At 69.1% G+C, this 56,181-nt stretch carries 51 protein-coding genes, 1 tRNA gene, 1 pseudogene and 1 riboswitch (2 of these 54 only partly in view); of the genes and pseudogenes, 22 read left to right on the forward strand and 31 right to left on the reverse strand.

The window, feature by feature from the left end; genetic code table 11:
- On the reverse strand, positions 1-253 hold the start of the coding sequence (locus B5F23_RS03660; protein ID WP_087351912.1) for a glycoside hydrolase family 3 N-terminal domain-containing protein. It extends 2,192 nt beyond the left edge of the window; only the first 253 of its 2,445 coding nucleotides appear in the window; the start codon lies at positions 251-253; the stop codon falls past the left edge of the window.
- A 216-nt stretch (positions 254-469) separates the two neighbouring features.
- On the opposite strand from B5F23_RS03660, the gene B5F23_RS03665 reads away from it, so the two are divergent.
- The 3 genes from B5F23_RS03665 (at position 470) to B5F23_RS03675 (ending at position 3,975) form a co-directional block, all read left to right on the forward strand.
- On the forward strand, positions 470-1,183 hold the full coding sequence (locus B5F23_RS03665; RefSeq protein ID WP_087351913.1) for a LytR/AlgR family response regulator transcription factor: 714 nt from the start codon (positions 470-472) through the stop codon (positions 1,181-1,183).
- Positions 1,183-2,517: a GHKL domain-containing protein gene (locus B5F23_RS03670; RefSeq protein ID WP_087351915.1), complete on the forward strand. Its 1,335-nt coding sequence runs from the start codon at positions 1,183-1,185 to the stop codon at positions 2,515-2,517. The genes B5F23_RS03665 and B5F23_RS03670 overlap by 1 nt, the downstream gene beginning before the upstream one ends.
- Before the next feature lie 93 nt (positions 2,518-2,610).
- Complete coding sequence (locus tag B5F23_RS03675; protein WP_087351917.1) at positions 2,611-3,975, forward strand: PFL family protein; 1,365 nt, start codon at positions 2,611-2,613, stop codon at positions 3,973-3,975.
- A 102-nt stretch (positions 3,976-4,077) separates the two neighbouring features.
- Here the strand turns inward: B5F23_RS03675 and murB are convergent, their stop codons facing one another.
- On the reverse strand, positions 4,078-5,001 hold the full coding sequence (gene murB, locus B5F23_RS03680) for a UDP-N-acetylmuramate dehydrogenase (RefSeq protein ID WP_087351920.1): 924 nt from the start codon (positions 4,999-5,001) through the stop codon (positions 4,078-4,080).
- Positions 5,002-5,075: 74 nt separating this feature from the next.
- Positions 5,076-5,223, forward strand: a riboswitch (FMN riboswitch).
- Positions 5,224-5,228: 5 nt separating this feature from the next.
- On the opposite strand from murB, the gene B5F23_RS03685 reads away from it, so the two are divergent.
- From B5F23_RS03685 to B5F23_RS03695, 3 genes are read left to right on the forward strand one after another with little or no spacing between them, the layout of a single operon-like run.
- The gene (locus B5F23_RS03685) at positions 5,229-5,813 is read left to right on the forward strand and encodes an ECF transporter S component (RefSeq protein ID WP_087351923.1); all 585 of its coding nucleotides are present in this window, start codon (positions 5,229-5,231) and stop codon (positions 5,811-5,813) included.
- A 7-nt stretch (positions 5,814-5,820) separates the two neighbouring features.
- Positions 5,821-7,578, forward strand: coding sequence for an ABC transporter ATP-binding protein (locus B5F23_RS03690; protein ID WP_087351925.1), 1,758 nt, complete (start codon positions 5,821-5,823; stop codon positions 7,576-7,578).
- Positions 7,562-8,365, forward strand: a complete 804-nt coding sequence (locus B5F23_RS03695; protein ID WP_087351927.1) for an energy-coupling factor transporter transmembrane component T family protein — start codon at positions 7,562-7,564, stop codon at positions 8,363-8,365. Before B5F23_RS03690 ends, B5F23_RS03695 begins: the two co-directional genes overlap by 17 nt.
- Positions 8,366-8,411: 46 nt before the next feature.
- Here B5F23_RS03695 and B5F23_RS03700 read toward each other — a convergent pair whose 3' ends face one another.
- A complete protein-coding gene (locus tag B5F23_RS03700) occupies positions 8,412-9,470 on the reverse strand; it encodes a LuxR C-terminal-related transcriptional regulator (RefSeq protein WP_158096112.1) in 1,059 nt (352 codons plus the stop codon).
- Positions 9,471-9,674: 204 nt separating this feature from the next.
- Between B5F23_RS03700 and B5F23_RS03705 the strand changes: the two genes are divergently transcribed.
- From B5F23_RS03705 to B5F23_RS03715, 3 genes are all read left to right on the forward strand, one after another.
- Positions 9,675-13,409, forward strand: coding sequence for a phosphoribosylformylglycinamidine synthase (locus tag B5F23_RS03705; RefSeq protein ID WP_087351931.1), 3,735 nt, complete (start codon positions 9,675-9,677; stop codon positions 13,407-13,409).
- Positions 13,410-13,547: 138 nt separating this feature from the next.
- On the forward strand, positions 13,548-14,537 hold the full coding sequence (locus B5F23_RS03710) for a DMT family transporter (protein ID WP_241145786.1): 990 nt from the start codon (positions 13,548-13,550) through the stop codon (positions 14,535-14,537).
- A gap of 224 nt (positions 14,538-14,761) precedes the next feature.
- The gene (locus B5F23_RS03715) at positions 14,762-16,069 is read left to right on the forward strand and encodes a serpin family protein (protein ID WP_087351933.1); all 1,308 of its coding nucleotides are present in this window, start codon (positions 14,762-14,764) and stop codon (positions 16,067-16,069) included.
- Here the strand turns inward: B5F23_RS03715 and B5F23_RS03720 are convergent.
- Positions 16,066-16,263, reverse strand: a complete 198-nt coding sequence (locus B5F23_RS03720) for a hypothetical protein (protein WP_087351935.1) — start codon at positions 16,261-16,263, stop codon at positions 16,066-16,068. The genes B5F23_RS03715 and B5F23_RS03720 overlap by 4 nt on opposite strands.
- A 173-nt stretch (positions 16,264-16,436) precedes the next feature.
- Here B5F23_RS03720 and B5F23_RS03725 point away from each other — a divergent pair, with 173 nt between their 5' ends.
- Entirely contained in the window at positions 16,437-17,006 is a 570-nt protein-coding gene (locus B5F23_RS03725; protein ID WP_206392218.1) for an RNA polymerase sigma factor, read from the forward strand.
- A gap of 153 nt (positions 17,007-17,159) precedes the next feature.
- On the opposite strand, the pseudogene rhuM reads toward B5F23_RS03725, so the two are convergent.
- Positions 17,160-17,243 (reverse strand): annotated as a pseudogene (gene rhuM / locus B5F23_RS10070) (RhuM family protein); the annotation flags it as partial.
- Here rhuM and B5F23_RS09835 point away from each other — a divergent pair.
- Positions 17,238-17,447, forward strand: a complete 210-nt coding sequence (locus B5F23_RS09835) for a hypothetical protein (protein ID WP_206392221.1) — start codon at positions 17,238-17,240, stop codon at positions 17,445-17,447. The pseudogene rhuM and the gene B5F23_RS09835 overlap by 6 nt on opposite strands.
- Before the next feature lie 191 nt (positions 17,448-17,638).
- On the opposite strand, the gene B5F23_RS03735 is transcribed toward B5F23_RS09835, so the two are convergent.
- On the reverse strand, positions 17,639-18,817 hold the full coding sequence (locus B5F23_RS03735; RefSeq protein ID WP_087351937.1) for an NAD(P)-dependent malic enzyme: 1,179 nt from the start codon (positions 18,815-18,817) through the stop codon (positions 17,639-17,641).
- 140 nt (positions 18,818-18,957) lie between these two features.
- Complete coding sequence (locus B5F23_RS03740; protein WP_087351939.1) at positions 18,958-19,491, reverse strand: hypothetical protein; 534 nt, start codon at positions 19,489-19,491, stop codon at positions 18,958-18,960.
- A 270-nt stretch (positions 19,492-19,761) separates the two neighbouring features.
- Between B5F23_RS03740 and galE the strand changes: the two genes are divergently transcribed.
- The 3 genes from galE to B5F23_RS03755 are packed head-to-tail and all read left to right on the forward strand — an operon-like array spanning position 19,762 to position 22,855.
- Positions 19,762-20,817, forward strand: a complete 1,056-nt coding sequence (gene galE, locus B5F23_RS03745) for a UDP-glucose 4-epimerase GalE (protein WP_087351941.1) — start codon at positions 19,762-19,764, stop codon at positions 20,815-20,817.
- 30 nt (positions 20,818-20,847) lie between these two features.
- Entirely contained in the window at positions 20,848-21,891 is a 1,044-nt protein-coding gene (locus tag B5F23_RS03750; protein WP_087351943.1) for a polyprenyl synthetase family protein, read from the forward strand.
- Between the two features lie 46 nt (positions 21,892-21,937).
- Positions 21,938-22,855 (forward strand): peptidoglycan-binding domain-containing protein, encoded by a 918-nt coding sequence (locus B5F23_RS03755; protein ID WP_087351945.1) that lies wholly within the window; start codon positions 21,938-21,940, stop codon positions 22,853-22,855.
- 174 nt (positions 22,856-23,029) lie between these two features.
- On the opposite strand, the gene B5F23_RS03760 is transcribed toward B5F23_RS03755, so the two are convergent.
- Positions 23,030-23,104, reverse strand: a tRNA-Gln gene (locus B5F23_RS03760).
- A gap of 103 nt (positions 23,105-23,207) precedes the next feature.
- Between B5F23_RS03760 and glmU the strand changes: the two genes are divergently transcribed.
- From glmU to gltA, 5 genes are all read left to right on the forward strand, one after another.
- A complete protein-coding gene (gene glmU, locus B5F23_RS03765) occupies positions 23,208-24,602 on the forward strand; it encodes a bifunctional UDP-N-acetylglucosamine diphosphorylase/glucosamine-1-phosphate N-acetyltransferase GlmU (RefSeq protein ID WP_087351947.1) in 1,395 nt (464 codons plus the stop codon).
- Positions 24,603-25,601 carry a ribose-phosphate diphosphokinase gene (locus B5F23_RS03770; RefSeq protein WP_087351949.1) on the forward strand — a complete coding sequence of 333 codons (999 nt, stop codon included), beginning with the start codon at positions 24,603-24,605 and terminating at the stop codon, positions 25,599-25,601.
- Between the two features lie 398 nt (positions 25,602-25,999).
- A complete protein-coding gene (gene pth, locus B5F23_RS03775; protein WP_087351951.1) occupies positions 26,000-26,575 on the forward strand; it encodes an aminoacyl-tRNA hydrolase in 576 nt (191 codons plus the stop codon).
- A gap of 165 nt (positions 26,576-26,740) precedes the next feature.
- On the forward strand, positions 26,741-27,583 hold the full coding sequence (locus B5F23_RS03780; RefSeq protein WP_087351953.1) for a sulfide/dihydroorotate dehydrogenase-like FAD/NAD-binding protein: 843 nt from the start codon (positions 26,741-26,743) through the stop codon (positions 27,581-27,583).
- Positions 27,571-28,971: an NADPH-dependent glutamate synthase gene (gltA, locus tag B5F23_RS03785; RefSeq protein ID WP_087351955.1), complete on the forward strand. Its 1,401-nt coding sequence runs from the start codon at positions 27,571-27,573 to the stop codon at positions 28,969-28,971. The genes B5F23_RS03780 and gltA overlap by 13 nt, the downstream gene beginning before the upstream one ends.
- A gap of 430 nt (positions 28,972-29,401) precedes the next feature.
- Here the strand turns inward: gltA and B5F23_RS03790 are convergent, their stop codons facing one another.
- The 7 genes from B5F23_RS03790 to groES form a co-directional block, all read right to left on the reverse strand.
- Complete coding sequence (locus B5F23_RS03790) at positions 29,402-29,926, reverse strand: helix-turn-helix domain-containing protein (protein WP_087351956.1); 525 nt, start codon at positions 29,924-29,926, stop codon at positions 29,402-29,404.
- 190 nt (positions 29,927-30,116) lie between these two features.
- A complete protein-coding gene (locus B5F23_RS03795; protein WP_087351958.1) occupies positions 30,117-30,542 on the reverse strand; it encodes a hypothetical protein in 426 nt (141 codons plus the stop codon).
- Positions 30,543-30,563: 21 nt separating this feature from the next.
- A complete protein-coding gene (locus B5F23_RS03800) occupies positions 30,564-31,217 on the reverse strand; it encodes a hypothetical protein (RefSeq protein WP_087351960.1) in 654 nt (217 codons plus the stop codon).
- Positions 31,218-31,282: 65 nt separating this feature from the next.
- Positions 31,283-32,482, reverse strand: coding sequence for an AAA family ATPase (locus tag B5F23_RS03805; protein ID WP_087351962.1), 1,200 nt, complete (start codon positions 32,480-32,482; stop codon positions 31,283-31,285).
- A 48-nt stretch (positions 32,483-32,530) separates the two neighbouring features.
- The gene (locus tag B5F23_RS03810; RefSeq protein WP_158096113.1) at positions 32,531-33,025 is read right to left on the reverse strand and encodes a YbjN domain-containing protein; all 495 of its coding nucleotides are present in this window, start codon (positions 33,023-33,025) and stop codon (positions 32,531-32,533) included.
- A 470-nt stretch (positions 33,026-33,495) separates the two neighbouring features.
- Positions 33,496-35,133, reverse strand: a complete 1,638-nt coding sequence (gene groL / locus B5F23_RS03815) for a chaperonin GroEL (protein ID WP_087351966.1) — start codon at positions 35,131-35,133, stop codon at positions 33,496-33,498.
- A 46-nt stretch (positions 35,134-35,179) separates the two neighbouring features.
- Positions 35,180-35,470, reverse strand: coding sequence for a co-chaperone GroES (gene groES / locus B5F23_RS03820; protein ID WP_087351968.1), 291 nt, complete (start codon positions 35,468-35,470; stop codon positions 35,180-35,182).
- Positions 35,471-35,766: 296 nt separating this feature from the next.
- Between groES and B5F23_RS03825 the strand changes: the two genes are divergently transcribed.
- Positions 35,767-36,639 carry a hypothetical protein gene (locus B5F23_RS03825; protein ID WP_087351970.1) on the forward strand — a complete coding sequence of 291 codons (873 nt, stop codon included), beginning with the start codon at positions 35,767-35,769 and terminating at the stop codon, positions 36,637-36,639.
- A 48-nt stretch (positions 36,640-36,687) separates the two neighbouring features.
- Complete coding sequence (locus tag B5F23_RS03830; RefSeq protein ID WP_143786353.1) at positions 36,688-37,278, forward strand: hypothetical protein; 591 nt, start codon at positions 36,688-36,690, stop codon at positions 37,276-37,278.
- A gap of 23 nt (positions 37,279-37,301) precedes the next feature.
- Here B5F23_RS03830 and B5F23_RS03835 read toward each other — a convergent pair whose 3' ends face one another.
- From B5F23_RS03835 to B5F23_RS03850, 4 genes are all read right to left on the reverse strand, one after another.
- Positions 37,302-39,242, reverse strand: a complete 1,941-nt coding sequence (locus tag B5F23_RS03835) for an NAD(+) synthase (protein WP_087351974.1) — start codon at positions 39,240-39,242, stop codon at positions 37,302-37,304.
- Positions 39,243-39,573: 331 nt separating this feature from the next.
- Positions 39,574-40,344, reverse strand: coding sequence for an amino acid ABC transporter ATP-binding protein (locus B5F23_RS03840; protein WP_275083201.1), 771 nt, complete (start codon positions 40,342-40,344; stop codon positions 39,574-39,576).
- 6 nt (positions 40,345-40,350) lie between these two features.
- Positions 40,351-41,628, reverse strand: a complete 1,278-nt coding sequence (locus B5F23_RS03845) for an amino acid ABC transporter permease (RefSeq protein ID WP_206392223.1) — start codon at positions 41,626-41,628, stop codon at positions 40,351-40,353.
- A 93-nt stretch (positions 41,629-41,721) separates the two neighbouring features.
- Positions 41,722-42,654 (reverse strand): transporter substrate-binding domain-containing protein, encoded by a 933-nt coding sequence (locus B5F23_RS03850; RefSeq protein ID WP_206392226.1) that lies wholly within the window; start codon positions 42,652-42,654, stop codon positions 41,722-41,724.
- 199 nt (positions 42,655-42,853) lie between these two features.
- On the opposite strand from B5F23_RS03850, the gene B5F23_RS03855 reads away from it, so the two are divergent.
- On the forward strand, positions 42,854-44,137 hold the full coding sequence (locus B5F23_RS03855) for an L-cysteine desulfidase family protein (protein WP_087351976.1): 1,284 nt from the start codon (positions 42,854-42,856) through the stop codon (positions 44,135-44,137).
- 393 nt (positions 44,138-44,530) lie between these two features.
- Here the strand turns inward: B5F23_RS03855 and tsaD are convergent, their stop codons facing one another.
- From tsaD to glmS, 12 genes are all read right to left on the reverse strand, one after another.
- Positions 44,531-47,002 carry a tRNA (adenosine(37)-N6)-threonylcarbamoyltransferase complex transferase subunit TsaD gene (gene tsaD, locus B5F23_RS03860; RefSeq protein ID WP_087351978.1) on the reverse strand — a complete coding sequence of 824 codons (2,472 nt, stop codon included), beginning with the start codon at positions 47,000-47,002 and terminating at the stop codon, positions 44,531-44,533.
- Positions 47,003-47,232: 230 nt separating this feature from the next.
- Positions 47,233-48,171 (reverse strand): alpha/beta hydrolase, encoded by a 939-nt coding sequence (locus B5F23_RS03865; RefSeq protein ID WP_158096114.1) that lies wholly within the window; start codon positions 48,169-48,171, stop codon positions 47,233-47,235.
- Between the two features lie 108 nt (positions 48,172-48,279).
- Complete coding sequence (locus tag B5F23_RS03870) at positions 48,280-49,071, reverse strand: glycoside hydrolase family 3 N-terminal domain-containing protein (RefSeq protein ID WP_087351984.1); 792 nt, start codon at positions 49,069-49,071, stop codon at positions 48,280-48,282.
- Positions 49,072-49,359: 288 nt separating this feature from the next.
- A complete protein-coding gene (locus B5F23_RS03875; protein ID WP_087351986.1) occupies positions 49,360-49,791 on the reverse strand; it encodes a DUF3783 domain-containing protein in 432 nt (143 codons plus the stop codon).
- Positions 49,791-50,378 carry a rubredoxin-like domain-containing protein gene (locus B5F23_RS03880; protein ID WP_087351989.1) on the reverse strand — a complete coding sequence of 196 codons (588 nt, stop codon included), beginning with the start codon at positions 50,376-50,378 and terminating at the stop codon, positions 49,791-49,793. Before B5F23_RS03880 ends, B5F23_RS03875 begins: the two co-directional genes overlap by 1 nt.
- Positions 50,379-50,454: 76 nt before the next feature.
- Positions 50,455-50,856: a Fur family transcriptional regulator gene (locus tag B5F23_RS03885; RefSeq protein ID WP_087351991.1), complete on the reverse strand. Its 402-nt coding sequence runs from the start codon at positions 50,854-50,856 to the stop codon at positions 50,455-50,457.
- A gap of 245 nt (positions 50,857-51,101) precedes the next feature.
- Positions 51,102-51,584: a tRNA (adenosine(37)-N6)-threonylcarbamoyltransferase complex ATPase subunit type 1 TsaE gene (gene tsaE / locus B5F23_RS03890; protein ID WP_087351993.1), complete on the reverse strand. Its 483-nt coding sequence runs from the start codon at positions 51,582-51,584 to the stop codon at positions 51,102-51,104.
- Positions 51,584-52,198 carry a uracil-DNA glycosylase gene (locus B5F23_RS03895; protein ID WP_087351995.1) on the reverse strand — a complete coding sequence of 205 codons (615 nt, stop codon included), beginning with the start codon at positions 52,196-52,198 and terminating at the stop codon, positions 51,584-51,586. Before B5F23_RS03895 ends, tsaE begins: the two co-directional genes overlap by 1 nt.
- A 34-nt stretch (positions 52,199-52,232) precedes the next feature.
- Complete coding sequence (gene alr / locus B5F23_RS03900) at positions 52,233-53,393, reverse strand: alanine racemase (protein ID WP_087351997.1); 1,161 nt, start codon at positions 53,391-53,393, stop codon at positions 52,233-52,235.
- A 23-nt stretch (positions 53,394-53,416) separates the two neighbouring features.
- Positions 53,417-55,027 (reverse strand): NAD(P)H-hydrate dehydratase, encoded by a 1,611-nt coding sequence (locus B5F23_RS03905; protein WP_087351998.1) that lies wholly within the window; start codon positions 55,025-55,027, stop codon positions 53,417-53,419.
- A 5-nt stretch (positions 55,028-55,032) separates the two neighbouring features.
- On the reverse strand, positions 55,033-55,572 hold the full coding sequence (gene acpS, locus B5F23_RS03910; protein WP_087351999.1) for a holo-ACP synthase: 540 nt from the start codon (positions 55,570-55,572) through the stop codon (positions 55,033-55,035).
- Between the two features lie 2 nt (positions 55,573-55,574).
- On the reverse strand, positions 55,575-56,181 hold the final stretch of the coding sequence (glmS, locus tag B5F23_RS03915; protein ID WP_087352001.1) for a glutamine--fructose-6-phosphate transaminase (isomerizing). It continues 1,244 nt past the right edge of the window; 607 of the gene's 1,851 nt are visible here — the last part of the coding sequence; its start codon lies beyond the right edge, outside the window; the stop codon is at positions 55,575-55,577.

A 56,181-nucleotide genomic window follows, 5' to 3' on the forward strand; every position in this document is an offset into this window, starting at 1 on the left:
GGGCGGCGTCCATGACGCCGAGCGTGGCGCCGCCCTCCTGGGTCACCCTGGTCCAGCCGTCGCGGACCTCCTCGGAGGCCCACTTGGCCTCGACGCCCTCGCCGTCCGGGTCGATGGGGTAGCTGTCGGCCGACGGCGCCGCAGCCCCGTCGCCCGCCGCCGGGGCCTGGGCCCCGTCGCAGCCGGCGAGGCCCATGAGGCCCGCCGACACCGCGGACGCCGCCAAGAAGCTCCTTCGCGTGATGGTTCTCATCTCTTCCTCCCTACCTCTGCCCGGTCGGGAGCGTCGCGCCCGCCGGGGCTCCGCAGTACCAAACTTAAGGAAGATTGAAAGTCGCCCGCTGCCGGCCAAGCCCCCCTTCGCACAACCCGTCGGTTTCGCCGCACGTTTTGCGCCACCCGCCGGTCGCCGGATGACCGACGCCACCTCTCACCTGCTAGTATTTGGCAGGGGAGAAGGGGAAGGAACATGTACAGAATCGCACTCGTCGAGGACGAACTCGACGCCGCTGACGCGCTCGCGGCGTTTCTCGACCGCTATGCGCAGGAGCGCGGGCTCGACTTCGCGCTCGCGCGCTTCACCAACGCCATGGACTTCGAGCTCACCAAGGAGAGCTTCGACCTCGTGTTCATGGACATCCAGATGCCCGGCATCAACGGCATGGAGGCCGCGCACCTCCTGCGCACCTACGACGAGGTGACCCCCATCGTCTTTGTGACCAACCTCGCCCAGTACGCCGTGCGCGGCTACGAGGTCGACGCGCTCGACTTCATCGTCAAGCCCGTCACCTACTTCAACTTCCGCATGCGCATGGACAAGGCCATGCGCCACATCCGCCGCAACTCCGGACGCTCCGTCAGCGTCTCAACGCGCGACGGCATGCGCGTGATACCGCTCGCCGACATCGAGTACGTCGAGGTGAGCCGCCACGACCTCTCTTACCACCTCGTGGGCGCGGAGGAGCCCTTCGTGGTCTACGGCAGCCTCGTGGCCTTTGAGCAGGAGGTCGAGGGAGGCCCGTTCGTGCGCATATCGGCGAGCTGCCTCGTCAACATGAACCACGTCCGCTCCGTGCGGGGCTCCGCGCTCGTCATGAGCGGAGGGGAGACCCTCTACTTCAGCCGCTCCCGCAAGCGCGAGGCGCTCGCCACCATCACGAGCTTCTTCGGCGGGAGCATCTGATGGCCTTCGACGCCGCGCTGCTCTCCGCCTTCACGATCGTCAAGCTCGCGCTGGCAACGTGGCTCTTCTCGCACACGCTGCCACGTCGCCCGTCCTTCTCGGCGCGCTTCGTCGTGGCGCTCGTCACGGTCGGGTGCCTCGCGGCGGCCATGCCGATCATGGGCTTCTCGGTCTTCCCCACCCTGACCGACGACTTCAGCTTCGTCGCAGCGGTCCTGCAGTTCGTGGCGGTTCTCGCCGTGGACATCGTGCTGCAGCGCGCGCTCTTCTCGTGCTCGGTCTGGACGTCGACCTTCTGCTGCTCCATGGCCTACCTGCTGGAGAACCTCTCGTCCGCCGCGGAGCGAGCCATGGGCACCTTCTTTCCCAGCTCCAGCTATCCCCCGCCGCTGCTCGAGACGTCACTGAAGTACTGGCTGATCTCCGCCGTGGTGTTTGCGGCCGCCTACCTGCTGCTCATTAGGCGCATCGAGAAGAACGGGCTGCTGCAGATCTCCGACCCGGTGATGGTCGTCTCCGCGGCCCTCGTGATCATAGTGAACATGGTGCTCGACCTCGTGATCAAGGACGTCTCCGTCCCCGACTTCGCACTCCCGCGCCGCTACACCGAGGCGCTCTGCTGGATCTACATCCTCGTCTGCGTCTACCTCATGTACTCGCTCTTCGAGATCATCTACACCCGGCGGCTGCGGCTCGAGGTGGCCACGAGCGAGCGCCTGCGCGCCGCCGAGGCCCGCCAGTACGAGCTCTCGCGCGCCAACATCGAGGCCATCAACCTCAAGTGCCACGACATCAAGCACCAGATCCGCGCGCTCGGAGGGGGCGGCCAGGCGATCGACGAGCGCGTGCTCGCAGACATGGAGCGCGAGGTCGAGGTCTACGACTCGGCGGTCAAGTCCGGCAACGACGCCCTGGACACCATCCTCACCGAGAAGGGCCTGGTCTGCCAGCGCGACGGCATCACGCTCTCGTGCATCGCCGACGGCGCGGCGCTCGGCTTCATGGACGCGGTCGACCTCTACTCGCTCTTTGGCAACGCGCTCGACAACGCCATCGAGGCCGTGGAGCGGCTCGACGACCCCGAGCGGCGCAGCGTCTCGGTGATCGTGCGGCGCGCGGGCGACATGGTCTCCGTGCACGTGGAGAACTTCTTCGACGGCCAGGTGCACTTTGGCGACGACGGCCTGCCCGTCACCCGCAAGGAGGATCAGGCAAACCACGGCTTTGGCACGCGCTCGATGCGGCTCATCGTGGAGCGCTACGGGGGAACGATCTCCGCCAACGTGACCGACGACGTCTATCACGTGAACGCGCTCATCCCGCTTCCGGCGTAGGGGCCGGCGCAGCTGGCGCGGCCGGCAGCGCGTTCTTCTCGCCAGCACTCTATAATGGGTGCCCACGAACGCCCGCGCGAGAAAGGCCCCGCCTTGGACATCACCCCGCAGGAAGTTGCCGAGACCCTCTCCATGGTCTCCGAGCAGAACCTCGACCTCCGCACCATCACGATGGGCATCTCGCTCGCCGGCTGCGCCGACGAGGACATGTCGCGCATGTGCGACAAGGTGTACGACCGCATCACGCGCACGGCCGAGCACCTTGTGGAGACCGCGAACGACCTGCAGGCCGAGTACGGCATCCCCATCGCCAACAAGCGCGTCTCGGTGACGCCGATCGCGCAGATCGCCGCGGGCTGCGCCGACGAGGACCTCTCCCCGCTCGCGCACGCTATGGACCGCGCGGCCGAGACCCTGGGCATCGACTTCATGGGCGGCTTCTCCGCCCTCGTGCAGAAGGGCATGGGGGGCGCCGACCGCCGCCTCATCGCAAGCGTGCCCGAGGCGCTCGCCACCACCGAGCGCGTCTGCTCCTCGCTCAACATCGCGTCCACGCGCGCGGGCATCAACATGGACGCCGTGCTGCTCTCCGCCGAGACCATCCTCGAGTGCGCGCGCCGCACGGCAGACATCGACTGCTACGGCGCGGCCAAGTTCGTGGTCTTTGCCAACATGGTTGAGGACTCGCCGTTCATGGCGGGCGCCGTCCACGGCTCCGGCGAGGCCGACGCGGTCATCAACGTGGGCGTCTCCGGCCCGGGCGTCATGGCCGCGGCGCTCTCCGAGCTGCCCGAGTCCGCGAGCCTCATGGACGTGGCCGAGAAGATCAAGCAGACCGCCTTCAAGATCACGCGCGCCGGCGAGCTCATGAGCCGCGAGGCGAGCCGCCGTCTGGGCGTCGAGAAGGGCATCGTGGACCTGTCGCTCGCGCCGACGCCGGCGGCCGGCGACTCCGTGGCCAAGATCCTGGAGATCATCGGCGTGGGCGAGTGCGGCGGCCCCGGCACTACCTGCGCGCTCGCGCTCTTGAACGACGCCGTCAAGAAGGGCGGCGTCATGGCCAGCTCCTCCGTGGGCGGCCTGTCCGGCGCGTTCATCCCCGTGTCCGAGGACGCCGGCATGATCCGCGCGGCCGTGGACGGCGCGCTCTCCCTGGAGAAGCTCGAGGCCATGACCTGCGTCTGCTCCGTGGGCCTGGACATGATCGCCGTGCCCGGGGACACCTCGGTGGAGACCATCGCCGGCATCATCGCCGACGAGATGGCCATCGGCGTCATCAACACCAAGACCACGGCCGTGCGCCTCATCCCGGCCATCGGCCGCAAGGAGGGAGACATGCTCGAGTTTGGCGGCCTGTTCGGTTCCGCTCCGGTCATGCCCGTCAACCGCTTCGCCGGCAGCGTGTTCGCGCACCGCGGCGGCCGCTTCCCCGCCCCGCTCAACAGCCTCAAGAACTAGCGAGAAGAACCGCGCGGCCAGGTGCTCCTCCGGCCGCGCGGTTTTTCTCGCCGCGCGGGTTTTGCGGCTGCGCGGTTCTTCTCGCCGCGCGGGTTTTGCGGCCTAGCCCAGGAAGCGCACCTCGGGCTCAAGGCGCACGCCGAACTGGCGCTCGACCTCGTCCTGCACGTGCTCGATCACCGCGTGGACGTCGGCCGACGTGGCCCCGCCGAGGTTCACCACAAACCCGGCGTGCTTCCTCGAGACGGCGGCGCCCCCGACCTGGTAGCCCATGAGGCCGGCGTCCATGATGAGCTTGCCCGCGAAGTGGCCCTCGGGCCGCTTGAACGTGGACCCAGCGCTCGGGAGCTCGAGCGGCTGCTTCTCCTCGCGCCTGCGCATGAGGTCGTCCATCGTGGCGCGGATCTTCTCGGGGTCGCCCTTCTCGAGGGCAAACGTGGCCGAGAGCACGACAAGGCCCTCGGACGCCACACGACTGCGACGGTAGCCCAGCTCGAGCTCATCGACGCCAAGCGTGTCGATCGAGCCGTCCGGGCTCACCACGCGCACGCTCTTGAGCACGTCCGCGACGCACCCGCCGTAGGCACCCGCGTTCATGAAGCACGCGCCGCCCACCGAGCCCGGGATCCCGCAGGCAAACTCCAGTCCGGAGAGGCCCAGCTCGCAGGCCATCTCGGAGGCCTCGCGCAGGTCGACGCCCGCCTCGCACGTCATCTCGGCGCCGTCCACCGTGACGCCCACCAGGCCGTCGGCCACCGCAACGATCACCCCGCGGTAGCCCTCGTCGGAGACGAGCAGGTCGGAGCCGCGGCCCAGGACAAAGCGCTCGACGCCGTCCTCGTCGCAGGCGCGCAGCACGTCGCGCACCTCGCCCGCGTCCTCGGGAATCACGTAGAGGTCGGCAGGCCCGCCCACGCGAAAGGTGGTGTGCTCGCTCATCGGCTCGGACTCGAGCACGTTCTGCTCGCCCACGATGGCGCGCAGGCGCCACGCAAGGGGCTCTCGGGCGCTCTCGCTCTCGGACATGTCTTCCTTTCCTCGGACGTCAGCTCGTCACAGTATACCAGCGCGCACCGCCCCGATACGTGCTACACTCGCGCTGTCAGTTTCAGGGCGGGGTGAAAGTCCCCACTGGCGGTGACGGGAGGCGCGCGGCGCCGGGCCCGAAGTCCGCGACCCGCTAAAAAGGCGGCTGACCCGGTGAGACTCCGGGACCAACGGTTACAGTCCGGATGGAAGAAACGGAGGCCGTCATGGCTACTTCCACGCACGCTACGCACAGCTCGCACGACACCCACTCCACCACCGTGGGCGGGGCCTGGTCTACGCGGCGCATCGCCATCACCGCGCTGTTCTGCGCCCTGGCGTTCGTCCTCACCTTCGTGGAGATCCCCATCTTCCCGCCCGCGCCGTGGCTCATGTACGACCCGTCCGGCATCGTCGCCTTCGTCGCCGCGCTCGCCTTCGGCCCGAGCACCGGCGCCGTGGTCGCCGTGCTCCCGTGGGTGCTCAAGACGCTCTTCTCGTTCAACCCCTACGGTCACGTCATGGCAATTCTCGCCGGCCTCACGCTCGTGCTGCCCGCCGCCCTCATCGCGCGCCGCGTGAGCGGGCCGCGCGGCCTGGCGCTCGGGATGCTCGTCGGCGCCGCGGCGTCCGTCGTCGCCTGCGTGTTCGGCAACATCGTCATCACGCCGCTCTACACCGCCGTCTCCACGGCCGACGTCATCGCGATGATCGTGCCCATCCTGCTGCCGTTCAACCTCATCAAGGTCGTCATCAACTGCGTGGTGACCGCGCTCGTGCAGAAGCCCGTCTCTCAGGCCCTCTCCGCGTAGGCGCCGCATGGGCCAGCCTGGCGAGAAGAACCCGGCGGCCGCGGGCGCGCCGGTGCGGCTCGAGCACGTCACCCTCGTCTACGACGGCGGCGTGCGCGCGCTCGACGACGTCTCCCTCACGGTGGCGCGCGGCGAGCGCGTGTGCGTGCTCGGGGCGAACGGCTCCGGCAAGTCCACGCTCGCCTCGGTGATCTGCGGCCTCATCGCCCCTGACGCCGGGGAGGTCGAGCTCGTGGGCGAGCGCGCGTGCGCCGACGGCACCCCCGACCTCGAGGCATACCGTCGCGCGCGGCGGCGCCTCGGCCTCGTGTTCCAGAACCCCGACGACCAGATCGTCACGAGCGTGGTGGCCGACGACGTGGCCTTCGGCCCGGAGAACCTCGGCCTGCCGCGCGAGGAGATCGCCGCGCGCGTGGCCCGCGAGCTGCATCGCGTTGCCCTCGACGACTACGCGCGGGCGGACCCCACGCGCCTCTCGGGCGGACAGAAGCAGCGCGTGGCCATCGCCGGGGCGCTCGCCATGGAACCCGCGGTGCTCGTGCTCGACGAGCCGGGCTCGCTGCTCGACGTGCGCGGGCGTGCCGCCATTCTGCGCGTGATGGGCAGGCTCGCCGCGGCAGGCACCACGCTCGTCCACGTGACCCACTTCATGGAGGAGGCCCTCGAGGCCGACCGCGTCGTCGTGCTCGACCACGGCCGCGTCGCGCTCGAGGGCACGCCGGGGGAGGTCTTCTCACACGGGCCGGAGCTCGCCGAGCTCGGCCTTGAGGTGCCGTTCGCCGCGCGCCTCTCGCAGCGCCTGGGCCTGCCCTGGACCTGCGACGAGTCCACCCTCCTCCGTGAGCTGGGACCGTGCCCCGGTTCGCGCGAGCCTTCCATGCCATCCGGATCTGACATCAAAAATGGGCGCGAGCCGCAGCCTGGCCCCGTCTTGCGGGTCGAGCACGCGTCCTTCTCGTATGACGGTCGGTCGCACGCGCTTGAGGAGGTCTCGTTTGAGGTTGCGCGCGGCACGTCCACGGCGATCGTCGGGCAGACGGGATCTGGCAAGTCCACGCTGCTGCGCCTGCTCTGCGGCCTGGAGACCCCCGACGAGGGGCGCGTCCTCGCGTGCGGAAACGACACCTCGACGCGCCGCGGGCGCAGGGCCGCGCGGCACGCCGTGGGATACGTGATGCAGCACCCCGAGCGCCAGCTCTTTGCCGAGAGCGTCGAGAAGGACGTGGCGTTCGGCCCGCGCAACCTCGGACTCTCTGCCGAGGAGGTGGACCGGCGTGTGGGTCGCGCCCTCGACATCGTCGGCCTCGCCGAGAAGCGCCACGCCTCCCCCTTCAAGCTCTCCGGCGGCCAGAGGCGCCTCTGCGCGCTCGCGGGCGTGCTCGCCATGCAGCCCGAGGTCCTCATCCTCGACGAGCCCACCGCGGGCCTCGACCCGCGCGGGCGCGCCATGCTGAGGGGCGTGCTCGCCCGCCTGCGCGAGCGCGGCGTCACGCTCGTCCAGGTCACGCACTCGATGGAGGACGCTGCGCGCGCCGACCGCGTGATCGCGCTCGACCAGGCGCGGCTCGTCTGCACCGGGACGCCGCACGAGGTCTTCGCCCGAGAGAACGAGCGGCGACTCGCGCAGAGCGGTCTTGGCATACCGCGCTCGCTACGCGTCGCGCGAGAGCTGGAGCGCCGCGGCTGGTCCTCCCTCGGCGACCCCCTCACCACCGACGAACTCGTCGCCGCGATACGAGGAGGGGTGGATGGCGCTCAGGCTTAGCATCGGGCAGTACTTCGCCGCAAGCTCCCCCATCCACCGTCTCGACGCGCGCGTCAAGCTGGTGTGCGCGCTCGTCGTCCTGGTGGCGGTCTTCTGCATCTCCAACCCCGCCCAGCTCGCGCTCGGCGTTCTTCTCGCCGTCGCGCTCCCGGCGCTCGCGTGCATCCCCGCGGGACGCGTCTTTGCGTCGGTGCGCCCGCTCGTGGTGTTTCTCGCCGTGCTCTCGCTCTTCAACCTCGTCTTCGTGCGCACCGGAGAGCCGCTCGCCACCCTCGGGCCCGTCACCGTCACCACGGGCGGGGCGTGGGCGGCCGTGCTCTACGCCATCCGCTTTGCCGTGGCGCTCGTAGTGGGTTCGCTCATCCTGCTCACCACCACGCCCACGCAGCTCTCCGACGCCTTCGACCGCATGCTCTCCCCGCTCTCGCGCGTCGGCCTGCCCGGCCACGAGATCGCGATGGTCTTCTCGCTCATGATGCGCTTCGTTCCCACCCTGGCCGACGAGGCCTCGGCCATCATGGACGCGCAGTCCCTGCGCGGCGGCGCCTTCGACGAGGGCGGCCCCGTCCGGCGCGTGCGCTCGATCGTGCCCGTGGTGGTGGCGCTGCTCGCAAGCGGCCTGCGCCACGCCGACGGCCTCTCCCGCGCGCTCGACGCCCGCTGCTACGAGGGCGGCGTCGGGCGCACCCACCTCCACGAGCCGCGACTGGGCCGGCGCGAGGCCGTGGCGGTGGTGGCTACCGCGGCTTTTGTGGTCCTTCTCGCCGTGCTTGGAGCATTCTTCTAGGCCGCCGCCCCACCGGAAGACGAGACAGAGGGACTGTCCTCTCGCATCACCGTCCATACCCCTCGAGCGGGGCTTCGTACGCCAGGCTCACGGTCGTCCCAACACGGACCTCCGTCCCGGGGTCGAGAGACATGCTCGTAACGCGCGGCTGGTTGACCATGGGCTTGTCAGGCACCCCCTGGTAGCTGGTAAAGGCCGGGTCGGGAACAAGCCCCGCGTCCTCAAGCGCGCGCGTTGCGTCAATGGGCGACATGTCATAGACGCTGGGCACCTCGGTGTCGCTTGTGACCGTGAGGTAGACGGTCGCGCCCTCGTAGAGGCTGTCCGGCAGCCGCGGGTCCCCGTCGGAGAGCGCCTCTGTGATGAGGCAGCGCTCGTCGTCCACGTCTCCCTCACGCGTGACTCGAACCTCAGCGACGCCGCCCTCCCGATAGCCTGCCACGACGTCGTCAAGGCTCACGATGCCGAGGGTGTGGGAGATGGCGGTCAGCTCACCGGGCGCAGCCTCCGCGGGGCCCGCCTGCTTGCCCGGCCACCACGCGGCGACGGCCAGGAGGATGAGGAGAATCGCAACCGACACGATTGCGAGGGTCCCACGGCGGCGCGCCTGACCGCGCGGGCGCTCCGGAGCGCCCTTCTCGCCTGATGCGAGAAGCCCCACGAGCTCGCCGCGTGAGTGAATGCCCAGCAGCCGGTAGCCGTTCGCGCGGGCCGAGCTGACCGTGCCCGGGGCAATCCCGAGCTCCCGGGCTATCTCCGCGGAGCTGTTCCCGGCAGCAACGAGCGCAAGGACGGATGCCTGCGTCTCGCTGAGTCCGCGGGCACGAAGCGTCTCTCGCCCCACGGGCCCGACCGAGGGGGAGGCCGCGGGGGCTCCGCACTTCTCGATGAGCTCGGAGGCGCCGGAGAGGCCCAGCTTGCGATAGGCGTTCTGGCGCAGGCTCCCCACGGTCGAGGGGCTGATGCCCATGAGCGGCGCCGCCGCCTCCGCGGTCATGCCGGCCAGGACGGATCGAGCGGCAAGACGCTCGCGCTCGGTAAGGCCACGCTCGGCAAAGAACCGCTCTGCCTCGGGTGACGCCTTGGGGATGCGCTCCTCTGCCATGCGTGCCTCCCTTCCCCGCCGTGCCTCGAGTATAGGGCGTGAGACGCCCCCGCCCGTGGCAACGCGCATATGAACCTCGTTTGCCATGCGCCCTACGGACACGGGAGGCGGGCGATGACACGCGCCAGCCCCGCGAGCGGTAGCATTTTGCCGTAGAATGGTGGGACTAGTCGGCTTCCTCGGTATCTCAGGAGGTAACAGCGCATGGTCTCTCGCATCTATGTGGAGAAGAAGCCTGGATTTGACGGAGAGGCCAAGGGCCTCGAGCGCGAGCTCAAGACGCTCCTTGGCATCGACGCCCTCACCAACCTGAGAATCATCAACCGCTACGACGCGGAGGGGCTCACGCCCGAGCTCTTCGAGCGCTGCGTGCCCACGGTCTTCTCGGAACCGCAGACCGACGTGGCCACCACCGAGATGCCCGAGGTCGCCGCAGGCGCCGCGGTCTTTGCCGTCGAGTTCCTCCCCGGCCAGTTTGACCAGCGCGCCGACTCCGCGAGCGAGTGCATCCAGCTCATCTCCCAGGGAGAGCGCCCCGTCGTGCGCTCCGCGAAGGTCTACGTGCTCGAGGGCAGCCTCAGCGACGAGGACGTCGCCGCGGTCAAGCACTACGTGATCAACCCGGTCGAGGCGCGCGAGGCCTCCCTCGAGCCGCGCGCCACGCTGCGCCAGGACTACCCCGAGCCGGCGGACGTCGAGGTGCTCGACGGCTTCCTCACGCTCGACGCCGCCCAGCTCCAGGCCTTCATCGACGAGCGCGGCCTGGCCATGGACCTCGCGGACATCACCTTCTGCCAGAGCTACTTCGCCGGCGAGGGCCGCGTCCCCACGATCACCGAGATCCGCATGATCGACACCTACTGGTCCGACCACTGCCGCCACACCACCTTCGGCACGGCCCTCGAGCACCTGCAGTTTGACGACAAGGTCGTGGCGGCCGCCTTCGACCGCTACATGGAGATGCGCCACGAGCTCGGCCGGGACAACAAGCCCATCTGCCTCATGGACATGGGCACCATCGGCGCCAAGTACCTCAAGTCGACCGGCCAGCTCAAGAACCTCGACGAGTCCGAGGAGATCAACGCCTGCACCGTCAAGGTCAAGGTGGACGTCAACGGCGAGGACCAGGACTGGCTGTTCCTCTTCAAGAACGAGACCCACAACCACCCCACCGAGATCGAGCCCTTCGGCGGCGCGGCCACCTGCATCGGCGGCGCCATTCGCGACCCGCTCTCCGGCCGCAGCTACGTCTACCAGGCCATGCGCGTGACCGGCGCGGCCGACCCCACGGTCCCCGTGTCCGAGACCATGGCCGGCAAGCTCCCGCAGCGCAAGCTCGTCACCACCGCCGCCGCCGGCTACTCCAGCTACGGCAACCAGATCGGCCTGGCAACCGGCCAGGTCAGCGAGCTCTACCACCCCGGCTACGTGGCCAAGCGCATGGAGATCGGGGCCGTCGTGGGCGCCACGCCGGCCAGCCACGTGCGCCGCGAGTGCCCCGCCCCCGGCGACGTGATCGTGCTTCTCGGCGGCCGCACCGGCCGTGACGGCATCGGCGGCGCCACGGGCTCCTCCAAGGCCCACAACGTCGAGTCCCTCGAGAAGGACGGCGCGGAGGTCCAGAAGGGCAACGCCCCCATCGAGCGCAAGCTCCAGCGCCTCTTCCGCCGCGAGGACGCGTGCCGGCTCATCAAGCGCTGCAACGACTTCGGCGCCGGCGGCGTCTCGGTGGCCATCGGCGAGCTGGCAGACGGCCTGGACATCAACCTCGACCTCGTGCCCAAGAAGTACGAGGGCCTAGACGGCACCGAGCTCGCCATCTCCGAGAGCCAGGAGCGCATGGCCGTGGCCCTGGCCCCCGAGGACGTCGACGAGTTCCTGCGCTACGCCCACGATGAGAACCTCGAGGCCACGCCCGTCGCCACCGTCACCGAGGAGCCCCGCCTGCGCATGCACTGGCGCGGAGCCACGATCGTCGACGTGAGCCGCGAGTTCCTCGCGTCCAACGGCGCGCCCAAGTCGCAGTCCGTGCGCGTCGAGGCCCCCGCGGAGTTCGAGCACACCTGGCCCGGCTCCACAGTCGGTGAGAAGTTCCGCGCGCTCGTGACCGACCTCAACGTGGCCTCCAACAAGGGCCTCTCCGAGCGCTTCGACTCCACGATCGGCGCCGCCACCGTCCTCATGCCCTTCGGCGGCCGCACGCAGCTCACGCCTGCGATGGCCATGGTCGCCAAGCTCCCCGTCGACGGCGAGACCACCACGTGCTCGGGCATGGCCTGGGGCTTCAACCCCTACCTCATGAGCGCCAACTGCTACACGGGCGCCTACCTCTCGGTCGTCGAGTCCGTCGCGCGCATGGTGGCGGCCGGCTTTGCGCACGAGGACCTCTACCTCACGTTCCAGGAGTACTTCGAGCGCCTGCGCGACGTCCCCAGCCGCTGGGGCAAGCCCACCGCCGCCCTTCTCGGCGCCCTCATGGCGCAGGTCGACCTGGGCATCGGCTCCATCGGCGGCAAGGACTCCATGTCCGGCAGCTTCGAGGACCTGGACGTGCCGCCCACGCTCGTCTCGTTCGCCACGGGCCTGGGCCACGTCGACCGCGTGACGTCGCCCGAGTTCAAGGGCGCCGGGCACCGCGTGCTCGTGGTCGTCCCGGACTACGCCGAGGACGGCCTCACGCCTCAGGCAGACGCCCTTCTCGCCGCGTTTGACCTGGTCGAGGGGCTGGTTGGCCGCGGCGACGCCCTGGCCGTCTCCACGCCCGGCTACGGCGGTGCCGCCGAGGCCGCGTTCAAGATGTGCGTGGGCAACCAGCTGGGCCTCGAGGTCGCGCCGGCGTTTGGCTCCGACGCCCTCTTCTGCCCCTCCTACGGCAGCTTCCTCGTGGAGCTCTCCGACGACGCCACGCTGCCCGAGCCGCCCGAGGGCGTGACCCTCTCGCTCTTTGGCACCACGACCGCCAGCTACGAGCTCACCGTCTCCGGCGAGAAGATCGACCTCTCCGAGCTCCAGGAGGCCTGGGAGGGCGCCATCGAGAGCGTGTTCCCCTACCGCGCCGACGGCGAGAGCGTTGAGCCCATCTCCTTCGACCCCGAGCTCGCCCGCGCCGCCCGTCCGGCTCCCGCCGTCCGCGTGGCGCGCCCGCGCGTGGTCATCCCCGTCTTCCCGGGCACCAACTGCGAGTACGACACCGCGCACGCCTTCGAGCGCGCCGGTGCCGTGGCGGACGTCTTCGTCATCAACAACCTCACGCCCGAGGCCGTGGCCGAGAGCACCCACGAGCTCACGCGGCGCATCCGCGAGAGCCAGATCGTCATGATCCCCGGCGGCTTCTCCGGCGGCGACGAGCCCGACGGCTCCGCCAAGTTCATCACCGCGTTCTTCCGCGCGCCCGAGGTCACCGACGCCGTGCGCGAGCTCCTGCAGTCCCGCGACGGCCTCATGCTCGGCATCTGCAACGGCTTCCAGGCGCTCGTGAAGCTGGGCCTCGTGCCCTACGGCGACATCCGCCCGATGGACGACACCTGCCCCACCCTCACCTTCAACACCATCGGTCGCCACCAGAGCCGTCTCGTGCGCACGCGCGTTGCCTCGACGCTCTCCCCGTGGCTCTCCAAGTGCGAGGTCGGCGACGTCCACAACATCGCGATCTCCCACGGCGAGGGCCGCTTCGTGGCCTCGCCCGAGCTCCTCGATAAGCTCGTGGCAGCCGGCCAGGTGGCCACGCAGTACGTGGATGAGAGCGGCGTCCCGGGCATGTCGCTCGACGTCAACCCCAACGGGTCGGTGCTCGCCATCGAGGGCATCACCTCGCCGGACGGTCGCGTCCTCGGCAAGATGGGCCACACCGAGCGCTCCGGCGCCGGGCTCTACAAGAACGTGCCGGGCAACGCGTACCAGCCCCTGATTGAAGGCGGCGTGGCGTACTTCACGGCATAAGTTCGCACGCACGGCTGGCCGCCCGCCCTTCTCCCCAGCTCATTGGGCTTCGCCCAAAAGTCGCTGGGCGAGAAGGGCGGGCGGCCTGTTGCTGTGCGTCATCTGCAAAGCACCAACACGCCGCCGGAGGATCTAGACGTGATTGCTGAAGAGGAAAACGCACCTGCAAAGAAGCCGTTTCTGGCCACCACGCCGGGCGTGGTTCTCGCCTGCCTGGCGGCGTGCTTTCTGTGGGGGTCGGCGTTCCCGTGCGTGAAGATCGGCTACGAGCTGTTTGCCGTCGACGCTGCGGACGTGCCGTCCATCCTGGCGTTTGCGGGGGTGCGCTTCACGCTGGCCGGGCTCATGGTGGTGGTCGGCATGAGCGTGGCGCGGCGGCGCGCCTTCGTACCCGAACGGCGCGACCTGCCGGCCATCGGGGTGCTGTCGCTCTTCCAGACGGTGCTGCAGTACGTGCTCTTCTACGTGGGCCTCGCCAACTGCGCGGGCGTCACGAGCTCCATCCTCGAGGCGAGCAACTCCTTTCTCTGCGTGCTGCTGGCGGCGCTCGTCTTTCGCTTCGAGCGGCTCACGCCGCGCAAGCTGCTCGGCTGCGCGGTCGGCTTTGCCGGCGTGGTGCTCGTCAACGTGACCGGCGAGTCCGGCGGGCTCTCGTTCACGCTTGCCGGCGAGGGCATGGTGCTCGCCTCGACCGTGGCCGCCGCCACGTCGAGCAACCTCGCCAAGCGCTTCTCGTCCAGCCACGACCCGGTGCTGCTGTCCGGCTGGCAGTTCGTGGTCGGAGGCGTGGTCATGATGGCGGTGGGTTTCGCCGCAGGCGGGCACGTGGCGCCTGCCGACGCCGCCGACCCGCTGCCCGCACTCGCGCTTCTCGGCTACCTGGGCTTCATCTCAGCGGCCGCCTACTCACTGTGGTCGCTCGCGCTGGCCGCGAACCCGGTCTCGCGCGTGGCGGTCTTCGGCTTCATGAACCCGGTCTTTGGCGTGCTGCTCTCCGCGGTCCTTCTCGGCGAGACGAACGTGGTGAGCCCCGTGGTTGCCGTTGCCGCGCTTGCGCTGGTGAGCGTGGGCATCGTGGTGGTGAACCGGCCCGAGGCGGCCGTCGGAAGTGCCCGACGCGAGGCGTGACTTTGGTTGTCAGTGCTTTTTGCCCGGTCGTCCGAGTAGCTCCTCGAAAAGGCCTCGCAAAGCCGCAGGTCAGAAAATGGCACCTGAGAGATAGTACTTAGGCTCCCCTCGCAAAACCGCAGACAACCCCGCCCAACGGCCCCGAGACGCTCGTCGCCGAACGCGCAGCGGGCCCCAGCGCCGGCGCGCCTACGATAGGGGCGTCGACAACGGAGGGAGCAGCCATGGGACGACCCGCCAAGACCCTCACACGCGTGGTCCTTCTCGCCCTGTGCGTCGCGCTTGCCGGGTGCGCGCCGTCCTCGCTCAGCCTCACGGCGACGGAGCTCACCGCGCACGAGGGCCTTGCGGCGGACGACTCCCCCATCTACGACACGCTCACCGACCCCACGGCGGAGGCCGCCGTCTACGACTTCTCCGCACGGCTCTTCCGGGAGTGCGTGCGGCAGGACTCGGGAGGCAACGTGTTCGTCTCCCCGCTCTCGGTGCTCTACGCGCTCGCGCTCGCGGAGAACGGCGCCGCGGGACAGACGCTTGCGCAGCTCGAGGCGGCCACGGGGATGAGCGCGGGGCAGCTCACGGACTACCTCAACGCCTACGCGCGGCGCACGGCGGGAGAGGACGTCTTCGACGCGGGCGTGAGCGGGGACGCCCTCGAGCTCTCCCTGGCAAACTCCGTCTGGCTGCGCGACTCCGAGGGTCTTGTCGTGGGTGACGAGTTCCTCGCGGCGTGCGGGGAGCGGCTCGGCGCTCAGGCATACCGCGCCGCCTTTGACCAGTCCACGGTCGACGACGTCAACGCATGGGTGAGCGAGCGCACGCACGGGATGATCCCGGAGCTGCTAAGCCAGATCCCCGCGAGCGCGCAGCTCTACCTCATCAACGCGCTCGCCTTCGAGGGGACCTGGGAGGAGCCCTACGACGAGGAGGGCAGCATCGAGCCCGACGTCTTCACCACGGAGGAAGGCGTCGAGCAGGATGTGCGGATGATGCGCTCGCACGAGCAGAGCTACCTGGAGAACGACCTGGCCACGGGCTTTGTCAAGCCGTACGAGAACTACAACTACGCCTTCGTGGGGATCCTTCCCAACGAAGGCGTCACGGTCGGCGAGCTCCTGGAGTCCCTCGACGGGACGGCGCTGCGCGAGTTGCTCACGCCCGTCGAGTACGCCTCGGTGGACGCGGGGCTACCGATGTTCACGACCACCTACCAGACCGAGCTCACCGACGCCCTGCGCGCGCTCGGCATAGACGATGCCTTCGATGGGCAGGCCGCGGACTTCTCGCCCATGGGCGAGTCGGAGGACGGGCCGCTCTACGTTGGCCAGGTGATTCACAAGACCTACGTCGACGTGAACGAGGAGGGCACGCGCGCCGCGGCAGTCACCTCGGTCGGGATGGACGGCGCCTCCGGCACCCCCGACAATCCCGTGGTCAACGAGGTCATTCTCGACCGGCCGTTCGTTTACCTGATCGTGGACCAGCAGACCATGACGCCCGTCTTCATGGGAGTGGCCGAGTCAATCGGCTAGCCCTTCGGCCGTCGGTGCGTGAGGTGCCAGCCGCCGCAGTACGGGCACTCGTAGACAAAGATCTTTGGCGCGTCCTTGCGGCGCGAGCTCTTCTCGGCGGCCTTTGCCGCCTCCACACGCGTCTCGTAGCGCCTCTTGCGCCCGCACGCCCTGAACTCCGCCGGATCCTCGCCGGCCCTTGGCTGCGCCCTCATGACTCGCCTCCCCCGTCGCGCGGGCGTAACGCCCCCCTGCATGGCCCGCCTCAGGATACGCCAAAATGAGGGGAACAATTTGCCCTCCTCGCGCATGTTATGGGCAGGGAGGTGATGCGCAAGTGACTGGCCAGACCAACGGATCAAGCCCGCACAAGCGTGGCGAGAAGTTCATGCGGTATGCGATGGGCGCGCACGGAGGGTCCGTCTACCTCGCGGCGCTCGCGCAGACCCGCTCGGAGCACGACGCGCAAGACGTTGCGCAGGACGTGTTCTGCAGGCTACTTACCGACGAGACCGCCTTCACCGGCGACGAGCACCTGCGCGCCTGGCTGCTGCGCGTGACGGTGAACCGGTGCCGCGAGCTTCACCGGATGCCGTGGCGACGCCGCGTGGACGCGCTCTACGACGCCTACGCGGCACCCTCGGATCAGGGCGCGGTCAACGAGCAGATCTGGCGGGCCTTCGACCTCGTCGCGGTCTGCGCGGCCGAGGAGTTTGCGCAGAGGATGGCGGGCGTTGAGCTCACGCTCTCTGCGAGCCTCGCGAACGGGAGCGCGCAGACGCGGCGCTATCGCTTTGACCCCGTGGAAGACGCGAGGGAGCGCTACGCAGCCTACCTCGGCCAGATCACCGACCTCGAGCTCCAGCGCGAGGTCGAGGGCACCGACACGAGCGCGCAGGTCCAGGAGCTCATGGGCAACCCGCCAAGCCTCTACCTCGTTACGGAGCTGGACGGGTAGGCACGCGGCCGTATAGCTCTGCACGATGTCGAGCACCTGGCGCGTACCGAGGTCGTCCGGGATGCGCGCCATCACCTTGGTGACCTTGCCCAGCTGCTCGAGCCGGCGCTCGTTCTCCACATGGCCGGCCACGACGTAGCGGCGCAGCACGTCCGTGGCCCAACGGCGAAACTCCACGCCGCGCCGCGACTTCACGCGATAGCCGACGGAAAGAATCATGTCGAGGCTGTAGTGTTCGACCTGCCGAACAACCTCACGGTCGCCCTCGAGTCGAACTGTCGCAAATTTTGCGACAACTCGACTCTCGCTTCCCGCAAGCTCCTCGCGCAGCGCATTCGCGACGTGCTTGCCAATCGTCTTAACGTCGCGGCCATAAAGCGCGGCCAGCTGGTTGCGGTTAAGCCAAATCTCCTCACCCTCGGGGTCAATTCTTACTGGTAGCGTAACCTCCCCGTCTGCCGACTCAAAACAGGACAATGCCCTTCTCCGTGCTCATGTGCGCCTCCTATCCATCGGACTTCTCGATAGAACGAATGTACGCCTATGACCGGACAATAATTAGGCAGCAAGAAGGCGGCCCGCCTCCAACGGCGGACCGCCAATGATACGGAAGGGACTGTTCCCTTTGTCTCCTACGCGCGAGCGACTCCGGACTTGCGGGCCGCCTCGGCCACGGCAGCAGCCACGGCAGGCGCCACGCGCTCGTCAAAGGCGCCGGGGATGATGTACTCGGCGCAGCGCTTGTCGTCGTCCACCAGGCCGGCGATGGCGTAGGCGGCGGCCTCCATCATCTCGTCGTTGATGTCGGAGGCGTGCACGTCCAGGGCGCCGCGGAAGATGCCCGGGAAGGCCAGGACGTTGTTGATCTGGTTGGGGAAGTCGGAGCGGCCCGTGGCGGCCACGGCGGCGCCGGCCGCCAGCGCCTCGTCCGGCATGATCTCCGGCACGGGGTTGGCGCAGGCAAAGATGATCGGGTCGGCGGCCATCGTGCGCACCATGTCGGCCGTGAGCACGCCCGGCGCGGACACGCCCACAAAGACGTCGGCGCCGGCCACGGCGTCGGCCAGGGTGCCCTTCACGCCCTCGCGGTTGGTCCACGTGGCGATCTCGGCCTTCTCGGGGTTGAGGCCCTCGCGGCCCTCGTAGATGGCGCCCGTGCGGTCGCAGATGATGACGTCGCGCACGCCCATGCGCTGCATCAGCTTGGCGATGGAGATGCCCGCGGCGCCGGCGCCGGAGAAGACCACGCGCACGTCCGCCAGCTCGCGGCCGGTGAGGCGGCACGCGTTGATGAGCGCGGCGCAGGTCACGACGGCCGTACCGTGCTGGTCGTCGTGGAAGACGGGGATGTCGCAGACCTCCTTGAGGCGGCGCTCGATCTCAAAGCAGCGCGGCGCGGAGATGTCCTCGAGGTTGATGCCGCCAAAGCTGCCGGCCAGCAGCTCCACGGTGCGCACGATCTCGTCCACGTCGTTGGAGCGGATGCACAGCGGGAAGGCGTCCACGTCCGCGAAGGTCTTGAACAGGGCGCACTTGCCCTCCATGACCGGCATGCCCGCCTCGGGACCGATGTTGCCCAGGCCCAGCACCGCGCTGCCGTCCGTGACCACGGCCACCAGGTTGCCGCGGCGCGTGTACTTGTAGGAGTCCTCCACGTTATCGCGGATCTTGAGGCACGGCTCGGCGACGCCCGGCGTGTAGGCCACGGCCAGCTCCTCGGGCGTGGTGATCGGCGCGCGGCTGATCACCTCGATCTTTCCGCCCCACTCCTCGTGCTTGTCCAGCGCGTACTGCTTGGCGTCCTCGGCCATGTGTGCTCCCATCTCACGGACCGGCCACCGCCGGCCAGAACTCACGACAAGCACCAGTCTAGCCGCGGGAGGCGCACGCGCGCCCACAATTTCGACGTTTGACACGCAGGCGAGAAGAACGCCAACCCGCGCGCCCCCGCCTACCCCAGTGCGATCGCGCCGAGCCAGCCCCACCGCGGCTCGGACATCACCCCGTACGCGCTCGCCCACAGCTCGAGCGGAGCCGTCCGCACCCGTCCGCCGGCGCACTCCATCACCTGGCCGTCCCCCACGTAGAGGCCCACGTGGCCGTGAGCCCAGCCGGCCGTGTCGTAGGGGTGGCGTCCCACGGCCACGATCATCCCCACGAGCAGCTCGCGCGCGTCCGTGAGGTGGCAGAACCCGTCATAGAGCTCCCGCGCCGTGCCGACCACGTAGGGAGCCCCCGCACTCGCCAGCACGTTCTCGACCCACGTCGCGCACTGGTCCTCGCAGGTCGCGGGCGTGGCGTGCGCGCACTCGACCGCGCGCCGCTGCCGCGCGCCCGCGTCCATGAGCGCCTGCGGCTCGTGGCCCGCCGGCACCTCTCGCCAGGCGGGCTGCCCGTGGACGGTCGTCGCGCCGTCCTCGGCGAGAAGCCCGCGCGCGGCGAGCGACGCAAGCAGGCGCTCGCGCATGTGGTCCTTCTCGCCCAAGCGTCCTCCCGGGGTAGCGCGACAGCCTCGTGCCCAGTCTACCAGCGACCCCCCGTGATGGCCCTCGTGCCCCGCCCCGGAGCCGTCGGACGCACCCGTACCCTCCGCGACCGAGCGCGGGGTGACGCGGCCCGTGCCCGCCCGCCGTCAACCGGAAAGATTTGGGGTTGTTCGCACGGCGAGAAGAACCGCGCCCCCAGGTCGTATACTGTTCAATGGCCTAAGGAGCAGCCCGACGCGCCTGCGCGGGAGCCAGCAGAAAGGACCCTCATGAGCGAGAAGATCGCACCCCAGGACACCTGCGTGCTCGTGACCGGCGGCGCCGGTTTCATCGGCAGCCACACCGTCGTCGAGCTCCTCAAGGGCGGCTACCAGGTCGTCATCGTGGACGACCTCTCCAACGCCTCGCCCAAGGTGTGCGAGCGCATCAAGACCATCGTGGGCGAGAGCGCCGCGGGCAACCTCGCCTTCTACGAGGCCGACGTCAACGACCGCGCGGCCCTCACCAAGATCTTCGACACCCACCGCATCGACCGCGTGATCCACTTCGCCGGCTTCAAGGCCGTCGGCGAGTCCGTCACCAAGCCGATCGAGTACTACTCCAACAACATCGGCAACACGCTCACCCTGGTGGACGTCATGCGCGAGCACGGCTGCAAGTCCATCATCTTCTCCAGCTCCGCGACCGTCTACGGGGACCCGGACTCTCTGCCGCTCACCGAGGAGAGCCCCAAGAAGCCGGCGACCAACCCCTACGGCTGGACCAAGTGGATGATCGAGCAGATCCTCACCGACCTCCACACCGCCGACCCCGAGTGGGACGTCGTGCTGCTGCGCTACTTCAACCCCATCGGCGCGCACCCCTCGGGCCTCATGGGCGAGGACCCCAAGGGCATCCCCAACAACCTCGTGCCCTACGTCGCGCAGACCGCCATCGGCAAGCGCGATGCCGTCCACGTCTTCGGCAACGACTACGACACCCCCGACGGCACCGGCGTGCGCGACTACATCCACGTCTGCGACCTCGCCTCGGGCCACGCGGCGGCGCTCGCCTGGATGAACGGGCGCACCGGCGTCGAGGTCTTCAACCTCGGCACGGGCAAGGGCACCTCGGTGCTCGAGATCATCCGCGCGTTCTCCGCGGCGTGCGGCCACGAGGTCCCCTACGTCATCGAGCCGCGCCGCGCCGGCGACGTCACCGCCAACTACGCCGACTGCACCAAGGCCCGCGAGCTCATGGGCTGGGAGGCCAAGTTCGACATCGACGACATGTGCCGCGACTCCTGGAACTGGCAGTCCAACAACCCCAACGGCTACGAGGGCTAGCCGCCCCGGTCACCGGAAGCGAGAAGAACCATGGCACAGCCCTTCGTCGACTACCTCGCCAGCCGCCTGCCGCTCGTGGAGGACGCGCTCACGCGGGCCGCGGACGCCCCGCTCACGGACGGCGCCTGCGCGGGCGACCTGCGCGGCTTTCTCTACGAGCCGCTCGAGCGCTTCACGGCGGGCGGCGGCAAGCGGGTGCGGCCGGCGCTCTGCCTGCTTGGGGCCGAGGCCGTTGGCGGGAGGGCTGCCGACGCGCTCTCGTCCGCCGTGGCCGTGGAGCTCTTCCAGAGCGCCGCGCTCATCCACGACGACATCGCCGACGAGGGCGAGCTGCGCCGCGGCGAGCCGTGCCTTCACCGCACCGTCGGCGAGGGGCTGGCGATAAACGCCGGCGACCTGGCGCTCGTCCAGGTCTTCGAGGTGGTCCTCTCCGACGGCCGGCTCGACCCGGCGCGCCGCCTGCGCGTGCTGGAGGAGCTCGCGCGCATGGAGCGCCACACCCTCGAGGGGCAGGCGCTCGACCTGGGCTGGGTCCGCGAGGGGCGCTGGGACGTCACCTCGGACGACTACCTCTACATGGTCACGAGCAAGACGGCCTGGTACTCCGCCGCCATGCCGCTCTACCTGGGCGCGCTCGCCGCGGGCGGGGCGGAGGAGGCGGCGCGCGGCCTGCTCGACCTCGGGCTCGACGCGGGCGTGGCCTTCCAGCTCCAGGACGACCTGCTCAACCTCGTCGGCGACGCCGAGGCGCAGGGCAAGGACTTCCGCTCCGACATCACCGAGGGCAAGCGCACGCTCGCCGTGGTCTGGGCGCTCGAGCACCTGGGCGAGAAGGACCGCTCCGAGCTCGTGGGGCTTCTCGCGAGCGCCACGGCGGACCCCGCCGAGCTGGCGCGCGCCGTGGAGCTCATCGAGGCGGGCGGCGGCATCGAGCGGTGCCGGGCGCTCGGGCGCGAGCTGGCGGAGCGCGCGAAGGGGCGGGCCTGCGGGCTCGCCGAGGACGGGCTGGTCACGGCAGAGGCTCGCGACCTTCTCGTCTCTATGGCAGACTTCTTCGTGGAGCGAGCGGCGTGAGGGCACCAATGCCGCCGCGCACCCCACTGAACGCATAGGAGAGGACATGGACACGATCTGCGAGGGCGCCGTCGGCGCCGCCGTCGAGGACATTCAGGACAGGCTTGGCTCCGTGGGCTACGCCGTCGACGAGGCCGAGCGCGCCGAGAGCCGCTTCGGCCGCTCCACCGCGACGGCCGTCGCGCGCTTCCGGCTGGACCACGGCCTCTCGCTCGGCGACGCCGTGGACGCCGCCACGTGGTCGGCGCTCGTCGACGAGTGCTACCAGCTCGGCGACCGCACCCTCTACCTGCGCCTCCCCAACTTCCACGGCAACGACGTCCGCCAGCTCCAGGAGCGCCTCAACGTGCTCGGCTTCTCCTGCGGCGAGCCCGACGGCGTCTACGGCGTCCACACCGAGGCGGCCGTGAAGCTCTTCCAGGAGAGCATCGGCGCGCTCGCGGACGGCATGGCCTTCCCCGACACCTTCGACGCCATCGAGCGCCTGCGCCACGTCTGGGCCGGCAAGCCCGCCGCGGGCCCGCACCCCCAGGGCGCCATGGGCTTCGCCCGCGCCGCGAGCGTGCTCAACGACGCCGGCATCGCCATCACCGCAGACGACCCCATCTCGCGCAACGTGGCCGGCCGTATCTGGAACCTCGCCCACGCCACCGTCGACGACTGCGCGCTCGACCTCGTGGACTCCCCCGAGTCGACGCCCTCCGACGCGCGCGCCCTCATCGTGCTGTCCACCGAGCCCCTGCCCGAGAACGTGGCGCCCGACATGGGCAACGTCATGCTCGACGACATAGACACGCTGCCGATGCGCCTGCGCACGGCCATCCAGAGCTCGCCCGCCCGCCCGCGCGCGGTGCGCGTGGAGCTCCCGGTCGGCGCGTCGGCCTTCACGATCAGCGACGCCCAGACCTTCGCGGTCCTTCTGCTCGACGCCATCTGCGCCGCGTTCGACCGCCTGGAGCTGTAGGGGGCCGCACCGCGGCGAGCCCGAGGCGTGCTCGAGCAGAGCCCGGGGCCAGCGGTTAGGCCTCGCATGTCAGAAGGTAGGAGAAACACGAGGTCCTTCTCGCCCGGCGAGAGGGACCTTCTGCCCGTGCATGTCTCAGGGCTTGCGGAAGGCGCAGGCGCCACAAGAGAAAAATGGCAGGGGTAGTAGGATTCGAACCCACATTGATGGCACCAAAAACCACTGTCCTAACCATTGGACGATACCCCTGTGCGCAAGCATTGTAGCAAGAAGCTGGCACCGTCCGCCCACGACAATCTGGGGTATCATGGATGCGCAAACAGGGACAAACGCGTCGCTTGGAGGCTACCCAATGCCCATGACCGCGATCATCCTCGCCGCCGGCGAGGGAACGCGCATGAAGTCCCGTCACCCCAAGGTAATGCACAAGCTTCTTGACCGCCCGCTCGTCTCCTGGGTCATCCGCGCCGCGCGCGGGGCCGGGGCCGAGCGCGTCGTGGTGGTCGTGGGGCACGGCGCTGACGAGGTGCGGGCTCATCTAGCAGGCGAGAAGGACGTCGAGTGCGTCGAGCAGACCGAGCGGCTGGGCACGGGCCACGCCGTTCGCGTGGCGCTCGAGGAGGCGTGCGTCAACGAGGGTGCGGTGCTCGTCCTGAACGGCGACGGCCCGCTCGTCGAGAGCGAGACCCTCCGCCGCCTGGCCAAGCCCGTCGCCGACGACGGAGCCGCCGAGGCCATCCTCACCTGGACGCCTGCCGACCCCTTCGGCTACGGCCGCCTCGAGTTCGACTCCGAGGGCGACGTGACGCGCATCATCGAGCAGAAGGACTGCACGCCCGAGCAGGCCGCGAGCCTCACCGCGTGCAACCCCGGCTTCTACGCCTTCGACGGCGCCAAGCTCGCGGCCCACATCGGTGAGCTCTCCACCGCCAACGTCCAGCACGAGTACTACGTCACGGACATGGTGGAGATCCTGCGCGGTCACGGCGAGCGCGTGGCCGCCGTGCGCACCGAGGACGCCGACGAGCTCCTCGGCGTAAACAGCCGCGCCCAGCTCGCCCAGCTCACGGCCATCGCGCGCGACCGCATCAACGCGCGCCTCATGGACGAGGGCGTCACCATCGTCGACCCGGCGACCACCTGGGTCGGCCCTGACGTGACCGTCGGGCGCGACACGGTCCTTCTCCCCATGACCATGCTCTGGGGGAGCACGACCGTCGGCGATGAGTGCGTGGTCGGCCCCAACACCCGCCTCACCGACTGCACGGTGGGCTGCCGCGTCTCCCTCGAGGAGACCGCGGGCGTTGACGTGACGATCGACGATGACGTCACCTGCGGCCCGCGTTGCTACCTGCGCGGCGGCGCGCACGTCTTGCGCGGCGCGCACGTGGGCACCCACGTCGAGATCAAGAACTCCGTGATCGGCGAGGGCTCCAAGGTCCCGCACCTCTCCTACATCGGCGACTGCACGATGGGCTCCGGCGTCAACATCGGCGGCGGCTCCATCACCTGCAACTACGACGGCGTCCACAAGAACCGCACCGTCATCGGCGACGACGTCTTCGTCGGCTCCGACACCATGATGGTCGCGCCCGTCACCATCGGCGACGGCGCGCTCGTGGGCGCAAGCTCCTGCGTCACCAAGGACGTCCCTGCCGACGCGCTCTACCTCGAGCGCGCCGAGCAGCGCATTGTAGAGGGGTACGCCGCCAGGCGACTCGAGCGACTCAAGAGAGACGAGGCCTAGATGTACGAGAACCTGAGCGAGCCCATGCCGCTGAAGAAAGAGATCAAGCTCTACACCGGCACCGGCAACCCCGAGCTGTCCCAGAAGATCGCCGACATCCTGCACCTCGAGCTTCAGGGCCTCAAGATCGAGAAGTTCGCCAACGGAGAGATCTACGCGCGCTTCGACGAGTCCGTCCGCGGCGACGACGTCTTCTTCATCCAGTCGCTCTCCGGTGCTAGCGTCAACGACCTGCTCATGGAGACCCTCGTCGTGGCCGACGCAGCCAAGCGCGCCTCCGTCTCCAAGTTCACCGCCGTGCTCCCCCACTACTGCTACGCGCGCCAGGACCGCAAGGCCGCCGCGCGCGAGCCCATCACCGCACGCCTCGTGGCCAACCTCCTCGAGGCCGCCGGCGTCGACCAGGTGATCACCGTCGACCTCCACCAGGGCCAGATCCAGGGCTTCTTCGACATCCCGGTGACGCACCTCACCGCCCTGTACCTCATCGGCGACTACTTCAGGGAGAAGGGCTTCGACTGGACCAACACCGTCGTGGTCTCCCCGGACATGGGCCGCGCCAAGGTCGCCAAGCGCCTCGCCGACTACCTGGGCTGCGAGGTCGCCATCGCCCACAAGAGCCGCCCGAAGCACAACGCGTCCGAGGTCATGGGCATCATCGGCAACATCGAGGGCAAGACCTGCATCGTCAACGACGACATGATCGACACCGCGGGCACCCTCTGCAACTCCGTCCGCAAGCTCAAGGAGATGGGCGCCGGCGACATCTACGTCTCCGCCACGCACGGCATCTTCTCCGGCGAGGCCATCCAGCGCCTCGAGGACGCCCCGCTCGTGGAGTGCGTCGTCACCGACATCATCCCCTGCGAGGCCGTCAACCTCCCCGGCTCCAAGATCAAGACCGTCTCGGTTGCCAACGAGCTCGCGGAGGCCATCAACAGCGTCTACATGCGTCGCTCCGTCTCCGAGATCTTCGGCGGCCGCGGCGCCGAGATCTGATCGGCCGAGAAACCCCTGCGCACCGCTCGGGGCCGCCTTCGGGCGGCCCCGCTGCATGTGAGGACACGTTCGCGCCGGGCCCGCGCGACGCGCGCTTAAGAAACCCGAGTTGTGGCAATCTCGGCCACCACGGTGCTTAGGAATCCGGGGTTGTCCCTGCCGCGGAGGTGCCCGTGCTTAAGGAATCAGGGTTGTCCCGCTCCGGCGGGCGAGAAAAACCACCATCCGGGCGTCCTTCTCGCACATAGGCGGGCGGTCGCAGGGGGACAACCCGGCTTTTCTAAGCGCAAAACCTCGGCCGAGTGCCATAACCCCCAATTCGTAAGCACCCGACCCGCGGCGGGCGGCACCGGGCCGCGGGCATCTACAATGTGGTGATCGCAACGAAAGGAGGCGCCATGCCTGCAAAGACCCCGGCCAAGTCGGCCGCAGTCCGCATCGTCTGCGGCCTCGGCAACCCCGACGCCGAGTACGCCCACACCCGCCACAACGCCGGCTTCGCCACGATAGACGCGCTCGCGGCGCGCCATGGCGTGCGCTACTGGAAGTCCGAGGCGGGCGCCCAGGTCGCCTCGATCTCCGTGGCCGGCGCCGACGGCGAGAGGCGCGAGGTGCTTCTCGCCAAGCCGATGAGCTACATGAACACGTCCGGCGGGCCGCTCTCCAAGCTGGCCCGGGCCCACCGCGTGCGACCGGAGGAGATCCTCGTGGTGCACGACGAGGTCGACCTGGCGGCCGGCGAGGTACGCCTCAAGCTGGGTGGCGGGCTCAACGCCCACAACGGCCTGCGCTCCATCGCCGACAAGCTCGGCAGCCGCGACTTTGCCCGCGTGCAGTTTGGCATCGGCCGGCCGCCGGGGCGCATGGCCGTGGCCGACTACGTGCTGCGCGAGCTCAAGGGCAGCTTCCTCGACGAGTTCGAGCTCACCGTCGAGCGCGCCGCCGACGTCGTGGAGGACGCGCTGCGCAGCTAGCCGCGCAGCGCGCCGAACGCTTTCGCGTCCCTTCTCGCCGCCCACCGGTCTTCTCGGCCGCGCATGCCGGCGGAACCGCTGCTCTGGGGTACAATTGCGATTTGGTAGAGAGCCGCGAGGGGTTCTGGCTCAAAGCAGAGACTTGCAGGAGAGGAGTTCGGTTTAATGTACAAGATCCTCGAAAAGACGCAGTTCTCGGAGAAGGTGTTCAAGTTCCGCATAGAGGCGCCGAGGATGGCCAAGCACGCTCACGCCGGCCAGTTCCTCATGGTGCGCGCCAACGAGACGGGCGAGCGCGTCCCGTTCACGCTTGCGGGCTGGAACCCCGAGGAGGGCTGGGTCGAGTTCATCTTCATGGTGATCGGCAAGACCACTGAGATGCTGTCCACCTACGAGGCGGGCGACTCCATCCAGGACGTCACCGGCCCGCTCGGCCAGCCGACCGAGATGGCCGACGGCCCCTGCGCCGTCATCGGCGGCGGCGTCGGCCTCGCCATCGCCTACCCGGTGGCCAAGCACCTGGTGGAGACCGGCCACGAGGTCCACGCCATCATGGGCGCGCGCACCAAGGACCTGCTGCTGCTCGAGGAGCAGTTCCGTGAGCTCCTCCCGAAGGACCACATCCACATCACCACCGACGACGGCTCCTACGGCGAGAAGGGCGTCGTCACCGCCCCGCTCGAGCGCCTGCTGCAGGACAAGGCCGTCAGCCAGGTCTTCTGCGTCGGCCCCGTGCCGATGATGAAGTTCTCCGCCCTGACCGCGGAGAAGTACGGCACGCCGATCACCGCGTCGCTCAACCCCATCATGGTTGACGGCACCGGCATGTGCGGCTGCTGCCGCGTCGAGGTCGACGGCAAGACGAAGTTCGCCTGCGTCGACGGCCCCGACTTCGACGCCACCAAGGTCGACTGGAACGACCTGCGCGCGCGTCAGGCCGCGTATCTCACCGAGGAGGGCCAGTCCCTCAAGGCCTACGAGGAGGCGAACTGCGCATGCCACAGGTAAACGGTCGCTTTGTTCCCGACATGAAGTCCCCGCGCACCCCGGACAACGAGGAGCCGGCCGCCGAGCGCGCGTGCGACTTCCGTCCCGTCGACAAGGGCTTCACCAAGGAGATGGCGCTGGCCGAGGCCGAGCGCTGCATGGACTGCAAGAAGCCGTTCTGCGTCGAGGGCTGCCCCGTCAACATCAACATCCCCAAGTTCATCGAGAAGATCCGCGAGGAGAAGTTCGGCGAGGCGCTCGACGTCATCCGCGAGGACTCGATGCTGCCCGCCATCTGCGGCCGCGTGTGCCCGCAGGAGAACCAGTGCGAGGGCAAGTGCATCCGCGGCAAGAAGGGCGAGCCGGTGGCCATCGGCCAGCTGGAGCGCTTCCTCGGCGACCAGCCCGAGCTTGCCTCCAAGCCCAAGATGGCCCCCAAGAACGGCAAGAAGGTCGCCGTGGTTGGCTCCGGTCCCTCCGGCATCACCTGCGCCGGCGAGCTGGCCCGCAACGGCTTTGACGTCACCGTCTTCGAGGCGTTCTTCACCGGCGGCGGCGTGCTCGTCTACGGCATCCCCGAGTTCCGTCTGCCCAAGGCGGTCGTGAAGCGCGAGATCGACGGCCTCGAGGAGCTCGGCGTCAAGTTCGAGTACAACTCCGTCGTGGGTCGCATCACCGACGCCGACGAGCTCTTTGCCGAGGGCTTCGACGCCATCTACATCGCCACCGGCGCCGGCCTGCCCAAGTTCCTGAACGTCCCCGGCGAGAACCTGCCCAACGTGTTCTTCGCCAACGAGTACCTCACACGCGTCAACCTCATGAAGGCCAACCGCTTCCCCGAGTACGACACGCCCACCAAGCACGGCAAGAACGTCGTGGTCTTCGGCGGCGGCAACGTGGCCATGGACGCGGTGCGCACCGCCAAGCGCCTGGGAGCCGAGCGCGCGATCATCGCCTACCGCCGTACCGAGGACGAGATGCCCGCCCGTCGCGCGGAGCTCCACCACGCCAAGGCCGAGGGCGTCGAGGTCATGCCGCTCGTGGCCCCTCTCGAGTTCGTGAAGGGCGAGGACGGCTGCGTGTGCGCCGTGCGCGTCCAGAAGATGGAGCTCGGCGAGCCCGACGAGTCCGGCCGCCGTCGCCCGGTGCCCATCGAGGGCGCCATCGAGGAGATCCCCTGCGACGTGGCCATCTCCGCCATCGGCACCAACGCCAACCCGTTTGCCAAGATGATCGGCGACATCAAGCTCAACAAGTGGGGCTACATCATCGCCGACGAGGACGGCCGCACCTCCGACCCGCGTATCTGGGCCGGCGGCGACATCGTCACCGGCGCGGCCACGGTCATCCTGGCCATGGGCGCCGGCAAGACGGCGGCAGCCAGCATCACCAAGACGCTCGTCGGGTAAGTCTGGCGAGAAGAACCTCGCGCCGCAACCGACGGCCCCGCCGGTTTTCACGCGGAAGTGCACTTCGTGAAACTTCCGCTTAGAAAACCGGCGGGGCCTTTTCTGTCACGAGGTTCTTCTCGCCGCCCGCGCGTCCGTCACGCAAGCCGCGTCGCCCGGCGCGCCCGCCATGCGCTCACTTCATGCCCGCACTCGAAGCCCGCACCAGAAGCCCACACCAGAGGAGTGCGGGCTTTTCTCTCGCCGCAGCGCGCACTCAAGCACAGCTGGCGAGAAGAGCCCCGCACTCGATGGGCCTTCTCCCCTTCGGCGCCCACACTCCTCGGGTGCGGGCCTCGAGTGCGGCCCACGCTATGAGCGACAGGAGGGGTTCTCGAGACGATGGAGGCAACCGAGGGCTCGCCGCACATGGCGTTCCTCCTTGCCCACCCTACTCCAGCGAGATGGTCACGTGGTCGCCGTCGGGGCTGTTGACCTCGACGAGGGTGCCGGACTCGCCGCGGCTGATGGCGTCGGCGAGGAGCCTGGTGTCGACGTCGTTGTCAAAGACGTTCACGCCGACGCCAGTGCGCAGCACGGCACTCGCCAGGCCCAGCGGGACGTTGATGTTCACGTCGTCGCCGTCGTCGGCGTCGTGGACCTGGATGTGAAGCCGGTGCGCCCTTGCGGGCGGCTCCTCGGATACGGGCTCCGGCTCCGCGACAGCCTCCGCTGCCGCGCCCTCCGACGCCCCGGACGCCGGCTCCCCCGCACCCAGCAGCGCGTCCACCGTCACGCCGAGCGTGCGCGCGAGCTCCGGCAGCAGCATGATGTCCGGCGCGGAGAGGTCGTTCTCCCACTTGCTCACGGCCTGCGCCGTCACCCCCAGTTCGCGGGCCAGCCGCTCCTGCGTCATGCCGTGCTCCAGGCGCAGCCGTGCGATGCGTCGACCCAGCGTCTCGTTCTTCTCGGCCATCCGAGCTCCCTTCCTGCGGTCCATCTGACGCCACCAACTCTGTCACCGCAGCCGGCTGATTTCCAGCAACCATCCAGATACCCCATTCTACCAGCGGATACAACCAGTGGTTGAGTTGCTCGGAACAGGGCGGGCCCCGGCCGCCCCAGGCGGCGACCGGGACCCGCCACATCGCCCGTGGCCTCGTGCCCTACGCGGGCGCGAGCTGCTCGCCCACGAACCTCACGACGTCGGGGTAGAGGGAGGTCACGAACTCGACGCCCTCGTCGATGGAACGCTCGATGTCATCGAGCTCCTCGAGCGGCGTGCCCGAGTAGAAGTAGCGCACCTCCCCGTCGCTGAAGTCGACCCGCAGCTCGAGGGCGCGGTCGTCCTCGAGCCCAAAGACGAAGCGCTGCCACGCGCGACGGTCGCGCGCGCCCTCGGGCAGCATCCAGTTGGGCGAGAAGCGCAGGTAGGGGTGGTCGTCTCCCTGCTCGTAGATCACGGAGCAGCCGGCGCCGGCACGCTCGTAGTATGCGTAGGACGAGTCGTCGTCGCAGGGCGCGAACGCGGTTCCGCCCTGTCCCAGCGTCAGGCCGTCCAGGGGCGTGGCGCCCGAGCTCTTGATGGTCATCTCAGTCTCCTCTCCGCGCGCCTACGCGCGCTCCTCCGCTGCCTCGGCCTCGTCCCGACGCCGCTCGAGCAGCGTCTCGAGGCGCCTCCTGAGCTCGCTCGCGAGCTCGGCGGTGGACTCTCCCCCGGATCGCCGCGGCGGCGCGACCGGCTCGCCGCCGTCATCGTCGTCCCCGTCGTCGGGGTCGTCGTAGTCGATGAGCGTCCACGGCTCCACCCCGGCGTCGAGCGCGAGCATGACGCCGCCGAAGGCGTGAACGGTGGAGAGCGCGAGGCCCAGGACCTCCTCGACGTCGCGGCTGCCCGCAAACGCGTCGAAGGGCTCGGTCACGAAGACCGCGCGCCCGTCCTCGACGGCGAGCCCGGGCACCTTGAAGCGGCTCGAGTAGCACGAGAAGAGCTTCCGCGTGGCGCGCTCGAGCTCGGGAGAGACGCGCTGGCCGGTCTCCACGCGAACGACCACCATGCCGTCGTCGTTCAGCTCGACGATCCCGCGGGCGAAGGCGATGCCGTGCCTCCGACCGCTCGTCTCGTAGCGCGTGCCGTTGCCCGAGACGTCGTGGAACCAGTAGCGTCCCGAGCCCTCCAGCTGCTCGCGCAGCCGGTCGCGCGCCTCCCCCAGGTCGGGACCCTCCGGCATGAGCCCCAGCATCTCCACGAACTTCTCGCTTCTCATCACTGCTCCCTTCTCTCGGGCGCCCGGAGCCCGGGCGCCCACCCTTATGCGCCGCTCGCCCGCGCCTAGGCGAAGCCAGGCCGCCGACGGGGGACCTCCACGCACTGCGCCACCGCGGCCGTGACGTCCTCGTCCGTGAGGACGCTCTCCTCGCGCGCCCAGCTCGCCTCGCAGACCGCGTGGTCCACGAGCTTGCGGACGCTGCGGGCGTTGGAGAAGCCGCGCGAGGAGCGCAGCCGGTCCATCGCCGGCCCGAGCGCGCGATCGCAGCGTGTCTCGAAGCCCCGGTCGCGGGCCATGGAGCGAAAGATCTGCCCCAGCTCGTCGCTCGTGTAGTCCGGGAAGTCGATTCGGTAGCCAAACCGGTCGCGCAGCCCCGGGTTGAGGTCGAGCGTGGCGTCGAGCTGCTCCGGGTAGCCCGCGACGACGCAGACGAAGTCACCGCGGTGCGTGTCGAGCTGGTCGACGAGGCAGTCGATGGCCTCCTGGCCAAAGTGGGGCGCGCTGGCGATGGAGTAGAACTCGTCGATGAACAGCAGGCCCCCCAGGGCTCGCTCCACGACGGCCTTGACCTTGGGTGCGGTGTGGCCCACGTACTTGGCAACGAGGTCCGCCTCGCCGACCTTGACCATCCGGCCCGTGCCGTCGGTGATGCCCAGCAGGTCGAGGTACGAGATCAGGCGCGAGGCGAGCTCGCTCTTGCCCGTCCCCGGGTTGCCGGCAAAGACGAGGTGGAAGCACTCGATGGCGCCGCGTCCGTGGCGGGCCACGGCGCTCGAGATCTTCTCGAGCGTCTTTCGCTGCTCCTCCATGCCCACGAGCCCCTCGAAGATCTCCCCGGGGCCGGCCGGCGCCCTCCGCTGCCCGGGGATCACCTCGTCGATCCAGGACGCCCTGGGCTCCTCGCCCACGAGCTCGCAAAGGATCGAGAGCGTCTCCAGGTCTGCGCGCGCGGGCTCCACGGTCCGGTAGCACTCCACGCGGTAGGGCGTGTTCTTCTCGATGAGCTCCTTCGGCGAGGCGGGCGCGCCAAAGTCGTCCTGGACGGCAAAGAACGGCACCTCCCAGTTGCCCTCCTTGTCCTGCATCGCCTCGAGGAAGGTGACGTTGAGCCCGCGGACCTCGCGCACGAAGTCCATGCGCCTCCTGAACTCGTCCCAGCTCTTGCCCCACCGGTCCCCGCCGGCGGGACCCGGGTCGCCCTTCTCGCCCAGCCTCACGAGGCCGCAGTTGAACGTTGCGTCACGCCATCGCGACCCTCTCATGGTGCCTCCCTCCGCCGCCTGAGCCTTCGTTGCGCGCGACCGCCGCGCCTAGCCGAGCTTGAGGATCTCGGGCAGGGCGTCAAAGCAGACGCGGACCATGCTCGCGAGAAACTCCTTCAGGACGGCGAGGTTGGCCTCGTCGTATCCGGGGAGGTCCATCTCCGCGTGCATGGTGTCGTCATCGTCGACGCAGAACTTCGCGAAGCGGTAGCGGGAGTTGAGCTCGCAGGCCAGCTCCAGGGCGCGCGGGCGCCTCTCGTGCGCAAAGGAGACGAGGTCTCGGGTAGAGAGGTGGATCCCACCACGCTCCAGCGAGAAGATCCTGGTGTAGACCGTCGTGCCGTCCCCGTCGCCCACCGCGACGGACACGCAGTCGGAGTCGAGCTGGGAGTACTTGATGTTGAGGCTGTCGAGCAGGCCCTTTACCGCGCTCATGCACGGGCCGGACTTGTCGACCACGCCGAACTCCCTCTTCAGCTGCTCCATGAGCTCCTCGATCTCGTCCGCGCTCATGCCTTCCAGCGTCTCCTCGATGTCGGTCATTTCCGCTCCTCTCTCGCTCTTAACGTGGTTCCAACGTAGTGGCGGGGAGCAGGCCGGGTTGCGCAACCGCGACGGCGAGAGGGGGGGCGGCATCCAAGGAGTGCGGGCTTGGGAGGGCGGTTACGCGTCCGAGTGCGAGGTTCTTCTCGACGCTTGCTCTTGAGTGCGGTCCGCGGCAAGAAAAAAGCCCGCACCTGTGGAGTGCGGGCGAGAAGTGCGGGCGTTGCGCGGGACCACGGGATTTGACCGCCACTCGAGTGGCGGTCAAAGTCCCAAAACAGGCCGAGAAGAACCTCCAGAAGCCCTTTCACCGCCACTCGACTGCGTATCAACTTCCACCGCAGTCAAGGCCCATCACGCCTGAACTAAACGAGAGGAGGCCCCGGGTTTCCTAAGCAGAGGTTTCGCGAAGCGCACTTCTGCGTGGAAACCCGGGGCCTCCCCGAGTCAGGTTAGTTCAGGCGTTGAGCCTAGTACATGCCACCCTGGCCGCCCTGGGCAGCCGCCGCGGAGATGGCCTCCTCGATGGTGGTGTTCTTGGGCTCGTCGGAGACGGTGGCCTCGGTGATGAGGATGAGCGACGCCACGGAGGCGGCGTTCTGCAGGGTCACGCGGGCAACCTTGACCGGGTCGAGCACGCCCATCTCGATCATGTCGCCGTACTCGCCGGTGGCGGAGTCGAGGCCCTGGCCGGCGGGCAGGCTCTTGATCTTCTCGGCCACGACGGAGCCCTCGAAGCCAGCGTTGTTGGCGATGGTCTTCACGGGCGCCTCGAGGGCCTTGCGGACGATCTCCACGCCGATCTTCTCGTCGGAGTCGGCGGTCTCGACGCCGTCGAGGACCTTGGAGGCCTCGAGGAACGCCACGCCGCCGCCGGCGACGATGCCCTCCTCAACGGCCGCGCGGGTCGCCTGCAGGGCGTCCTCGATGCGGTGCTTGATCTCCTTGAGCTCGACCTCGGTGGCCGCGCCGACCTTGATGACGGCCACGCCGCCGGCCAGCTTGGCAAGGCGCTCCTGGAGCTTCTCCTTGTCGAAGTCGGAGGTGGTCACCTCGTACTCGGCCTTGATCTGGGCGATGCGCTCGTCGATGGCGTCCTTGGAGCCGGCGCCGCCCACGATGGTGGTATCGTCCTTGGAGATCTTGACGGACTTGGCGCGACCGAGCATCTCGGCGGTGACGTCGGTGAGCTGGACGCCGAGCTCCTTCATGGCAACCTGGCCGCCGGTCAGGATGGCGATGTCCTCGAGCATGCGCTTGCGGCGGTCACCGTAGCCGGGGGCCTTGACGGCGCAGACGTTGAGGACGCCGCGGAGCTTGTTGAGGATCAGCGTGGCCAGGGCCTCGCCGTCCACGTCCTCGGCGATGATGAGCAGCGGGGCGCCCTGCTTCTGGACGGCCTCGAGGATCGGGAGGATGTCCTGGATGTTGGAGATCTTCTGGTCGGTCATGAGGATGTACGGGGAGTCGAGCTCGGCCGTCATGTTCTCGTTGTTGGTCGAGAAGTACGGGGAGATGTAGCCCTTGTCGAACTGCATGCCCTCGACGGTGTCGATGTCGATGCCGAAGGTCTGGGACTCCTCGACGGTGATGACGCCGTCCTTGCCCACGACCTCCATGGCGTCAGAGATCTTGGCGCCGATCTCGGGGTCGGAGGCGGAGATGGTGCCGACCGAGGCGATCTGCTGCTTGGTGGAGACCTCCTGGGCGCCCGCGCGCATCTCCTCGACGACGGCGTTCACGGCCTTGTCGACGCCGCGACGGATGGCGATGGGGTTGGCGCCGGCGGCGACGTTGCGAAGGCCCTCGTTGACGATGACCTGGGCGAGGAGCGTGGCGGTGGTGGTGCCGTCACCCACGGCGTCGTTGGTCTTGGTGGCGACCTCCTTCACGAGCTGGGCGCCCATGTTCTCGATGGGGTCCTTGAGCTCGATCTCCTTGGCCACGGAGACGCCGTCGTTGGTGATGGTGGGGGCGCCGTAGGAGCGCTGCAGGGCAACGTAGCGGCCCTTGGGGCCCATGGTGGTGGTCACGGCGTCGGCGAGGGTATTCACGCCCTTGGCGAGCTTGGCGCGAGCGTCGGTGCCAAAAAGAATGTCCTTAGCCATTTCTTTCCTCCAAAGTTGTTCTCGCGATGCGCGATAGTGGTTGTGACTAGTCCTCGATGATGGCGTAGATGTCGTCGGCGCGAAGCAGCAGGAAGTCCTCGCCGTCGATCTTGACCTCGTTGCCGCCGAACTTGCCGTAGTAGACCTCGTCGCCAGGCTTGACGTCGAGGGCGATGCGCTCGCCGTGCTCGTTCATCTTGCCGGCGCCCACGGCGACGACCTCGCCGCGCTGCGGCTTCTCCTGCGCGCCACTCGAGATGTAGAGACCGGTCGAGGTCTTCTCCTCCTTGGGGGCGGGCTTGACGAGGACGCGGTCACCAAGCGGCTTCAGAGTCATGTTCAAGAACCTCCTTCTGGGGCGCCCGCACGGGCGCGCTTCTGCGGTGCCGACGACTGTGCGCGCACCGCCCTATCCAACGTTCAGAATCATACCCACCCACGCGGACTTATACCACCTCGCTAGAAAAAATCTTAGTCGCGGCACTTAGATTTTCTGAGGGCAAGAAGCGCAGGCGAGAAGAACCAGCCGCCTCGCGCCGCCCGCGGGGTCGCAGCCGCCGCCCGCCGCCTGAGCGCAGCCTGAAGGCAAAACGACTAGCATGGACTCAACGCCTACGACTGGAGGGCCGACCCATGAGGATCCGCACCGCTCTGACCGCCGTGACCGCCGTGACCGCCGCGCTCGCGCTCGTTCTTCTCGCCACGGGCTGCAAGGCCCAGACGCAGGAGGCGCCCGCGGCTGACGCCGGCCAGGACGAGGCCCCCGCCGCGACCGAGTCGGCCGACGAGTTCACCTCGACCGCGATGGTCGTCACGCTCTCCGACGGCCAGGTCCTCTTTGTAGACCAGGAGACCGAGACCCCCTACTACCCCACCCTGCCCGAGGACGCGCCCGAGCTCGCGACCGGCAACGTCGTGCGCGTGACCGGAAACGGCATCATGCTCGAGAGCTACCCCGGCCAGTATCCCGGCATCACCAAGGTGGAGGTCGTCGAGGAGGGTGCGCCCGAGGACGCTGAGAAGTACGCCGACCTGGTCTCCCAGCTCGACGCCAGCCGCGACCCGGCCGACCCGCCCTACGCGACGGTCGAGTACCGCACCGCAGACGCCATTGTCTCCCTCTTCCCGCTGACCTGCAGCTCGACGTGGACCTTCGAGCAGGACGGGGAGACGCAGACGGTCACCACCGACGCGCCGCACCCCATCCAGTACGAGGCCGAGGGCATGCCCGAGGCCACGGTCGACGGGCCCACCGAGGTCACTGCCAGCTTTGACGAGCCCGCCGTCTACGTCGACGTGACGCGCTACCTCGAGGCCGACATCTCCGAGGCGGCCGCGGCGACCGGCTCCGTGCACGAGCTGAGCGCGAGCGACGTCATCGGGGAGACCATCGACGCGCAGCTCGCGGACGGTGGCGTGACGCTGACCGTCGAGCCCGGCTACCGCTACGCGCTCGAGGTCAGCTTCGAGCAGGGCATCGCCATGTACGTCTTCACCGTTGCGTGACGCGAAGGGACTGTCGCTTCGTGTCATTTGCGTCGCTAGGGGGCTGCCATGGACACAGGAGGCGCAAGGCGCACACGCAGGTTCGTGATTTTCGCCGTGGTCGTCATCTTTGTGCTGACGGTGGGCTCGTGCATAACGCTGCCGCACGACCCCTCGGAGGACCCCGACCTGCCCGTGGCTCACGTGGCGGCCAGTGACGCACCGTCCGGAAGCGGCGTCGAGGTCACGACCTTAGACTGCGACTGGACCTACTGGAGCAGCGCCAACGGCACCGAGACCCATTTGAGCGTCGAGCAGGTAGAGTCGTACGAATTCTCAATCGACGAAATCCCGAGCGTCACGGCCGGGACAGACGGGCGGGTCAGCGTGAGCTTTGACCAGACGCCCGCTGGCGTAACCGCGCGGTGCTGGAGCGAGAAGGACATCGAGGCGTGGAACGCCCTGCCCCGCCGCGTCCCCCTCATAGGCCCGCTCGTCAGCCTAGTGCAAGGGGCGACCGACTTGCCCGCTGAGGAGGACACGTCCGTTGAGCTGACCGCCGACGGCACCGCCCGACTCCGCGTCGAGTCGGGCTACCGCTACGAACTCGTAGCAAGCTTCGACGAGGGCTGGGCGGAGTACGTCTTCACCGTTGCGTGACGCGAAGGGACTGTCCCTTCGCGTCACAGCTCCTCGAGCTCGGCGAGCCAGAGCGTCGCGCAGGCGTCCGACGGCATGCGCAGGTCGCCGCGCGGACTCACGGCCGCAGAGCCCACCTTGGGACCGTCGGGCAGGCAGCTGCGCTTGAACTGCTGCGCGAAGTAGCGCCGGTAGAAGACCTTGAGCCAGGAGAGGATCGTCTCGTCGTCGTACTTCTCGCCCAGGGCGTAGCGGGCCAGGCGGTAGACCTTGCGCGGGCTCGACCCGCGGCGCAGCACCTCGTACAGGAAGAAGTCGTGCAGCTCGTAGGGGCCCACGAGGTCCTCGGTCCTCTGCGCGATCGTGCCGTCACCGGTGGCCGGCAAGAGCTCCGGCGAGACGGGCGTGTCCAGCACGTCGAGAAGGACGCGCGCCTCGGCCTCGTCCCCACAGGTGTCGGCCACGTAGCGCACCAGATGGCGCACGAGCGTCTTGGGAACGCCTGCGTTCACCGCGTACATGGACATGTGGTCACCGTTGTAGGTGGCCCAGCCGAGCGCCAGCTCTGAGAGGTCGCCCGTGCCGATGACGAGGCCACCCTCCTGGTTGGCCACGTCCATGAGGATCTGCGTGCGCTCGCGCGCCTGGGAGTTCTCGTAGGTGACGTCGTGGACGGACTCGTCGTGTCCGATGTCCGAGAAGTGCTGGCGCACCGCGGCGGCGATGCCGACCTCGCGAAGCTCCGCGCCGACGGTGCGGGCGAGCTCGCAGGCGTTGTTGTAGGTGCGGTCGGTGGTGCCGAAGCCCGGCATGGTCACCGCGATGACGCCGTCGCGCGGAAGCCCCAGCAGGTCGAAGGCGCGCACGGCCACGAGAAGGGCGAGCGTGGAGTCGAGCCCTCCCGAGAGGCCGATCACCGCGCGGCACGAGCGCGTGTGCGCGAGGCGCTTGACCAGGCCGTGCGCCTGGATGGAGAAGACGTCCTCGCAACGCTCCGCGCGGCGGGCGGCGTCGGTGGGCACGAAGGGGTGCGGGTCAACGTAGCGGGTGAGCGTGGTCTCGCGCGTGGCCGCGTCCGCGCCCAGCGAGAACGACGCGACCGCATAGCCCGCGGCCTCGGGCGAGGACGCGCACTCGAAGGTGGACATGCGCGTGCGCTCCTGGGCGAGCAGGCGCACGTCGATCTCGGAGACGGCGCGACCGTCGCCGAAGGGTCTGCCCTCCGCGAGCAGGCGGCCGTTCTCGGCCAAGAGATCGTGCCCGGAGAAGACGAGGTCCTGCGTGGACTCGCCGGTGCCGGCGCTCGCGTAGACGTAGCCGCAGACGAGGCGGGCGCTCTGGCCGGACACGAGGCTGCGGCGGTAGTCCGCCTTGCCCACGATGGCGTTGGACGCGCTGAGGTTGCAGATCAGCGTGGCTCCGGCCTGCGCGTGGGCCGTGGAGGGCGGCGCGGGAACCCAGAGGTCCTCGCAGATCTCTGCCGCCACCACGAGCTCGGGGAGCTCCTCGCAGGTAAAGAGCAGGTTCGTGCCAAAGAGGGTGTCCTGGTTGCCGGCAAACAGGACGAGCGTGACCTCGTCGGGGCCGGGAACGAAGTGGCGCCCCTCGTAGAACTCGTTGTAGGTGGGAATGTGCGTCTTGGGCACGAGGCCGAGGACCTCGCCGCGGGAGACGGCGGCGGCGCAGTTGTAGAGCTTGCCGCCGGCGCGCACGGGCACGCCCACGAGGATGAGGGCGGGAAGGTCGGCGGTGCGGGCGGCAAACTCGGCGAGGCCCGCCTCGGCGGCGCGGACGAGCGACTCCTGCCAGAAGAGGTCCTCGCAGGTGTAGCCCGTGAGCGCGAGCTCGGGCAGCACGATGACGGCCGCACCGTCCTTCTCGGCAGCCTGGCGCGCGGCGGCCACGCAGGCCCCCACGTTGAAGGAGACGTCCGCGACGCGCACCTCCGGCGTCACCGCCGCGACCTTGACGAACCCATCGACCATGGCATCCTCCTCGTAGCCCGCCGGCCTTCCGGCACACGCTGAAATCGTATCACGGCCGGAACGGCGGGCGGTCCGGACGCGCCTGGAACCGCATTCGGGGACGCAGGCCGCACCTGGGGGCTGCACCTGGGGGCTGCACTTGGGGACCGCACCTGAGGAGTGCGGCCACAGTTCCGGTCTTGAGACAGCAAGTGCGCGGTTCTTCTCGGCGTATGGCGAGAAGTGCGGGCCGAGGCGAGAAAAAAGCCCGCACTTCTTGGGTGCGGGCTTCGAGTGCGGGCCAAACTTCGAGTGCAGACCAGACCTTGGGCGCGGGCGTCGCGTCGCGCGCCTATTCCAGGTAGCGGGCGAGGAACTCGCGGGTGCGCGGGTGCTCGGGCGCCGAGAAGATCTTCTCCGGCGTGCCCTTCTCGGCGATGACGCCCTTGTCCATGAAGACGACCTCGTCGGAGACGTTCTTCGCAAAGGCCATCTCGTGCGTGACCACGACCATCGTCATGCCCTCGGCAGCCAGGCGCCGCATGACCTCGAGGACCTCGCCCACGATCTCCGGGTCGAGCGCGCTCGTCGGCTCGTCGAAGAGCATGAGGTCCGGGCTCATGCACAGCGCCCGCGCGATGGCGACGCGCTGCTTCTGGCCGCCGGAGAGGTTGTTGACGTCGGCTCGCGCGAAGTCCGCGAGGCCCACCGCCTCCAGGTGCCCCATCGCCACGCGCTCGGCCTCGGCCTTGTCCATCTTCCCCAGCGTCACGGGGGCGAGCGTGCAGTTGTCGAGCACGTTCATGTTGTTGAACAGGTTGAAGCCCTGGAAGACCATGCCAATCTTCTCGCGCAGGCGGTTCACGTCCACGTGCTCGGCGGCGAGGTCAGCCCCGTGGAACCACACGTGGCCGGCGTCGGGCGTCTCGAGCAGGTTGATGCAGCGCAGAAGCGTCGACTTGCCCGACCCCGAGGCGCCGATGATCGTCACCACCTGGCCGGGCATGACGTCGAGGTTGATGTCGCGCAGGACCTCAAGGTCGCCGAAGGACTTGCGCAGCCCCTCGATGCGAACCATCGGCTCTGCGGCACCGGCGGCGCGCGATGCGGAAGCGTTTCTCATGATGTCCTACCTCCCCTGGCCCCAGCCGCGACGATGCTTCTTACCGTTCCGCAGGGGCACGGCGCTGACCTCCTCGGTCTTGACGGGCGTGTCAGACGTGCTGCCCATGACCTCGGCGCTCACGTTGAAGCGGTGCGCAAAGCGCCCGAGCAGCCACGTGGCCACCATCGTGAGGATGAGGTAGGCAACCGTGGAGATGAGCGCCGTCTGGAACTGCTGGTAGTAGATGCCGGCCACGGTCGTGGTGGCAAACATCAGGTCGAAGGTGCCGACGACCGAGAGCACCGACGAGTCCTTGATGTTGATGACGAGCTCGTTGGAGAGGCCGGGGATCGCGTACTTGATTCCCTGCGGGAAGACGACCTTGGCCATGGCCTGCCACTGCGAGAGGCCCAGGGAGCGCGCCGCCTCGGTCTGGCCCCTGTCGACCGACTCGATGCCGCCGCGCAGCACCTCCATCATGTACGCGGTCGAGTTGAGCGTGATGGTCACGAGGCCCGCGAGAAACGTCGTCCAGATGCCGTTGATCTGGGTGGTGGTGAGCGCGGTCATGCGCAGGATGCCAAAGACGCCGTAGTAGATGATCATGGCCTGGACCATCATCGGCGTGCCGCGGACCACCGTGGAGTAGAGCTTGGCAAAGCCCGAGCCGACGACCTTCCAGAAGCGCACGAAGTCGTTGTCCGGCCGGTCGATGGTCTGGATGCGCGCGAAGACGAGCAGCAGCGCCAGGAAAAACGCGATCACGGTACCAAAGACCGCCAGCTCGACGGTGGTGACAAGGCCGGTGAAGAACGTGTCGCGCCCCTGGTAGAGGATGTAGCACATGCTCTCGAGCATGGGCTCGGGGCGGCGCGGGTCCGCCGAGCTTGCGGCCTGCACGGCGACCTCCCACGCCGACGCCACGCCCATGACCACGCGGTCAACGAAGAGCACGAGCGCGATCGCCCAGATCACGTACGAGGCAAAGCGCAGCGCGCGACGGGCGCCCGGACGGGTGAAGGGCGCGGACTCGGCGTAGGTCTTCCAGTGCGTGAGCTTGAACAGCAGCGCGACGCCGCTCACCACGAGCCACGCCACGAGCACGTAGTACATCACGAACTCGACGGTGAACGCGTGGGCGAGGAAGCTCATCGCGGGACGCGGCGAGCTCGAGAGCAGCATGCCAGCGAGGGCGGCCGCGCTCGTGCCCAGAAGCACGTAGCGGTGGTCGTCGCAGAAGAACGAGGCGACGCGGCCACGCGCTCTTCTCGGCACCTGCTCTCCGGAGGGGGCGGAACCCATGTTTTTCTCCTTAGGGACAAACGCGTGCGGACGCGCGCCGAGAAGAACCTCGACACGCGTCCATCTTACGTGAGGGTGGGACGGCCGGGCCGGCTAGGCGGGCTGGCGATCCATGCAGTCGTTCCACATCTGCTGGCGCTCGTCCTCGGGGATGGCGTTGATGACCTCGTTGATCTGCTCGAGGATGGCGTCCTGGCCCTTGGCGATGGCCGCGTTGTCCGGCATGACGGAGCCCTCGAACTTGTCCTCCATCTCAAGCTCCACGAAGTTGGGGTAGGTCTCGAGCAGCTTGGGCACGGAGAGCATGGAGTAGGTGATGACGTCGCTCGTGCCGGAGGCGAGGCTCTCCACGACGATGGGCACGGTCTCGCCCGGCGTCATGTGGTTGATGTCGGGGATCTGGTCGATGACCGTGTCGTACATGGTGGCCGCCTGCCCCATGACCGACGCGCCCGAAAGGTCGGCGAAGGTCGTGGCGCCCGCGTAGGGAGAGTCCTGCGTGGTGATCATGACGATGTCGTCGTCGATGTAGGAGTCGGAGAAGTCGGCGGACTGCGCGCGGTCCGGGTCAACGGACATGCCGGCGCAGACGATGTCGATCTGGCCGTTGTTGAGCGCGTCGATGAGGCCGGCAAAGTCGAGCTTCACGGCCACGGGCTCCATGCCCAGGGCCTCGGCGATCATCTTGGCCACCTGCACGTCGTAGCCGTCGGCGTAGGCGCCGGAGACGTTCTCGATGGGGATGGTGTACTCGGAGGCCTCGGAGACCTGCCAGTTGTACGGGGCGTAGGCCGCCTCCATGCCCACGCGCAGGGTGGTGCCGTCGCCGAGCGTGGCGGCCTCGGTCGAGGCGTCGGCGTCGGCGCTGGCGTCGGAGGAGTCGTCAGTGGTCGCGTCCTGCGCGGCGGGGCCGCAGCCGGAAAGGACTACCAGGCTTCCCATGCCCGCCACGAGGCTCGAGATCTTGAGGAAGTCGCGGCGAGAGACTCTGTCGGATACGTACACGTGCGTGGGGGTGGCCTTCATGGTGGTTCCTTTCCCTTTTGTGTGAAATCCCCTTCCGCGCGACGCAACCGGAGGGGACCCATTCCCCTCCCCCTTGCAAGCGGGCGCACCCGATGCGAGAAAGTTACGCGCACGTCGGCAGGATAGCGCGCGGCGAGAAGAACCTCGAGCTGATACCATGCTGAGAAACATCGCTGTAACGCCTTGCCCAGGAGGGTCCATGGACCAGGAGACCTACGACGCCTACGTCGCCATCCTCGAGGAGGAGCTCGTCTGCGCGATGGGCTGCACCGAGCCCATCGCGGTGGCGCTCGCCGCCGCGAAGGCCCGCGAGGCGCTCGGCACGCTGCCAGAGCGCATCGACGTGGCCGCAAGCGCGAACATCATCAAGAACGTCAAGAGCGTCGTCGTACCCAACACCGGCGGCGCGCACGGCATCGAGGCGGCGGCAGCGGCCGGCGCGGTGGCGGGAGACGCCGGCGCCGAGCTCGAGGTGCTCGCCGGCGTGCGCGAGGAGCAGATCGCGCAGATGCACGCGTTTCTCGCCGAGCACGAGGTCGCGGTGCGCCCGTCCGAGCGGCCCTGGGTCTTTGACATCCAGGTGCGCGCGGAGGCCGCCGGGCACGCGGCGCTCTGCGAGATCGCGGGCGGCCACACCAACGTCATCCGGCTCGAGCGCGACGGGGAGGTTCTTCTCGCCCGGTCGTACGAGGAGGCCGCGGGCGCGTCCGACGCCCCGACGGACCGCAGCTGCCTCACGGTCGAGAAGATCGTCGAGTTTGCGGGCGAGGTAGACCTGGACGACGTGCGCGCCGTGCTGGAGCGCCAGGTCGAGTGCAACGTTGCCATCGCCGAGGCGGGACTTGCCAGCAGCTGGGGCGCCAACGTGGGGTCCGTGCTGCTGTCCGCCTACGGCGACGCCGTCGCCAACCGGGCCAAGGCGTGGGCGGCGGCTGGATCGGACGCGCGCATGGGCGGCTGCGAGCTGCCGGTGGTCATCAACTCCGGGAGCGGCAACCAGGGCATCACCGCGAGCGTCCCGGTTGTGGTCTACGCGCGCGAGCTGGGCGCGAGCCACGAGGAGCTGCTGCGTGCGCTGGTGGTGTCCAACCTGGTGAGCATCCATCTCAAGACGGGCATCGGCAAGCTGTCCGCGTACTGCGGCGCCACGAGCGCGGGCGCGGGCGCGGCGGCCGGCATCACGTACCTGTACGGCGGACGCTACCGCGAGGTGGCCCACACCGTGGTCAACGCCCTGGCCATCGACTCGGGCATGGTGTGCGACGGCGCCAAGGCGAGCTGCGCGGCCAAGATCGCGAGCGCGGTGGAGGCGGGCCTGCTCGGCATGCAGATGCAGCGGCGCGGCGAGCAGTTCTTTGGCGGGGACGGCATCGTGGTCAAGGGCGTGGAGAACACGATCCGCAACGTGGGCGTGCTCGCGGCCCAGGGCATGCGCGAGACGGACCGGACGATCATCGAGCTCATGTGCGGCGGCGCGTGCTAAAGCGCACCTGTGCCGAGGCCCGGCCGGCAAGGCGTGGGCTGGCTGCGCATGCAAAATGTTGAATCGCTCCATGCGTAAGCGAGATTCTTCTCGCCATTTGTCGGTCTTTGGGGAGGCTGCGCATGGCGTGATTAAGCGATTTGGACACGCAGCCCCGCCGGAAGGCTCGGTGGTGGAGTTACGCATGGCGAGGTTGACTTTTTTGCATACGTAACTCGTTCCCGGAGCCTTTGAACGTGTTTGCGTATGCAAAACGTTGAAGCGCTGCATGCGCAAACGCTCCCAAACGCACAATCTGGCGAGAAGAACCTCAATTGCGCATTAGGCAGTTCAAAGTCTTGCATACGCAACCGTATACGATGGAGGCGCCGCAACGCCATCCCACACGTGACCTTACTCCCAGACGGGCGGGACGGGGGCATCGGGCGTGGACCAGGCACCGAGCGGCGCGTTGGGGTCCGCGTCCAGCGTGAGGGGCGAGAAGGACCCGGCGCGGAAGCTCCGCAGCGCCGCGATGCCGATCATCGCCGCGTTGTCGCCGCAGGCCCGCATGGGCGGCACCGTCACGCGCACGCCGCGCTTCTCGAAGGCCTTGCGGTAGGCCGCACGCAGGCCCGGGTTGGCCGCCACGCCGCCGCCGACGCAGAAGTCGCTCACGCCCGTCTGCTCCACCGCGGTCACGGCCTTGGCCACCTGCACGTCGATGACCGCCGCCTCGAAGCTCGCGGCCAGGTCGGGCAGGTTGATGGGGCGCCCCGCGCGGTTCTCGCCCTCGATGTAGGTGATGACGGCGGTCTTGAGGCCAGACAGGCTGAAGGAGTAGTCCCCGCTGTGCATCATCGCGCGCGGGAAGTGGATGGCCTTGGGGTTGCCCTGCGCGGAGAGCTTGGAGATCACGGGACCGCCGGGGTAGCCCAGCCCCAGAGCCTTGGCCACCTTGTCGAAGGCCTCGCCCACCGCGTCGTCGATGGTGGAGCCCAGAATCTCGTAGTCGCCCCAGGCACGCACGTGCACGAGCATGGTGTTGCCGCCGGATACGAGGCTCGCCACGAAGGGCGGCTCAAGGTCCGGCGTCTCGAAGAGGTTGGCCATGAGGTGCCCCTCGAGGTGGTGCACGGCAACGAGCGGCAGGTCAGCGGCCGCACAGAGCCCCTTGGCAAAGGCCACGCCCACCACGAGCGCGCCCACGAGGCCAGGCCCCGCCGTGCACCCCACCGCCGCGAGGTCCGCCGGCACCAGCGTGTCCACGCCAAAGTGCTCGCCGGCGCGCGCGAGCGTCTCCTCGAAGACGCCCACGATGGCCTCGGTGTGCTTGCGGGAGGCAATCTCGGGCACCACGCCGCCAAAGCGCGCGTGGAAATCGATCTGCGTGGCCACCACGTTGGCGCAGACCACGCCATGGGAGTCCGTCACCGCCATGGCCGTCTCGTCGCAGGAGGACTCGATGGTGAGGATGAGTGGGCCGGCTGCAGCAATCGCGGCCTCTGCCTCCGCGCTGCGCGGGGCGCACTCGATGGGCCACGGGCGGATGGAGGGCGCGGGCTCGGGGTGGTCGTCGGAGCCCCCCACGGCATCGGCGGCCAGCGGCAGCGGCGCGCGCAGAATCAGCGCGTCATGGGCGGGCTCGCCGGCAGCCGCGGCGTAGTAGCCGGGGCGGCGACCCTCCTCCACCAGGCCGAGCGCCGCGTAGAGGGCGCGGGCCGGGTCGTTCTGGGCGTCCACCTCAAGCGAGATCGTGTGCGCGCCGAGCATCTGCGCGTCGTAGGCCACGCGGGCCACGAGGCGCCGCGCGATGCCCTCGCGCCGGCGCGCCGCGTCCACGACGACCTCCTCGACCTCGAAGTCCGCCCCCGCAAGCACACCACCCGCAAAGCCGATGACCTGGCCCTGGTCGTGCGCGACCCACCAACTGCGGCCAGGCTGCGTGAGCTCCTCGTAGAAGAGCCTCTCGCTCCACGGCGTGTGGGCGGAGCCCTCGTAGGTCGCCGCCTCGAGCACGGCCACGGCGGCGGTGTCGTTGACGGTCATGGGACGCAGCTGCAGGTGGATGCCGGCCAGCGCGTCGTCCACGCCGGTGAGCTCCACCGTTGCCGGCACCTTGAGCCCCAGGCGGGTGCGCTCGGCCTCCTCGGCGTCCGAGAGGCGCGTGTAGATGGGCAGCACGAGCGCCGGGTCGCCGGACTGGGCGGCAGGCCCGGAAAAGACGCCGGCCTCCACGGCGGCGCGCAGCAGCCCCTCGCCCGTGGGGTACCACGCCTCCTCCGGCGAGAAGCGCGAGAAGCCCGCAGCCTCGAAGCGCGCGCGGTACTTGGCCAGGCCGTTGCCCGTGAGCGTGAGCTCGGCGGCGTCCGCGCGCTCGGCCCAGGCGGCCACGCAGGCATCCGCCTTGGCGACGGTCTCGGCGGCGAAGGTGCGGTGCGCGCCGGCGTCGTCGAGCTGGTAGATGCCGGGGTAGACCTCGCCGCGCATGGCGTCGCCGGCCACGGCGAGCGTGCCGCGGACGCCGGCAGCGCGCGCGGCCCAGGCCATCGCGTCGAGCGCGGAGGTGCCGAAGAGCGGGCGGCCCAGCCCGCAGGCCAGGCCCTTCGCCGTCGCCACGCCAATGCGCACGCCCGTGAACGAGCCCGGGCCGCGACCGGTGAGGACGGCGTCGACGTCGGCCATCGAGAGACCGGCGTCCGCGAGCGCCTGGCACGCGGTACTCACGAGCTCCACGTTGGCCTGGCGGCGGCACAGGTGGTCGCGCGCGGCCAGCACGGTGACGCGGCCGTCCGCGGCCACGCGCGCGACGGCGCACGCCAGCATGTCCGTGGACGTGTCGACGGCAAGGACGGTCTTCTCGGCGTAATCGACGGGGTTGCTCATTCGGGGCTCTTCTCGCTCGGAGTTTCAACCCCACCAGTGTAGCCCGGTTGGCCACCAAGCGTGAGGCTTTGCGAGAAGAACCGCCGCCCGAGCCGCCGCCGGGGTTTCATACGCACTCCACTGCGTATGAAACCTGCGGAGGAGACGGTTCTTCTCGCCAGCAACTGGGCTTTTGTAACGGTTCCAGGGTTTATTACGCAATCCACTGGCGGTCAAACCGCCGAAGGGGCCTATGACTCCGCGACCGCCCCGGAGACGAGCTCAGACGCCCAGCCGCAGACGTCGTCAAGCTCGTCGTCACTAAACCCGTGGCCCGCGCCCGGCAGCACGTGGAGCTCGGCGTTGGCGTAGACCTCCGCCGCGCGCTCGGAGTATGCGAGCGGCACCACGGCGTCCGCGTCCCCGTGGGCGATAAGGACCGGGCCCTCGTAGGCCCCGATCTCCGCAAACGGGTCGAGGCCGAGAATGTCCGCGTAGTAGCGCCGGCCGACAGTGACGCCAAAGAGCCCGTCGACCTCGCCCTCGGGAATCTCGTCCACGGACGAGAAGCGCGCCCGCGCGTCGTCGGGAATGGAGAAGGCCGGGTAGACCAGGACGAGACCCGCCACGTCCGCCGGGCGGCGTGCCGCCACGAGCGCCGAGACCAGCCCGCCTTGGCTCTCCCCCATCAGGAAGAGCCGATCGGGCTCAACGTGGCCCTGCTCAAGAAGGCTGTCCATCACCAGCTCGAGGTCGGCGGCCTCCGTCTCCACGGACATGTCGAGCATGCTGCCGTCGCTCGCGCCGCTCGGGGAGCCGCCGCGGAAGTCGAACACGTAGCACGCCGCCCCCGCCGCGGCAAGGCGCTCGGCGTCGCGTGCCGTGGCGGTCCAGCTGCTCGCAAAGCCGTGGGAGACCACGACGAGCGGGGTCTTCTCGTCCGCGCCATCGGGCAGGTAGAGGCGACCGTAGATGCGCTGGCCGTCCGTGCCGAACGGGAGCACGTAAGCCGCGTAGCCGTCCCCCTCCTCAACGAGGCGCAGGTCGTCGCGCACGACGGCGGACGACTGGTCGGCGGACGGGGACTCGGTCGGGCCCGCGCCCCGCCCGGGCGTGCAGCCGGCAAGCCCCGTGGCCAGCGTCGCCGCCGCAAGCGCCGCGACAGCCCAGCACGTGAATCGCCCTCGCATGCGTCCCCCTCTCGCCAGTGCCATCATACGCGGCCCCGCAAACGCCGCGAAGAGGCGCCGGCCCGCACGGACCGACGCCCCAATGATACAAAGGACTGTCCCTTTGTATCACTTCTCCTCTGCAGACTCGCGACGACGCCTGACGACGCGCCGCGCGATGAGCCCGGCCGCGAGCGCCGCCAGCGCCACGCCCACGCCGGTCACGCCCCAGCGGATCTGGTCGGCCTTCTGCATGCCGCCCACGCCGGACGAGTAGGTGCTCCCCGGCATGGCCCCGTTCATGCAGTGCGTGTTGGCCATCACGTAGAGCAGGTGATGCACCGCCTCACGCGCGTAGCGGTACTGCGCCGCGTCGGACGAGTCAAAGGTCCACGTGTCGGTGGGGTCGCTCGCCGTGAGCTTGGAGTCGGCGCCGGCCTCGATCATCTGACCCGCGTTCATGAACACGCCCGTGTCCGCGTTGTCCGTGATAATCCAGCCGTCAAAGCCCCACTCTCCGCGCACGACGCCCGTTATGAGGTCGTAGTCGCCGCCCACCCACGTGGCGCCCACGCGGTTGAACGCCGTCATGAGGCCCTGGCAGGCGCGGAACTCCCGCGTGGCCATCTCGTAGCCGCCGTCGTCGGTCGCGCGCACGTAGGAGAGCTCGACGTTGCCCACCTTCATGCACATCTCGAAGGGGCGCAGGTAGAGCTCGCGGGCAGACTGCTCGCTCAGCCACGTGGCCATGGAGAACTGCCCGGAGCGGTCGCCGCGGTGGTTCTCCTGGTCGTTGAAGGCAAAGTGCTTGATGAGCGTGTAGACGCCCTTCTCGGCAGCGCCCAGAACCTGAGCGAGTCGACGCTCTGGACAAACGTGGCGGCAAAGACCTGCGGCAGCTCCCCCATGGCGTCCCCTCACATCGACGGAATCCCGGCGAGCCTAGTGTAGCCGCATGGCGGACAGGATCGGGGCCGACGCACCACCCGCGCCGTTTGCGTCACAACCCGGCACCCAAGGCGCGCCCCGGGCCGTCCCCGGGCGAGAAGAACCTCGCGTTGAATTGATACGCAGTGGAGTGCGGATCGACTCCACGGGCCGATGGTTCTTCTCGCCGGTACCCGGGGCTTTGTAACGGTTCTAGAGTTTATTACGCAGTCCAGTGGTGGTCTTCCCCCCGGCGAGAAGGACCTCGCGCCCCGGAGCGACTCACGCGTTGGCCGCGTGCTCCGCCGCCACGGCCTCGATCAGGCGCACGAGCGGCCAGGTGCGGTTGGCCTTGGTGAGCAGCGCCTTGGCGCCCACCGTGCACCCCGCCTCGCGGCTCCGGGCGAGAAACTCGTCAACCTGCGCGTTCGTCAGGCCGCAGAGCAGGACGAACTCCCCGCATTCCGGGGCCGGCCCCGCGTAGTCAACGGACGCGGGCCTGAAGCCGACGAGCCGCGCGAAGGCGCCCGCCGGGTCCCCGAGCCGCTCGTACGTCGCCGTCCGAGCCACCACGCCCATCTCGCGCAGCACCGCGCGCATCGCCGCGCCCTTCTCGCCAGAAGGGTCAAGCCCCCAGAGCACCGCGCATGCCGCGGGCCCCGAGGGCTTGGCCTTCTTCGATCCGACGGCCTTCTTCTTGGGCCGACCAGCCATTAGCCGAAGTAGCGCTCGAGCAGGCCCTTGAGAGCCTTGCCGTGGCGGGCCTCGTCACGAGCCATCTCGTGGACGGTGTCGTGGATGGCGTCGAGACCGTTCTTCTTGGCGCAGGCGGCGAGCTCCGTCTTGCCGGCGGTGGCGCCGAACTCGCAATCGACGCGCCAGGCGAGGTTGGCCTTGGTGGAGGCCTTCATGTTGGGCTCGAGCTCCTCGCCGAGCAGCTCGGCGAACTTGGAGGCGTGCTCGGCCTCCTCGTAGGCGGCCTTCTCCCAGTACAGGCCGATCTCCGGGTAGCCCTCGCGGTGGGCGATGCGCGCCATGCAGAGGTACATGCCGACCTCGGAGCACTCGCCGGTGAAGTTGGCCTTGAGCTGCTCGAGGATGTAGGCCTTGTCCTCGTCGGAGATGTCGGCGTTGTCCTTGACGGTCTTGGCGTAGATGCCGTACTCGTGCTCGGCGGCGAGCTTCAGCTCACCCTCGACCTTCTCGAACTGGCTGGCCGGCGCCTTGCAGACGGGGCACTCGGCGGGCGGCTCGGCGCCCTCGTAGATGTAGCCGCAGACCTTGCAGACCCACTTGTCCATGGTAACCCTCCTGATCGTCGTGGTGGCGGGGCCCCTCGACCCCGCCTCCTCTCCTATGCACACGGCCCCGGTCGCCCTAGGCCGAGCGTGCCTCACTTGCCTGACACGCGGGGCACACCCCGTCGAACTGCAGCGAGTGGCCGTCGATCTGGTAGCCGCTCGCGCGCGCCGCCGCCTCGTCGACCTCCGACGAGAGTAGCGGGATCATCACGTCGTCCACGCGACCGCAGCGGACGCAGCGCACGTGGTAGTGCGCGAACGGGCGGTGGTCAAAGCGGTCCGCACCGTTGTTGATGCGCACGCGCCCAATTGCGCCCTCGTCCGCCAGGCGGCCGAGCGTGCGGTACACCGTTGCCCGCCCGATCGTGGGATGCTCCTCGTGCACGGCCTCGTAGACCTCGTCTGCGGTGGGATGGTTGGCCAGCTCGCGCAGCGCTCCGGCGATGATCGTGCGCTGAACGGTGTTTCTGCTGGTCATGGCTACCTCCCCTCGCTGACAAGCTCATTGTAGCAAAGTGAGACTCTATATCAACTGAGAATTTCTCTCATTTTGTGGCGTCAGAAGTCGGCAGAGCCCGGTTGTCAGTGCTTTTTTGCGGCCACCCAAAGTATCACCTCACAGGTGACATTTCCTGACCTGCGGGTTTGAGGCGGCACCCAAGCCTGCTACTCGCCCCGCCGCCCAAAAACCACCGACAACCCCAGCAGGCACGTCCTCCGTCCCTACAGCGCGGCGAGAAGAGCCTCGCCTCGCGCATCGTGCGCCACCAGACGCACCTCGCGCGGGGGCTCCTCGCCCGGCGCCGCCCCGTCCTCGAGGCGCGTCACGAAGACGTCCACGCGCGCGTCGCCGATCTCCTCGGCAAACTGCTCCCCCCACTCGATCGAGCAGACGCCGTCGGCGCCCAGCACGTCAAAGATGCCCGTGTCCTCGAGCTGGTCGGGGTCGTCGAGCCGGTAGAGGTCAAAGTGGTAGAGCGGCATCTCGGCGCCCTCGTAGACCATCTCAATCGTGAAGGTGGGGCTCGTGACGTCGCCCACCACGCCCATCCCCGCGGCAATCCCCTTGGTGAGCTGGGTCTTCCCCGCCCCGAGATCGCCCGTCAGCACGAGCACGTCGCCGGCCTCCAGGGCCCGCCCGATCTTCTCGCCCAGCGCTATGGTCTGATCGCGCGAGCCGGTGACAAAGCGTCTCTCGACAGCCATCAGGCCTCCCCTCCCGCCGGGTGCTCGGCGAGCCAGGCGCCCACCATGCGCAGGTCGTCCTCAAGGAGCGGCTGCCAGTCGGAGTGGTAGATGCAGGCCGCCGGGTGGAACGTGGGGCACACCACGAAGTGGCCCGTCTGGTAGAGCTGGCCGCGCAGCGAGGTCACGCCTGCGCTGGTGCGCAGCACGAACTGCGAGGCGAAGTTGCCCAGGCACACGATGACGTCGGGCCAGATGCTCCTGATCTGCTCGCGCAGGAAGGGGGAGCAGGCCTCGATCTCCTCGGGCTTGGGGTTTCGGTTTCCGGGAGGACGGCACTTGACCACGTTTGCGATGTAGATCTCGTCACGCGTGAGGCCGGCGCAGGCGAGAAGCGAGTCGAGCTTCTTGCCCGCCGCCCCCACGAAGGGCTCGCCCTGCAGGTCCTCGTTGCGACCCGGCCCCTCACCCACGAACATCACGCGCGCGTGCGGGTTGCCCACGCCAAAGACGAGGTTGGTTCGGGTGGCGCCCAGCGGGCACAGCTGGCAGTTGCCCATGAGGTCGCGGATCTCCTGCAGCGTGACCTCGCGCGGGCGCTGGTGATTGTGGCCGGGTATGTGCATGACGGACATGAGGTCAAGCCCCCTTCTCTCGGCGGCGGAACCCTTACGTGTAGATCTTCTCAAGTCGCATCCCAAAGTCGCAGACCACCTCGTAGTTGATCGTGTTTCTCAGCCCCGCCATCTCCTCGGCGCTGATGCGCTCGTCGCCGTCCGCACCCAGGACCGTGACCACGTCGCCGTACTCGACCGGCCGGGTCGGGCGATAGGAGCGCGCGCTGTTCACGTCCACGGCGAACATGAACTGGTCCATGCAGACGTTGCCCACCTGGCGGCAGCGCACGCCGTTCACGAGGACGTCCATGTTGTTGGAGAGCTCGCGCGCGAGGCCGTCGGCGTAGCCGATGGGGACCGTGGCGACCTGGATGTTCTGCTTGGGGACGCGCCAGGTGAGACCGTACCCCACGCCGTCGCCCACGTTTGGGTACAGCACGCGCACCACGCGCCCGCGCACGCTCATGACCGGCTCGAGCTCCATGCGCGTCCTCGTGACCTCGGCGGGGTGCAGCCCGTAGAGTCCCACGCCCACGCGGCACATGTCAAAGCGGCACTCGGGGTGCATGATCGTGCCCGGCGTGTTGTCGCAGTGGACGAGCCCCGTCTCGAGCCCGGCGCCGCGCAGGGCCTCCACGGCCTCGCGGAAGCGGTTGAGCTGCAGGGCAAAGTCCCAGTCATCCGGGACGTCGGCGGTGGCGAAGTGCGTGAAGGTGCCCGCGCACTCGAGCCCGCGGTGAAAGTCTATGGTGCGACGCAGCTCCACCACGTCCTGGCGGCGCACGCCGATGCGCGTCATGCCGGTGTCCACGGCCAGGTGGTAGCGGGCCACGCGGTTTGCCGACGCGGCCGCCTCGCCGAGCGCGAGCGCGAAGTCGGCGGTGTAGACGGCGGGCATGAGGTCGTACTCGACGAGCGTCTCCACGCAGTCCACGGGCGGCTCGGAGAGCACGAGTATCGGCCACTCGATGCCCGCCTCGCGCAGCGCGATGCCCTCCCGGACCGTGGCCACGGCAAACTGGTCGGCGCCCGCGGCGTGCATGGTCTTCACGCACGGAACGGCTCCGTGACCGTAGGCGTCGGACTTGACGACGCACATCATCTGCGTGCCCCGCCCGATCAGGCGCCTGAAGGCCGTCGTGTTCCTCCGGAGCGCGGCGAGGTTCACCTCGACCCACGACCAGCGCGTCTCGGGGCTCACGACCCTGTCCATAGCTCCCCCTCCCGTCTGTCCGATCACGCCTCGCCGGCGTCGTCGGGATACATCACGTGCTCCTCGACTGCGTCCGCGGCAAGTCCTATGACGTCGATGACGTCGGTCGCCATGACCGCGCGCGAGCCCACGCGCTCCATCGCGAGCGACCCTGCGTAGCCGTGGATCTCGCACACGTACGCGGCGAGAAGGGCGAGGTTCACCTCGTCGGAGCCGTGCTGCGCGAGCGCGGAGGCCATCATGCCCGCGAGAACGTCGCCGGAGCCGGCCGTCGCCAGGGCCGCGGGGCCAGGCTTGGGCAGCACGGCGCGCTCGACGCTCACGCATCCCGTCGCGCACCCCTTGGTCACGACGACGAGCTCGGAGCCGCCGTCTGCCCACACGATGCGGCGCGCGGCCTCGAGCTGGCCCACGAGCGAGTCGGGGGTCCCGGACTTGGTCGTGAGCCTGCCGAGCTCGCCGCGGTGCGGCGTGAGCACGAGCGGGGACTCGCGGCGCGTGATCTCGGGGAACTCGGGGAGCTCCCCGCCGGCGAGGCGGGCGAGGCAGTTGAGCCCGTCGGCGTCCACGACGAGCGGGACGTCGGTCTCGAGCAGGGCGGAGACGATCGCCACGGTGCCGGCGCTCACGCGCATCCCGGGGCCCACGAGCACGGCGGACGAGCGCTCGGCGAGGGTCCTCACCACGTCGCGCGCCTCCGCGGTGAGCACGCCGTCGGCGTCCTCGGGAAGCGGGACGACGGGAATCTCGAGCAGGTGGGCCTGGGCGACCGGCGCGGCAGAGGCCGGGACGGCAAGGGTCACGTAGCCCGCGCCCATGCGGGCGGCGGCGCGCGCGGCCATGACCGCGGCGCCCGGGAAGCGGCGCGAGCCGCCCACGACGAGCACCGAGCCGCGCGTGAACTTGTCGACCGCCGCAGTGCGCGGGGTCGTGACCTCGAGATAGTCTGCGAGGTCGGTGCGCCAGGCAACGGGGTCCGCGTCGACCACGAGGCGCTCGGTCTGCTCGGCGAGCGGGGCGACGACGATGGCGCCGCAGACGTCGCGGCCGTCATCGGCAAGCAGGCCCGGCTTGAGGGCGAGCATCGTCACCGTCATGTCGGCCACCACGCACGCGCTCGAGGCGTGGCCGGTCTGGCCGGAGAGGCCGCTCGGCACGTCGACCGAGACCACGCGCGCCGGGCTCGCGTTCACGCAGGCGATCCAGATGTCGAAGGGAGCGCGCACCTCGCCGTGGAAGCCGGTGCCGAGCATGCAGTCGAGGGCCACGTCGGCCGTGGCGAGGAGCTCGGCGAGCTCGTCGCGCGAGGGGCCGACCACGATGGAGACGCCCGCGCGCACCGCGCTCTGCGCGACCTGGCGCGCGAGGTCGCCGGAGAGCTCGTCGGGCTCGATCGGCGTCACGACCTTGACGTTGACGCCGCGCGAGAGCAGCGCCTCCGCGGCAACCCAGCCGTCCCCGCCGTTGTTGCCCAAGCCCGTGAGGACCACGACGTTGTCCACCCCGCCGAGCTCGAGCACCTCCTGCGCGGCGGCGTACCCGGCGCGGTGCATGAGCTCGGAGACGCTCACCCCCTCGCGGGTGAGGGCCACCTCGACGCACTTGACGTCCTCGATGTTCAAAACGGGCTGCATGTGATCTACTCCTTCGAAGCTGTCTTCCCGACCTCGTCGAGCCCAAGCTCGGCAAGCTCGTCCTCCTGCACGCGCTCGAGCTCGTCGAGCACGGCACGGGCCTCCTTGAACGAGCTCGCGAGGGCACGCTCGGCGTCCTTGCGGGCGTCCGGCGCGGGACGGACGTCGTCGGTGACGGCGATCGCGTTTGCCACGGCGACGTCGTGGGTGTGTGAGATGGAGAGTGCAATCTCCCGGATGCCGCGCTCGCGGGCGAGCTCGGCCGCGCGGCCGGAGAGCAGCGCGCGGGGGCGGCCCGACTCGTCGCGCGTCACCGAGACGTCGCGGAAGCCGACGCCCTGCGAGAAGCCCGTCCCGAGCGCCTTGACCACCGCCTCGCGCGCCGCGAAGCGCGCGGCGTAGTGCTCGGCGGGCCGGGCGCACTTCTCGCAGTAGGCCCGCTCCTCCTCGGTGAAGACGCGTCGGGCGAAGTTGGGCCTGCGCGCCAGGACGCGCTCCATACGCGAGATCTCGAGCATGTCGACGCCGATTCCCGCCGTCGCCATGGCTACTCCACCGTCACTGACTTGGCGAGGTTGCGGGGCTTGTCCACGTCGCAGCCGCGGGCGCGGGCCACGTAGCGGGCAAGCATCTGCAGGTGCACCACCGCCACGATCGGGACGAGGAGCTCGTCGGAGACGGGCGGGATCCACAGCACGTGCTCCACGAGCGAGGCCACCGCCTCGTCGCCGTCGGTGGCCACGGCCACGCACACGGCCCCGCGGGCGATGACCTCCTGGATGTTGGAGACCGTCTTGTCGTGCACGCGGTCCTCCGGCACGATGGCCACCACCGGGAACCCCGGCTCCAGAAGCGCGATGGGGCCGTGCTTCATCTCGCCGGCAGGGTAGGCCTCGGCGTGCAGGTAGCTGATCTCCTTGAGCTTGAGCGCCCCCTCGTAGGCCGTCGTCGAGTTGACGCCTCGCCCCAGGAAGAGCGCGGAGTGGGCGCGACGGAAGAGGGACGCGGCGCGCTTGTCCTGCCAGGAGCGGGAGATCACCTCGCGGATGAGGTCGGGCAGCGCGCAGAGCTCGCGGTAGTGACGCTCCACCTCGGCGCGCTCCATCTCGCCGCGCGCCTCGGCAAGCCGCAGGGCGAGAAGCGCGCTCGCGACC

The sequence above is a fragment of the Olsenella sp. An188 genome (assembly GCF_002160255.1).
Lineage (GTDB): Bacteria > Actinomycetota > Coriobacteriia > Coriobacteriales > Atopobiaceae > Thermophilibacter > Thermophilibacter avistercoris.

Bases quoted from the DNA above. Each gene is read 5' to 3' on its own strand.
- B5F23_RS03865 (WP_158096114.1), bottom strand. From the start codon at position 48,171: ATGCGAGGGCGATTCACGTGCTGGGCTGTCGCGGCGCTTGCGGCGGCG.
- B5F23_RS03805 (WP_087351962.1), bottom strand. From the start codon at position 32,482: ATGAGAGGGTCGCGATGGCGTGACGCAACGTTCAACTGCGGCCTCGTG.
- B5F23_RS03810 (WP_158096113.1), bottom strand. From the start codon at position 33,025: ATGACCGACATCGAGGAGACGCTGGAAGGCATGAGCGCGGACGAGATC.
- B5F23_RS03835 (WP_087351974.1), bottom strand. From the start codon at position 39,242: ATGGTCGATGGGTTCGTCAAGGTCGCGGCGGTGACGCCGGAGGTGCGC.
- B5F23_RS03755 (WP_087351945.1), top strand. From the start codon at position 21,938: ATGGACACGATCTGCGAGGGCGCCGTCGGCGCCGCCGTCGAGGACATT.
- B5F23_RS03850 (WP_206392226.1), bottom strand. From the start codon at position 42,654: ATGAAGGCCACCCCCACGCACGTGTACGTATCCGACAGAGTCTCTCGC.
- B5F23_RS03790 (WP_087351956.1), bottom strand. From the start codon at position 29,926: ATGGCCGAGAAGAACGAGACGCTGGGTCGACGCATCGCACGGCTGCGC.
- B5F23_RS03665 (WP_087351913.1), top strand. From the start codon at position 470: ATGTACAGAATCGCACTCGTCGAGGACGAACTCGACGCCGCTGACGCG.
- murB (WP_087351920.1), bottom strand. From the start codon at position 5,001: ATGTCCGAGAGCGAGAGCGCCCGAGAGCCCCTTGCGTGGCGCCTGCGC.
- glmU (WP_087351947.1), top strand. From the start codon at position 23,208: ATGCCCATGACCGCGATCATCCTCGCCGCCGGCGAGGGAACGCGCATG.
- B5F23_RS03770 (WP_087351949.1), top strand. From the start codon at position 24,603: ATGTACGAGAACCTGAGCGAGCCCATGCCGCTGAAGAAAGAGATCAAG.
- tsaE (WP_087351993.1), bottom strand. From the start codon at position 51,584: ATGGCTGTCGAGAGACGCTTTGTCACCGGCTCGCGCGATCAGACCATA.
- B5F23_RS03895 (WP_087351995.1), bottom strand. From the start codon at position 52,198: ATGTCCGTCATGCACATACCCGGCCACAATCACCAGCGCCCGCGCGAG.
- tsaD (WP_087351978.1), bottom strand. From the start codon at position 47,002: ATGAGCAACCCCGTCGATTACGCCGAGAAGACCGTCCTTGCCGTCGAC.
- galE (WP_087351941.1), top strand. From the start codon at position 19,762: ATGAGCGAGAAGATCGCACCCCAGGACACCTGCGTGCTCGTGACCGGC.
- B5F23_RS03880 (WP_087351989.1), bottom strand. From the start codon at position 50,378: ATGGACAAGTGGGTCTGCAAGGTCTGCGGCTACATCTACGAGGGCGCC.
- gltA (WP_087351955.1), top strand. From the start codon at position 27,571: ATGCCACAGGTAAACGGTCGCTTTGTTCCCGACATGAAGTCCCCGCGC.
- B5F23_RS03780 (WP_087351953.1), top strand. From the start codon at position 26,741: ATGTACAAGATCCTCGAAAAGACGCAGTTCTCGGAGAAGGTGTTCAAG.
- B5F23_RS03845 (WP_206392223.1), bottom strand. From the start codon at position 41,628: ATGGGTTCCGCCCCCTCCGGAGAGCAGGTGCCGAGAAGAGCGCGTGGC.
- B5F23_RS03840 (WP_275083201.1), bottom strand. From the start codon at position 40,344: ATGAGAAACGCTTCCGCATCGCGCGCCGCCGGTGCCGCAGAGCCGATG.
- B5F23_RS03875 (WP_087351986.1), bottom strand. From the start codon at position 49,791: ATGGCTGGTCGGCCCAAGAAGAAGGCCGTCGGATCGAAGAAGGCCAAG.
- B5F23_RS03685 (WP_087351923.1), top strand. From the start codon at position 5,229: ATGGCTACTTCCACGCACGCTACGCACAGCTCGCACGACACCCACTCC.
- B5F23_RS03905 (WP_087351998.1), bottom strand. From the start codon at position 55,027: ATGCAGCCCGTTTTGAACATCGAGGACGTCAAGTGCGTCGAGGTGGCC.
- groL (WP_087351966.1), bottom strand. From the start codon at position 35,133: ATGGCTAAGGACATTCTTTTTGGCACCGACGCTCGCGCCAAGCTCGCC.
- B5F23_RS03885 (WP_087351991.1), bottom strand. From the start codon at position 50,856: ATGACCAGCAGAAACACCGTTCAGCGCACGATCATCGCCGGAGCGCTG.
- B5F23_RS03735 (WP_087351937.1), bottom strand. From the start codon at position 18,817: ATGGCCGAGGACGCCAAGCAGTACGCGCTGGACAAGCACGAGGAGTGG.
- B5F23_RS03705 (WP_087351931.1), top strand. From the start codon at position 9,675: ATGGTCTCTCGCATCTATGTGGAGAAGAAGCCTGGATTTGACGGAGAG.
- B5F23_RS03825 (WP_087351970.1), top strand. From the start codon at position 35,767: ATGAGGATCCGCACCGCTCTGACCGCCGTGACCGCCGTGACCGCCGCG.
- acpS (WP_087351999.1), bottom strand. From the start codon at position 55,572: ATGGCGACGGCGGGAATCGGCGTCGACATGCTCGAGATCTCGCGTATG.
- B5F23_RS03695 (WP_087351927.1), top strand. From the start codon at position 7,562: ATGGCGCTCAGGCTTAGCATCGGGCAGTACTTCGCCGCAAGCTCCCCC.
- B5F23_RS03690 (WP_087351925.1), top strand. From the start codon at position 5,821: ATGGGCCAGCCTGGCGAGAAGAACCCGGCGGCCGCGGGCGCGCCGGTG.
- B5F23_RS03795 (WP_087351958.1), bottom strand. From the start codon at position 30,542: ATGACCATCAAGAGCTCGGGCGCCACGCCCCTGGACGGCCTGACGCTG.
- B5F23_RS03855 (WP_087351976.1), top strand. From the start codon at position 42,854: ATGGACCAGGAGACCTACGACGCCTACGTCGCCATCCTCGAGGAGGAG.
- B5F23_RS03715 (WP_087351933.1), top strand. From the start codon at position 14,762: ATGGGACGACCCGCCAAGACCCTCACACGCGTGGTCCTTCTCGCCCTG.
- B5F23_RS03700 (WP_158096112.1), bottom strand. From the start codon at position 9,470: ATGGCAGAGGAGCGCATCCCCAAGGCGTCACCCGAGGCAGAGCGGTTC.
- alr (WP_087351997.1), bottom strand. From the start codon at position 53,393: ATGGACAGGGTCGTGAGCCCCGAGACGCGCTGGTCGTGGGTCGAGGTG.
- B5F23_RS03670 (WP_087351915.1), top strand. From the start codon at position 1,183: ATGGCCTTCGACGCCGCGCTGCTCTCCGCCTTCACGATCGTCAAGCTC.
- B5F23_RS03750 (WP_087351943.1), top strand. From the start codon at position 20,848: ATGGCACAGCCCTTCGTCGACTACCTCGCCAGCCGCCTGCCGCTCGTG.
- B5F23_RS03725 (WP_206392218.1), top strand. From the start codon at position 16,437: ATGCGGTATGCGATGGGCGCGCACGGAGGGTCCGTCTACCTCGCGGCG.
- groES (WP_087351968.1), bottom strand. From the start codon at position 35,470: ATGACTCTGAAGCCGCTTGGTGACCGCGTCCTCGTCAAGCCCGCCCCC.
- B5F23_RS03830 (WP_143786353.1), top strand. From the start codon at position 36,688: ATGGACACAGGAGGCGCAAGGCGCACACGCAGGTTCGTGATTTTCGCC.
- pth (WP_087351951.1), top strand. From the start codon at position 26,000: ATGCCTGCAAAGACCCCGGCCAAGTCGGCCGCAGTCCGCATCGTCTGC.
- B5F23_RS03720 (WP_087351935.1), bottom strand. From the start codon at position 16,263: ATGAGGGCGCAGCCAAGGGCCGGCGAGGATCCGGCGGAGTTCAGGGCG.
- B5F23_RS03800 (WP_087351960.1), bottom strand. From the start codon at position 31,217: ATGAGAAGCGAGAAGTTCGTGGAGATGCTGGGGCTCATGCCGGAGGGT.